Raw genomic sequence first — 57,671 nt, 5'->3', positions numbered from 1 at the left:
GATTCGCAATTTCAGTAATAGAATCTTGCATTAAGAAACCAATTCCGTAAATCAAATCAAATTTCTCACGAGCAAGTGTGTTTAAGTTTGTTGTATAGTCAGCGTCTGATTTAGATTGTAAGTAATCAAAGCCGTTTTTACCTTTTGTTAAATTGTTGTCTTTCCCAAATGCTTGTAAACCTTCCCAAGCAGATTGGTTAAACGATTTGTCATCGACACCACCGACATCAGTTACCATTGCAACAGTGAATTGATCTTTATCTTTTTTGTTTTCACCGCTGTTTGAGCCAGAGTTGCCGCATGCTCCAAGGATGGTTCCTGCTGCTACGACTAAGGACAATGCAAGTCCAATTTTGCGCTTCTTCAAAACATAACCCCCTATAAAATTTAAAAGTTTCAGAAAAGTCTCGCGAAAAAAGACCGACTCTTGCCTTCTCCTATCCTTGTGAAAAGGGTATTTTATCCTGCATTCTTTTAAAATTGATGGAAACAGGAGAGAAGATGTAAGACATCAGACTTATATCTCGTTGAACTAATCAATCATAATTTATCATTTCCCATCGAATAAATAAATAGAAATTTGTTTTATTTTTAAAAAAATGTTAAAAGGCTAAATTCGATGTCTTTTTATGTGCTGAAATATGATATAATGCCGCTTTTATGATGTGCTCTACTACAGTGAAACCGCTGATATCAAGGGGTTTGTGACATCGTATGCCATAAAAAAACATCTGGCCTTTGTGAAAGGTCAGATGTGTCAAATTAAAGATATTGCTGTATCAAATTCATGTTGCTTGTATTCAGTTTATATTGGAAAACAGGGCGGCCGATTGTCCCGTATGCCATCTCCACATCAACCACTTCGATATCCTCAAGAAATTTCAAGTATTTTCTAATCGAAACTTGGGAGATTTCTGTATGATTGGCTAGGTCTTCGGTCGTGAAAGCCTGCTGACCGAATGATTGAATGCTTGTCCAGATGAGTTTGAGTGTGCTCTTCGTTAAGCCTTTTGGCAGCAGGACTTTTTCCGCCTCTGCTTTTTTATGAAAAAGCTTCGCGTCTAAATCATTTTGAGAGATGCTGTTCATCGTTTGGTATAGGGCATGTTTTCTTTTATATTCTGCCAGTGCTGATTGGAAGCGTTCGAACTCAAAAGGTTTGATTAAATAGTCGACAGCTCCGTTTCGCATCGTTTGCTGTACGACATCCACTTCATTTGCAGCTGAAATGACGATGACGTCAACGGAATGCTTTTGCTGACGAATTTCTGATAATAGGGCGAGCCCATTTTGTCCAGGCATATAAATATCAAGCAATACAAGGTGAATGATTTCTGATTTTAAGATGTCTAGTGCCTTTTGAAATGAGGTGGCAATCCCTTTTAATTCAAATCCTTCTATTTGGGTCAAGTAGCGTTTATTCAGCTCCCCGACCATTGGGTCATCTTCTACGATCAACACATTAATCATGTGAATCCTCCTTTTGTTTATATGGAATACGGAGACTAAAGGTCGTTCCTTCTCCTTTTTCGCTTGTGACGATCATATGTCCGTTCAGTTTTTTGATGCTTTGGTCAACAAAGTAAAGGCCAAAACCTCTGTCTTCTCCTTTTGTTGAAAAGCCTTGATCAAACATAATGTCCTGTTCTTCTTTTGTCAGACCGACACCTGTGTCTGTAATTTCAATATGAAGCTGCTCTTGGACATATCTGAATGAGATGGAAATATTTTTGTTCTCTGTATGGGAAACGGCATCGAGTGCGTTATTTAACAGATTACCGATGACCGTAATAAGGTCATGTGTGACTGCTGGGTCCTCCGAGTTTGGTACCTGTGTACTGCAATTGACTTCTAAAGCTGCGCCTTGTTCTCTGATGTAGCTTTGTTTTCCTAGTAAAAACCCGGCTAAGACTGAGTTTTTCACATGGTTGATGATTTCATTTGTTTCTGTCTGCTGATAAATCGCAATATCTTTAATATAGGTGCCAAGGTCATCATAGTTCTTCAGTTGAACCAATCCTAAAATGACATGGAGCTTGTTCATAAATTCGTGTGACTGGGCACGAAGCGCATTGGCATACATCTTCACCCCGCTCAGCTGCTCAGCCAGATGTTTGACTTCTGTTTTGTCACGGAAGGTTGCGATCGCTCCGACAATTTCTCCTTTTACCGTAATCGGTACCTCATTAAAGACCAGCTCCAATCCGTTCATTCTGACATCGCGATCAAGCAACGGTTTCCGTGTTTCGATTACTTGCTTTAAGCCGCTTGAAGGAAGAAGGGCCTGTACATCTTGTTCTCTAGGGTCAACCATAATGCCCATATTATGAAAAAGACGTTTAGCTTCTGCATTTGCCAGCTTGATTTTACCGTGCTGATCGACGGCAAGAATGCCTTCTTTTGTTGACTCTAGCATAGCGCTTCGTTCTTTTAATAAAGTGGCAATTTCATCTGGCTCTAGTCCAAACATAATCTTCTTCACTTTGCGTGCCACAATGAGTGCACCGATAATACCAGATAAAAGGCTAAGCGATGTGACAAAGTAGAGCGGGAGCAGGCTTTGATGAATAATTAAATCAATTTCCTTTAATGTAATCCCAACTGCCACAGCCCCGAGCTGTTTGCCATCTTGGTTATATACAGGAACAAAGGCACGCATGGACTTGCCAAGTGTTCCAGATGCGGTACTAATATGTTCTTTACCCTGTAATGCCGGTTTTTCATCACCGCCAGCAAATCGCTTCCCAATCTTTTGCGGATTCGGATGTGTTTTGCGGATACCGTTCATATCCATGACGACAACGAATTCGGTTTTGGTGATACGCTGCACATTGGTTGTATATTTCCGTAGTGCTGTATATGATTGATCTTTTTCCAATGATTTCGCTGTGATCGGAGCCTCTGCGACCATTTTGGCAGTGGAGAGGGCGATATCACGTTCCTGCTGATGAATATTTTTGGCTGTTTCTGACCAGATCGTAAAGAATGTGATACAGAGGGAGATCAGGACAACAATACAGACAAAGATCGTCAGCCGTGTTTGCAGTCTTAAAGTTTTTTTCACGAGTATACCCCTAACGTGCAATTTTTTCGTAATAGTAATACTTTAACGGGAAAATGTAAGTTTGTGAAGGAATGTACGTGCAAAATCACAAATTTGATTTAGATTCCAGTTTACTTGGAAAGCATCTTGTCAATCCGTTTTAAGTGAGCCATAATAAAAATGAGCTTATGAGAAAGGATCTATTTATGAAAAATACATATTTGACTGGATATTTTCCGCTGATTTCGATTTTGCTATTCAGCTCTGCCTTTTCTATTTTTACAGTAGGTATCACGACTGACTTCTTGACCCAAGCAGGGATTTTAAAAGGAATGCTGGAATTTTTCTCTGAACAGGGCATTCGTCTTGCTTTATTTGCCGCATTTGCACTTGTTTATTTTATGATTTTATCTGCTTTAAAACTCATTGCAGATACGGTGTTAGAGTTGGCGCTGCTCTTTTTTGCAAAGGACCCTGAAGGGGAGAACTTAAAGAAAATTCGGATTGCATCGGTTGTCTATTTGTTTGCCAGCTTACTTGCATTTCTATTGACGCAGCAGCTTATTTTGCTTGTTGGGCTTTTTGTTTTAGCAAGTCTCGTCTATTTTATCTGGGTTGTGGTACGCATTTATCAATCACTTTCCATGCTGAATTTAATTGGGTTTATGATGTTTAATCTGCTGTTTTGGGCCACGTTTTTGATTGGCATTTTGTACTTATTTATTAAGCTTTATAACAGTGTGATGGCGAGTCTGCCAGCTTAATCAGACGAAAGAAAGCATCCTCCGATGATGGAGGATGCTTTTTTTATGGAAGAAACCGCTTCTGAATTTCTGGTGTAGGCATCATACAGGATGTTTTTTGACCAAACCATTTATAGCGATTCTTTGCAATGAGCTGATAAAACCAGTCACGGATTGGACGAGGGATCGCGAGGAGTAAATAGCTCCATCTGTATATCCCTTTTAAATGCCGTGCGGCTTTTAAGATGCCTGTTGACTTCATATAAAGGGTCCCATTTTCAATATAAATGAATGAATTGAACTCGTCTAAAGGCAAGCCGTTTTCTTTTAAAACACGCTGCCCTGTATCTGATTGTAAAGAAGCAAACATCATCCGCTCATTCGGGTCGCGCTTGATGATAAACTGAACAGCACCACTGCACACGTTGCAGACACCGTCAAATAAAATGAAGTGAGAGGGGTGTGTTGAATGCATTGCAATCAAACCTCCTGTTTATCTAGCGTATTGCATAGTTTGTTTCCAAATACGTAAGTGCGGGCTTGAACTATAAATAGATTCAACGGTTCCTCTATCTCTTCCTACCCATACACCCATTGTGTATTGATCTGTCAAGCCAACAAACCAAATGTCTTTGTAGTCATTGGATGTCCCTGTTTTTCCCCCAATGTAAGGAGAATTGAAATTCGCCTTTTTCCCTGTTCCACTTTTCACAACAGATGCAAGCAGCTTGCGCATTGTTTCATTTGTACGCTGAGAGTAGATTTGCTTCGGCGACTCTTTCCACTTGTAAAGGGTTTTGCCGTTTAAGTCTGTGACCTTTGTAATGGAGTGATTTCGCGTATAGGCACCTTGATTGCCAAACACGGTATAGGCATCGGTTATTTCTAGCGGCGAGAAGCCTTTTGTAAATCCTCCAAGTGCAGAAGGGAGGCGGTAATCATCTGCGACAATATGTTCGAATGAAAACTTTTCTAAATAGCTGAAGCCTTTTTTGACACCGACTGTATCAAGCATACGAATCGCTGGTGTATTGTAAGAATTCTTAAAGGCTGTTTCAAGTGTTACAGTTCCATACGTTTTATGATTATAGTTTTGCGGGCAATATCCGCTACTGCAAAACTTGCCGGCACTGATTTTGCTTGATGCCGTGGCACCGGTTTGATCAATATAAGGGCCATAATCTAACAGCGGCTTAATTGCGGAACCTGGTTGTCTTTGCGCTTGATAGGCGTAGTTGAAATCAAACTTTTTATAATTCTTCCCGCCAGCAAGTGCGACGATTTGGTGGGTTTGGTGGTTAATGACTGCTGAACCGCCTTCCACACCTTGATAAGGCAATTGTGCATTGAGCTGATAGACCGCTCTTTGTTGTAAGGAAGGGTCTAGTGCTGTATAAATCTTCACACCATCTTGAAGCAATGCACTAACCTTTTCTGATAATTCTTTTTGAATCGCCTTTTTTGCGCCAGCTGTTTTGGCTTTTTTCAATCGGTTTGTAAAGCCTTCCTGATCAGACACCAGATCGGTAAATTCTTCATTGGCGTATGTCACATAATCAGGGTAAAGATTTTTCTTTTCACTTAAGGACAAGCTGATTTTTTCTTTCACCGCTTTTTTGTATTGCTTCTTAGTAATGACACCATCTTTTTCTAAAATACCAAGTAGCCGTTTCTGGCGTTTCTTTGTATGTTTGAATTGTTTCAATGGGTCATACAGCGTAGGGTTGTTAGGAATCGCAGAAATAAATGCCATCTGTGCAAGTGTCAAAGAACTAAGCGGCTTATCAAAATAGTAATTAGCCGCAGAACCGACACCGTAAACCCCGTTACTGAAATAAATCGTATTTAAATAGCTTTCGAGTATTTCCTCTTTTGTGAATTTTCGCTCGAGCTCATAGGAATAGAGCAGTTCTGTAAACTTTCGGCTGAATGAACGTTCATGACTTAAATATAAATTACGGGATAACTGTTGTGTGATGGTGCTAGCGCCTTGGCTAATGCCATGGTTTTTCACATTTGCGGCAAGGGCACGAATCACGCCCATAAAGTCAATGCCTTTATGGTCATAAAAGTTGCGGTCCTCTGATCGGAGGAACAGCTCCTTGACGGAATCAGGAATTTTATCGTACTTCACGAAAACACGGTTCTCATCGTTTGATACGATCTCAGAGATAAGAGAACCATCTCGATCATACATATAACTGTTTTGGGAAAAGTCTACCTTTTCCAGCTTGATTTTTTGATCAAGCACTTCGTTAACAGGTTTTACACTTGCGGCTTCTTCCTTTGATAGATAAAAAGTCAGAACAAATAATGGGATGAGGGCAGCAAGTAATAACCATCCAATGATTGCACGAAACATGAGGTCACTCACTTTCTTCGGATTTCTAGCCATATCGTACCATTCTTTTGCGATTACGAGAAGGTTATTTTTAGAAAAGAATAGACGTGAAGTCTAGTAAACAAGGCATTTAGACAGAAGAAAAGAGTATCTGATGATGGATCAGACACTCCTCTCTTTTGACTTTGATTGTGAGCGGACCGCCCATAAAAATAATGCCCCGAAAAGGAAAATGCCGGCGGTGACATAAAAGACAGCTGGAATTCCGTAATGACTCGCCACAATGCCGCCTATAACGGGTCCGACGACATTTCCAAGAAAGCGGAAGCTGACATTGTAACCAAGCACTTCCCCTTGCATAGAGGCAGGCGCTTTGATGCGAATATAGGCAGTCGTACAAGGAATGATGCCGCCTAGTGCCATCCCGTATAAGAAACGGAAGATCACTAACATCCCGTAGGAATCTGCCATCGCTTGCGGGATAAATAAAATGGAGGAGAGGATGAGAAGGGCGAGCAGCACCTTATCGTGACCAATACGATCTCCAAGGTCTCCCCATTTCCGTGTAAACAGCAAATTGCCAAGCCCCGTTGCAGAAAACGCCAGCCCTGCATAAAAGGCAAGATTGACGGGGCCGTGTAAATCATGAATGTACAAGGCTAAAAGCGGCTGAATACTAAAGTTCCCGACTTGCGTAATAAATGTGAGAAGCATGGTGACGACAAGTAAAGGCTGTTTGAAAATATGGACAAGGACGTCCTTCCGTGAGTAAGAAACCCGTTTTGCTTCTTTTGAACGGATCGGCTGTTCTTTCACACCGAAGATAATGACAATCGCTGACACATATATGACAGCAGCTGTTAAGAAAAATGTATAAATGAATCCGACACTGTCTGCCATAAATCCACCCATTAATGGACCGAATAACCCTCCGGCGACATTACTCATCTGCATCGTACCGAGGGTCTTACCGGCTGTTGCCTTTTCGGTCTGTGCAGAAATCAGTGCCATCGAAGTCGAAATAAAGCCTGTCACAAGCCCCATGAAAAGCCTTAACGCAAATAGTTGATAAACGGTTTGAACAAGCCCCATTAATAAAATGCTTGTTGCAATCCCAATACCGTTAATGAGCAAAATCTTTTTATAGCCATGCCGGTCACCAATCCGTCCCCAAATTGGAGAAATGAGAAAGGCTGTTAAAAACGTAACCCCAAAGACATAGCCGCTCCATCTTTGAACAAATTCATTCGAATAACTGCTATCAAGAGACTCTATGTAAAGTGATAAAAAAGGGACGATCATTGTAATGCTGGCAGATACAAAAAAGTTCACAAACCACATGATGTACAAGTTTTTCTTCCTGTTTGTGATAAAGACCACCTTCTTTATTTATTTCGTGTTCCTTAATAATTATAAAGGAAAATAAACGATCTTTCATCTGATGAATAGGTTGGGCATAGTGAATCTGCATTATTTTCACGAAAATGAAGTGATTTCAAAGTCCGTCTTAATATAATAGTAGCAGGATGGAAAACAGACGAGAAAGTGGGGTGAGACTGATGGAACAGAAGACGCTGCTTGTGGTCGATTTTGAATTTACGATGCCTGATGGGAAATATCATCCGCAAAATTTTTTCCCGGAAATCATTGAAGCCGGTGTCGTCAAAGCATCAAATGAAACGATCATAGACACATTCTCAAGCTATGTCAAACCGAAAAAGTTCCCGAAGCTGACAAAGCGCTGTAAATCGTTCCTTGGCATTACGCAGCAGGATGTAGAAAGCGGGATTTCTTTTGAGGCGTTTATCGAGAAGCTCGTGTCACTCGATGGGGGAGAAGACTGTGAGATTATCACATGGGGAAATATGGACATGAAGGTACTGAAGCAAAACTGTATGCTCAATCATATTGGTTTTCCTTTTAAGGGGAATCAAAGGGATCTGGCTTTTGAATATAAAACCTTTTTTGGGGATAGAACACTCACAGGACTTCGGAAAGCAGCTAAGGAGTACGGCAGTGAAGGAGCTGGTAAGCATCATAAAGCACTTGATGATGCCATGACCACTTATCAGCTGTTCACCCTTTTTGAAAAAGATCGATCCTATGTGGAAAATCCGCAAACAACCAAAATTGGTGAACTCATTGACTTCTCTCACTTTTTTGATTCGGCAGATTAGCGGGCGTCTTCTGGAAAATAATCTTTTTCAAGAGAAGAGAGGCACGCTCTTGATTTTTCAGCCCACTTGGAATCATCCGCACTGAGCCCATTTTTTAATTTATCTACGGCGTCTTTCAGTGATACTTGATAATCAGGTATGTCGCCATCATAAGGCTTGACCATATGATGAGGGATGTTCGTCTGTTCCCTAAAGGCCAAAGCCCGTCTTTCCTGAAAAAAAGGTACGTCCGCTTCTTTTGGATGATGCAGGTCACCTTGAGTGGGGTGTGTTAAAACCGCTTTTACTTGAACGAGATAAGTAGATGGTTTAATGGCTGTCACTTCCCCAATGTAAACACCTGTTTTGTAAAAACCTTTCACGATTTGTCCAATCTGAATGTCTGTCATATGAAATTCCTCCATTTCCTTCGCATAAGAAGGTATTTCCTTTCTTTTAGCCAATATAGTGAAGTAAACGAGCAAAAGGGGGAAGAGCGGAACATGTCGTTCATCATATTCTTTCTACTGTATTTTCCTGAAGATAAAAGGGAGTATATCCCTGCGGCAATCACGACGGTGCTTTTCTTTGCTGCTGCATTTATTTGCTTTCGTCTGATCGTTCGTGCTTCTAAGAAGCAGGAGCAGATCGATGAAAAAAGGACAAAAAAAATGGATTGATCATTTTCTTCTTGTATCTTCAGGAAACTTCACGGTGACTGTTGTACCAGACTGCAATGAGCTTTTGAAACGAATCGTTCCATGATGATTTTCAATGATGGAAAATGTCACTGTCAACCCAAGCCCTGTTCCTTTATTTTTCAATGTGTAATAGGGTTCACCAAGCTTTTTCATTTGGCTTTCTGACATGCCTACACCGTTATCAACGAAATAAAGGCAGATTCGATGATTTTCTTTAGAAGCAAACAGTTCGATTTTACCTTCGTGTTCGGGTGCTGCTTCGATTGCATTTTTGATTAAATTAATCATGACTTGTTTGATTTTCGTTTCATCACCTTGGATGTATAAGTCTGGTTCAATCGATTGATGAATCGTGACCGACTTAAAATTCGCATAGGATGTCATCAGCGACGCACACTCTTCAAGTAATTTAGATAAATTGAGAGACTCAATTTGATAATAATTTTGTTTCGCAATATCAAGATAGCTCGTAATAATATCCTGAGCACGGTCAAGTTCAGATAAAACGAGATTTTTATAATCTTTATTGGTTGACGGCTCTTTCGTATTGTCACTTGAAAAGAGCAGTTGGATAAATCCTCTCACCACCGTCAGTGGATTGCGGACTTCATGGGCGACACTTGCTGCCAGTTCACTCACAATCGTCAGTTTCTCTGATTGGACAAGCTGTGTTCTCATTTGCGCATTCTCTTTCACAAACTCAATGGAATAAATACTCAGCACAAGAAAGAATATGTAGTAAAGAGTTGAGAAAAATAATTCAAGTAGCTTTTGCTGCATAATGAATGCAGGGCTGTACTCAATTAAGCTGACCACAAGCAGTCCAATGTAAATAAACATCCCTTTTGATAACGCAATCATGACTCCGTATAACAGCTTTCTCTGCTTAGAATATTGGCGCCATTTCCGGTAAAGCAAGAAAGGAATGAAAAAGTAAATCGGTACAACAATCAATCCAACCCATAAAAAAGAGCCATACATCACGAATTTTACGGTTGAACTAACCAAGATAGCGACGATTCCGGCGGTATATCCCCCGTATAAAATAGCCAGTACAAGGGGAATCGATTGAAGCCCAGTCTGCAAATCTAAAATCGAACCAACTGGATACATAATACATAGTGCTGATGAAATGGATGCAAATATGGTGATGAGCAGTTTATTCGTTTTAGGGAAATGAGCAGGGGTCCGGCTTAGCCATAGTGCATGATATAAAAAGATTGGAAATAGAATAAAAGATACATGGAGCAGAAAATCCTTGAACATTTCCATTTAAATGCTCTCCTCGTAAATAATTGTAATTCCTCTCATTATATCATTTCATGTACAAAGTAGATATGATAATAGGAGGGTTTTTTTCTTTAAAAAGAACACCCGTTAGGATGTTCTTTTGATAGAAATGGTTTTATTCGGATGATTGAGTGAATGCTTGGTGAAGGCGCTTCAGACCTTCTTTCACTGTTCCGGCAGGACAGCCTAGATTCATTCGAATAAAGCCGTCTCCTTCGTGCCCATATACGTTTCCGAGCTCTAGTATGACCTTGCCTTTTTTCAGCAGATTACGTTTCAATTCTGCTTGAGTGAGCTCATAATCACGAATATCCAGCCACAATAGATAAGAAGCATCTGGTTTCATATAACGCATGCTCGGCAGATAATCATCAATATAATCCATTGCGATCTTCATATTATTTTCGAGATAAAGAACAAGTGAATCAAGCCACTCATCTCCGTGGCGATAGGCCGCCTCCATGGCAGGAATCGCAAAGGCATTCAGTTTAGACAATCCATTTCTTTGCACTTCATTGGTGAAAAGAGTTCTTTTTTCTTCATCAGAAATGATAATGGCAGATGCCTGAAGACCAGCTAAATTAAATGTTTTACTCGGTGCAATACACGTTACCGTGATGTTAGCTATCTCATCAGAAAGGCTGGCAAAAGGCACATGCGGCTGCCCGTAAAGCATCAGATCGGAATGAATTTCATCTGACACGACGGTGACACCGTACTGTACACATAAATCTCCTACACGCTTTAATTCCTCTTTTGACCAAGCTCTCCCTGAAGGATTATGCGGATGACAAAGAAACATCAGCTTTGCTTCTGGCCTGCTTAATTTCTTCTCTAAATCATCAAAATCCATCATGTAACGGTTGTTTTCTATTTTTAAAGGGTTGGTTGAGACGATACGTCCGTTTCTTTCAATCATTTGATAGAAGGGCGTATACACCGGTGACTGAATGACCACTTCATCATTCGGAGCTGTAAAGGCTTGTACCGCAAAACTAAGTGCTGTCACGATACCTGGTGTGAAGGTGACGGCATCTGTTTGTATCGTCCAACCGTGTCTTCTTTTGACCCAGTCAGCTACTGCTTGCTGCGTATCCTGATCCTGAAATGCATAGCCGAATACGCCGTGATCTAATCGTTCTTTTAAAGCATCAAGCACGACTTGGGGCGCTTTAAAATCCATATCTGCTACCCACATTGGCAGCGCATCTGTTGTCAGGAATAAAGACTCTGCTTGATCCCATTTGACTGATTTTGAACCTTTACGTATGATCTGTTCGTCGAAATTCATGAAACCCACCTCTAGCCGTTTTTCAACCATTCTTGGTTGTGCTAAAATAAACATCACAAAATTTATTATAAGCGGTGATCCCCATGAAAGATAGTCAAGCTGTAGAAGAGATGATTCAAATCATTAAGGCATGGGACCCTTTTCAGTATGGAGAGGACTTTTACGAAACGGAGCCTGCTGACGTCATCAGTGCCTTATACGACGCAGAAGACCCGTTATCTTTCGCGAAAGACATTCAAGCCATTTACCATCACTCATTTGATCAGCTTCTTCCGATGGAAAGCTGCCAGCATATCGCAAATCAGCTTTTTATCATAAGAGAAAGTAGCTCCTGCTCGTTTTAAGACAGGCTGAAATGACCAATTTGATCAGACACAAAGACCGGATTTTCCTCAGGGATGAGGTGCCCGGTTTTTTTTAATGCGTGAAAGGTTGAATGCGGCAGATCCTTGTGCAGTCTTTCGCCAATTTGAATAGGAACGATCCGGTCTTCCTCCCCCCAAATCAGCAGGACAGGTGTCTCCATTTTCTTTAAGACATCTGACGCTAAATCGCCTTCCCTGTGCCGAATCAAACGAAAAATACCTCTGAAAATTTGGTCATCTGAAAAAGGCTTTAAATATCCGTCGACCATCTCTTGATCAATAATCGAATGATCATGCACAACAGCGGTTAAATTTTTCATAATACCTTGCTTGAACAACTTTCTTTTTAAATAGAGATAAAAATAAGGAATATATGTGCTGTAAACAAGCGACTTTTTGGACTTATTCATATACCCTGAGCTGCACAAAAGAACAGCTTTTTCAAATAGATCGGGACGCTCAGAGGCAGCATATAAAGCAATTTGTCCCCCCATGGAATGCCCCACGAGGATCGCATGCTGAATCTGCAAATAACCAGCTAGTTCAATAATGATTTTTGCCATGTTGCGATAGCTGTAAATGAACGTATTCGATTTTTCGGACTGCCCGAATGGAGGCAGATCAATTGCAATTAAATTGAAGTCTTGTTTCAGAAGCGGGATGAGCTTTCGATAGCTGAAGGTAGATGAGAAGAGGCCGTGAATCAAAATCAATGTCTTCTTACCTTCATTTGGATAGTGTTCGTAATAGATATCTAAACCGAATTTACTTTTCATATAGGATGGCTGTACAATGTCCACACTCATCAACTCCGATATTTGATACTCACTCTCTGTTAGGTGACTGTATTGTACCCTAAAAAGTGGATTTTAAGCTACGATTAGAATCTTTTCCCTGCTTAGCATAATGGGAAAAACGTGCTATAATGTTCAGAAGATTTTTTAAAACTAGCTTTTTACAATCAGAGGTGTGAAATCAATGAAACTAACCGAAAAAGAAACTGAAATATTAGAGATTTTAGATGAAAACAGCCGCGCCGATTTAAATACAATTGCAAAAATGGCAGGTGTGACATCAGAAGAAGCAGAAGCCATTATCCAAAAGCTCGAAGATCAAAAAGTCATTATTGATTATTCGACCATGATTGACTGGCGAAAAGTAGACGGACACGAAGGCGTTACAGCGATGATTGATGTGAAAGTGACCCCAAAAAGAGGCGTCGGTTTTGATGAAATTGCTGAACGCATTTACAGGTTCCAAGAAGTAGAGTCCGTGTATTTAATGTCAGGCGTGTATGATTTATCTGTTGTGATCAGAGGAAGATCCATGTCTGATATCGCCCGCTTCGTATCTGAAAAATTATCGACACTTGATTCTGTTGTTTCAACCACTACCCACTTTATTTTGAAAAGATATAAGCATGATGGGAAAGTCTTTGAAACAGGGGACGATGACAAAAGAATCGTGGTGTCTCCTTAAATGAAAAAGTCTTATTTATCTGAAACGGTACAAAGTATTCAGCCGTCAGGTATTCGGAAATTCTTTGATTTGGCAGCCACAATGGAAGGGGTTATCTCCCTCGGGGTCGGCGAACCGGATTTCGTGACAGCTTGGAATGTGAGAGAAGCCAGTATTATGTCTTTAGAACAAGGACTGACCTCTTATACAGCAAATGCTGGGCTGCTCTCTTTGCGAAAAGAATTGAGCCATTATCTATATAAGCGGTTTCACATTGAGTACAGTCCTGAAGAAGAACTCATTATTACGGTTGGTGGTAGCCAGGCGCTTGATTTGGCCTTTCGCGCCATTTTAAACAGCGGGGACGAAGTGATCATCCCAGAGCCTTGTTTCGTCGCATATGGGGCTCTTACGACACTTGCGGGCGGTGTACCGGTTTATTTAAGTACATCGGCTGAAAAAGATTTTAAAGCCGATTCTGCTGATCTTCGTACGAAGCTGACGCCGAAAACAAAAGCCATCTTGCTATGCTCTCCATCAAACCCAACAGGGTCTGTTTACTCGAAAGAAGAGCTTGAAGATATTGCTCAGTTTGCAAAGGAGCATGATCTTTTAATCATCACAGATGAGATTTATGCAGAGCTGACGTACGATGAAGCTTTTACGAGCGTAGCGGCGATTCAAGATATGAAGGAAAGAACGATTTTGATTTCAGGTTTTTCAAAAGGGTTCGCTATGACGGGGTGGCGCCTAGGATATGTGGCAGCACCGCCAGTCCTCCGTGATGCCATGCTGAAAATACATCAATATTCTATGATGTGTGCACCAGCTATGGCACAATATGCCGCAGAAGAAGCATTAAAAAATGGACTTGAAGATGTGGAGAAAATGAAGAAAAGCTACAGAAGACGCCGTAATTTGTTTGTCGGCTCTCTCAATGAACTTGGACTCACTTGCCACCAGCCAAACGGAGCGTTTTACGCTTTCCCGTCCATTAAAAGCACAGGCATGACGTCAGAACAATTTGCCGAGGAGCTGCTGCTTAGCGAGAAAGTAGCAGTTGTCCCTGGAAATGTATTCGGCCCAAGTGGTGAAGGACATATTCGTTGTTCATATGCGTCATCACTCGATCACTTGCAGGAATCACTTTCAAGAATCCAGCGTTTTTTGCAGAATAGACAAGTGCAAGAAGAGGCACCTGCTATCTTAAAATAAAAAAAAGGCATCAATCCATCTGGACTCATGCCTCTCAAATTAGGGGGGAATACTAGAAAGCATTCTTGTTTTCAGGTATTCCCCCTTTTAAACGGATCTAAACCCAATTAAAAAATATTTTGCGTAAAAGACCGTTCTGTGATATAGTTTTTAATTGCGTATAAACGAATATTAAAACATTTATTTAGGAGTTGTTATCATGGCGACAAAGTTTGAAGTAGGCAGTGTTTACACTGGTAAAGTAACAGGATTACAAGCGTATGGTGCGTTTGTTGCATTAGATGAAGAAACTCAAGGACTTGTGCACATTTCTGAAGTGACTCATGGTTTTGTAAAAGACATCAACGAGCACCTTTCAATTGGTGACGAAGTACAAGTGAAAGTTCTTTCTGTTGATGAAAATGCTGGTAAAATCAGCCTTTCTATCCGTGCAACGCAAGAAGCACCTGAAAGAAAAGAAAGCAAACCAAAGAAACAAAGACCACAGCAAGTGAAAGAAGAAGCTGCTGCACCACAAGGTTTCAATACACTAAAAGATAAACTTGAAGAGTGGATTGAGCAATCTAACCGTAAAGACCTTATCAAGAAATAAAAAAAGCACCGCTTCAAACGGTGCCTTAGGCTGCCACATAGGCAGTCTTTTTTTATGTCTTTTTCATTAGCGGATCTCTGGATTTGGCTCGTCACGGCGGACAGCTTCTTCACTAGGTTTGAACAACAGACCAAGATTGACAAGACCTGCAATTCCAACAAGACCATAAATAATACGTGATAATGCAGCACCTTGACCGCCAAAGATCGCTGCTACTAAGTCAAATTGAAAAAAGCCGATTAGTCCCCAGTTAATAGCACCGATAATCGTGAGCACGAGGGCAATACGCTGAATAGCACTCATCGTGATTCCTCCTTTCGCTACAGTATCAATACATTTATATTTTGCAGATTTTTAGCCAAACTATGCGTAAGAAAATGGATGAAAGCAAATTACTTTACTTTTGGAATGAAAGAAGCGCATAATGTAGCGCGAGGAGGAGATCACATGGATCGATTTACTTATTGGAACCCAACGAAATTAATCTTTGGAAAGGGAGAAGTATCAGCCCTTTCAGATGAACTAAAACACTACGGAAAAAACGTATTGCTTGTATATGGTGGAGGCAGCATTAAACGAAATGGCCTTTATGACCAAGTTGTCAGCATCTTAAAAGAATCAGGAGCTACAATCACTGAGCTTGCTGGTGTTGAGCCAAACCCGCGCTTAACAACGGTTAGAAAAGGGGTTGAGCTTTGCAAAGAGAACCAAATTGATTTTATTTTGGCAGTCGGCGGCGGTAGCGTCATTGACGCAACCAAAGCGATCGCAGCTGGTGCGAAATACGATGGAGATGCTTGGGATATCGTCACTCGTAAGCATGTCCCAATGGAAGCCATCCCATTTGGTACAGTATTAACACTTGCCGCGACAGGTTCTGAAATGAACTCTGGCTCCGTCATCACAAACTGGGAAACAAATGAGAAATACGGATGGGGCAGTCCAGCTGTCTTCCCTAAATTCTCTATTCTTGACCCAGTCAATACATTTACTGTGCCAAAAAACCATACGATTTATGGCATGGTCGACATGATGTCTCACGTGTTTGAACAATATTTCCATCACACGGAGAATACACCTTACCAAGATCGTATGTGTGAAGGACTTCTTCGTACGGTCATTGAAACAGCACCAAAGCTGATCAATGATTTGGAAAACTATGAGCTTCGTGAAACGATTTTATTCACAGGCACCATTGCACTGAATGGAATGCTTTCAATGGGCGCACGCGGAGACTGGGCATCTCACAATATTGAGCATGCGGTATCCGCGGTGTATGACATCCCTCATGCAGGCGGACTTGCGATCTTGTTCCCGAACTGGATGAAACATGTCATTCAAGAAAACCCAGGTCGCTTCAAGCAATTAGCAGTGCGTGTATTCGATGTAGACCCTGCGGGCAAAACAGACGAAGAAGTTGGCTTAGAAGGAATCGAAAAACTTTCTGCTTTCTGGACAAGTTTAGGCGCACCAAACCGTTTAGCTGACTATGACATCAACGATGAGAAAATTGATCTGATTGCAGACCGTGCAATGGCACGTGGTGAATTTGGCCAATTTAAAAAGCTGAACAAAGAAGATGTTCTAGCTATTTTAAACGCTTCTTTATAATCGAACATGGAAAAGATAGCTGCTTTTAAGCAGTTATCTTTTTTGAGTTCTGCATGTACATATGTTACAGTAGTCTTTCATGTTTTTGGATATATATGTTTTAAGGAGATGTAGAACAGATGGAGAACTTTATTTACTATAATCCAACGAAATTAATGTTTGGAAAAGGACAACTAGACGGACTAAAAAGCGAACTCGCTCGTTATGGAAAGCGAGTGCTTCTTGTATATGGTGGAGGCAGTATTAAGAAAAATGGTCTTTATGATAAGGTCATCAGCGCTTTAAATGAAGCAGAGGCTGACGTATTTGAACTGTCAGGAGTTGAACCGAACCCTCGTCTCACTACAGTGCAAAAAGGGATCGACATTTGCCAAAATGAGAACATTGATTTCTTATTAGCAGTTGGTGGGGGAAGTGTCATCGACTGTACAAAAGCCATTGCAGCTGGAGCTGAATATGACGGGAATGTTTGGGATATTATTTCAAAGAAAACAACCGCTCAAAAAGCATTGCCGTTTGGCACAGTGCTGACACTTGCAGCGACAGGCTCAGAAATGAACCCGGATTCTGTGATCACGAACTGGGAAACAAATGAAAAATACGTGTGGGGCAGTTCAGTCACGCACCCTGCTTTTTCAATTTTAGATCCTGAGCACACATATTCTGTGCCAGAGAATCAGACGGTGTATGGCATGGTTGATATGATGAGCCATGTATTTGAACAATACTTCCATAATGTCAAAAATACGCCTCTACAAGATCGGATGTGTTTTGCTGTTCTTCAAACAGTCATCGAGACAGCACCAAAGCTACTTGAAGACTTACAAAACTATGAGCACCGTGAAACCATCCTTTATGCAGGAACGATTGCTTTAAATGGCACGCTGCAAATGGGCTATTTTGGAGACTGGGCATCTCATACGATTGAGCATGCAGTATCAGCAGTCTATGACATACCGCATGCAGGTGGACTTGCGATCCTCTTCCCAAACTGGATGCGTCATACACTCGATCATAATGTCGAACGTTTTAAAAACCTCATGTTGAACATGTTTGACATTGAGACAGAAGGAAAATCGGATCGTGACATCGCATTAGAAGGAATCGACAAGCTGTCAGCCTTCTGGACAAGCCTCGGTGCACCGAGTCGTTTAGCGGATTATGATATTGGTGAAGATCAACTGGACAAAATTGCTGACATCGCAGCAAAAGAAATGGAATATGGTGGTTTTGGTAACTTTATGAAACTTGGCCGTGATGACATTTTAGCGATTTTGAAAGCTTCTCTATAATTTGGATGGCCGCTTCTCTTCATGAGGAGCGGCTTTTTGCTGCATCAATGACGATCACTTGATTTCAATAGCTAGTTCCGCTAAAGTGAAAGGGACAGAACTAACGTAATGGAGGGCTTACAAGCGATGACACATATTCAATTTGACTACTCGAAAGCGTTACCTTTCTTTCAAGAACATGAGCTTACATATTTAAAAGATTTTGTGAAGGTGGCCCATCATAATATTCATGAACAAACGGGTACTGGCAGTGATTATTTAGGCTGGGTTGACTTACCGAAGCAATATGATCGCGAAGAATTTGCCCGCATTAAAAAAAGTGCAGAAAAGATTAAGTCTGATTCTGATGTATTACTCGTTGTTGGAATTGGTGGTTCTTATCTTGGCGCACGTGCGGCCATTGAGTTTTTAAACCATTCTTTCTATAATACTTTGCCAAAAGGCAAACGCAAAACACCGCAAATCATCTTTATTGGAAACAACATCAGTTCTTCTTATTTAACAGATGTAATGGATCTGCTAGAAGATGCCGATTTCTCCATTAACGTGATTTCAAAATCTGGTACAACAACAGAGCCAGCCATTGCGTTCCGTATCTTTAAAAAGCTCCTTATCGAAAAATATGGTGCTGAAGAAGCGAAAAAACGCATCTATGCGACAACTGACAAGGCACGCGGCGCACTCAAAACATTAGCAACTGAAGAAGGCTATGAATCATTTATCATCCCTGATGACGTCGGCGGACGCTATTCCGTCTTAACAGCAGTTGGTCTATTGCCAATCGCTGTAAGCGGTGCAGACATTGATCAAATGATGGAAGGTGCTGCCAAAGCAAGTGAAGACTTCGCTTCATCTGAGCTCTCAGAAAATGCGGCTTATCAATATGCGGTTGTCCGTAATGTTCTTTACAATAAAGGACGGACAATTGAAATGCTGATTAACTATGAGCCAGGCTTACAGTACTTTGCGGAGTGGTGGAAGCAGTTATTCGGCGAAAGTGAAGGGAAAGATGAAAAAGGAATCTATCCTTCATCTGCCAACTTCTCAACGGATCTTCATTCACTTGGTCAATATGTACAAGAAGGAAGAAGAGACTTGTTTGAAACCATCGTGAATGTAGACAAGCCACGACATGAACTTGTCATCGAAGCAGAAGAACAAGACCTTGATGGGTTAAACTATCTTGCAGGAAAAACGGTTGATTTCGTCAATAAAAAAGCATTTGAAGGCACAATGCTTGCTCATACGGATGGAAAAGTACCGAACCTGATTGTGACGATTCCTGAAATGGATGCTTATACATTCGGATATCTCGTGTACTTCTTCGAAAAAGCATGTGCGATGTCTGGGTATTTACTAGGCGTCAATCCATTCGATCAGCCTGGAGTAGAAGCGTATAAAGTGAACATGTTTGCTTTATTAGGAAAACCGGGCTTCGAAGAGAAAAAGGCAGAACTTGAGAGCCGTCTCAAACAATCATAAGAATAAAAGGCACATCTTTTCATAAGGTGTGCCTCAGATTGTTGACAAAGGGCTAAAATGAACTGTATTTTAGCCCTTTGTCTTCTTTTTAGCGTGATAGAAAACCTTTGAAGTCTAGGAAGGACGAGTACTGGAGCGGAGCGAATTTGACATTCGTGAGCACCAGTGCGCAGGACTGACAACGAATGCGAGGGTTTGTCTACACGCTAAGGCACATCTTTGCATAAGATGTGCCTTTTTTTATGTTCTCATGGTGTCAGTGCAAGCCTCCCCAAGCTCTGTACATAGAATAATCAATGGAGGAGGTTGATGAAGCGATGAGAACAAATCATATTTATATCCATGACATTTCCGGGCAGGCCATCGTTAATTTTGGGAATGTTGGGCGGATTTGTCCAATGAGTGCTACGAAAGAAACATCAGGAGCGGGCAGTGCGAACCAGACAAATGCATCATCCAGCCAAAGCTTATTTGATGCTGCTTTTACAAACAATGTGCAAATCACGAAAGGCAAATGTATGAATTCCTCTCTTTAACGAACCCTATACAAAAAGGAGGGTTCTGTATGATTCATGTACCATCTAGGCTGACTGGTGAAAGCTTTTCACTGTACCATTTAGAAGAAAACATGAAGCCGCTCGGATATGTCATTAATGGGAATTGGGATTATGATCATGGATATTTTGATTATAAAATTGACAACCGTGATGGCTATACCTTTCTCAGAGTTCCGTTTACAGCCGAGAAAGGACAGCTGGATCAGCCAGGCGTTGTGGTGAAAATGGGACATCCATTTCTCTTAAAGCATGTCTATCAAGATAAATTAGATGACCATGCGATGGTTGGAAATGTCGGGGCATCTTTTAACCAATTCCAAGAACCGAAAGAGAAAGACGGGGATGTGTCAAATGCTTATGCCGAAATTGGCTTTTCACTCGTCAAAGAACTAGAAGATGTACTGCTTTAAAAGCTGATCAGCTCATCCTCTGGATGAAGCTCATACGCAAAAGGAGGATTCATCATGGGTCCTTCTTTTTTTTGTACGCCTACAATGATGACATGGTGCTCTAGAAAGTGGTGAAGTGCCGTTAAGAATGTCTCTCCAGCTAATGAAGCTGGTACTGGAATGATGGTGATCTGTTTATGGAGGGTCATGTTTCTTTTTATTTTTAACGCCATGAGCTGTTCTTTTAAAAGAAAATGCTCCACCATTAAATGATTCACGGCATCAGAAGTATGGATGACTTGATTGGCTCCAGCCCGCTCAGCATTTTTCACATAGCGATCGGTTAAAATTTCAATTAAACAATATAACGAAGGATTTAATCCTTTTGCTGCAAGCAAGGTTAACACACTCTGCATATCAGCTGTCACTTCATTTTCATGCTGGTCGGCGGTAATCATCAATGTATCAGCACTCATAATATTTGCTCTGCGAAGTGTGGCATCCTCTGTACCATGGCCTTTAATAAAATGGACATTCTCTAAAAGAGGTCCTTCCTTTAAGGAATCATCAATAAGTACAATCGGCATGGCGGGATCAATGGTTTGAAACGATTGAAGCAGTTTGTTCGTTTTCTCATTCCAGCCGACAATAATAAGATGCCCTTTCCCCTTGAAAGCCACCTTCCCCTCTACATACTGGTGCTGTTTGCTAAATACAGCGGCAGCAAGCGTGGCGAAATATGCAGTGACAAAGCTTGCGCCGATCAAAATGAGCGCCATCCCTGCTACTTGCCCAGGCATGGTTTGCGGCACAAAATCACCGTATCCCACAGTAGAAACTGTAATGAGCGCCCACCAGATCCCATCAAAGATCGTATGATACTGCTTTGGTTCAAGTATGACGATTAATTGTCCAAAAAAGAGAAGCAAGAAACAGATGATGATCGCAATGCGAACATAAAGAGGCCATCTTAGCCAGGCAATGAAGATACGGTTTGATTTCATCGAACTCGTCCTTTCAGGGAGACTGCTAATGTCAGTATGCCCGATTAGGAAACAATTTTTCATCATCGTCATGTATTGAAATAGAACCCATATCTTAAAATAAGAGAGAAGAAGGAGGGAATGCGAATGTCGTTTGTTCAAAAGACCGTACTTCTTTTTATCGGCGCCCACTTTTTATCATCTGCGGTGATTTTACTCGTGTTTGATTTAAATGCGGTGAACCATTTCATGAATGATTTCTCGTGGCTTCGTTTTTTTCAAGACCTATATGGAACGGTGACATTTTATACAGCATGCATCGGAATGTTCTTCTTTTTCATTGGTGTAGTGATTCCACTTAAAAAGACCTAGTGCTTTTTGCTGTACACGTTACATAAAAGTCATTAAAATTGTAAATAAATATATAAAATAAAAAGGAAGCTGATGAGCATGCTGTTTTTTTATTTTTTAACATTTGCCGCATTGGGATTGTCTTTTTGGGCACAATTTAAAGTAAAGAATAATTTTGAAAAGTATTCAAAGGTTGAAGCTGCCAGTATGAAAACAGGTGCTGAAACCGCTCGATATATTTTAGATCGCAACGGGTTATACGACGTACCCGTTGAACCGGTAAGAGGAACTTTGACTGATCATTACGACCCGACGCAGCGTGTGGTTCGTTTATCTGAACCAGTGTATTATGGCCATTCCATTTCGGCCATTTCAGTCGCATCACACGAGGTTGGACATGCCTTGCAGCATCAGGAATCCTATGGTGCGCTTGTCTTGAGACATAAGATCTTCCCTGTCGTGAACTTTGCATCTGGTGTTGCCCCGCTTCTTTTCCTAGGTGGATTATTGCTCGGCAGCCTTAACTTAATCGGGCTTGGGATCGTTTTGTTCTCAGCTGCTGTGTTCTTTCAGCTAGTGACATTGCCTGTTGAGTTTAACGCAAGTTCTCGTGCAAAGAATATCATTGTTTCAGAAGGAATCATTAGAAGCAGTGAAGAAAGAGGCGTGAACAAGGTGTTAAATGCCGCAGCTCTTACGTACGTAGCAGCGGCCCTTGTCTCCCTGTTTGAACTGCTCCGTTTTGTAATGATCTTCCTAAATGGCCGTAATGATTAATTGACGCCAGAGGAGGTGAGCCCTTACCCGTGTTAGGTAAGGGTTTTTTTGTATATTTTAAACGTATTTTTAGTCCTATTACTCATTGCTGCGACAGCATTTTTTGTTGTCACTGAATTTGCGATTGTGAAAATTAGAGGCTCAAAAATCAATCAGCTGATTGAAAGCGGTGATAAGAGAGCCATTCATGTTCAGAAACTGACAACTAACCTTGATGAATATTTATCTGCCTGTCAGCTTGGTATTACCATCACGGCATTAGGCTTAGGGTGGTTAGGGGAGCCGACAGTGGAACATTTCCTGCATCCGCTTTTTGAAAAGGCAGGGCTTCATTCCGCTTTGACAGACATCATATCGTTTATCATTGCCTTTGTGATCATTACGTTTTTGCATGTTGTCGTTGGGGAACTTGCTCCCAAAACGATTGCCATTCAAAAGGCAGAAGCCGTCAGTCTTGTGACGGCAAAACCTCTTATTTTTTTCTATAAAGTCATGTACCCGTTTATTAAAGCATTAAATGGGGCTGCACGAGGCATTGTGAAATTATTTGGTTTTCATTCTGTCAAAGAACATGAAGTGGCGATCAGTGAGGAAGAATTGCGTCTCATCCTTTCTGAAAGCTACGAAAAGGGCGAGATCAACCAATCTGAATACAAATATGTCAATAAAATATTTGAATTTGATAACCGAGTGGCGAGAGAGATCATGATCCCGCGCACAGAAATCTCTGCCATTGAAATTGAACAGAGCCTGGAAGACGTGACGCATTATATGCTGAACGAAAGGTATACACGTTATCCTGTCATTAAAGAAGACAAAGATCATGTCATTGGTGTGATCAATAGCAAAGACGTATTTAAAGCAAGTTTTCTCAATCAAGAGGTGTCCATTGAAGACTTAATGCGCCCTGTCATTCGTGTCATTGAAAGTACACCGGTTCAAGAACTGCTGATTTTGATGCAAAAGGAACGGATTCATATGTCGGTGCTTGTAGATGAATACGGCGGAACAGCAGGTCTCGTCACAGTTGAAGACATATTAGAAGAAATTGTGGGCGAGATTCGAGATGAATATGATCAAGATGAGACCCCGCATATTGTGAAAAAAGGTGACTTCCACTATGTCATGGATGGAAAAGCCTTGATCGATGAAGTAAATGATTTATTGGATTTAGCGATTGAAAATGATGATGTTGATACAATTGCCGGCTGGATGATGACGCATAAAATTGATTTTGACATTGGAGATATCATTGAAGCAGAAGGCTGTGAATTTAAAATTGTCGATGCAGAAGATCATCATATTCGAACCATAGAAGTAAAAAAGGTTCACTTTTCCTAAAAACCTCGGAGCTATTGACGAGGTTTTTTTGCTTGGTAAACTTTAGGTAAGAAGATTTGTTTCTGCCAACCGGCAGTGATTGGTTTCACATAAAAAGGGTATGGTTTTATAGACATGATCAAAAGGAGCAGAGAAATGAAAAAAATCAACGTACAAACAGACAAACACGATGACATGATAGACATTACCCATGAAGTTCAGCAATATGTCCGGGAAACTGGAATTCAAAACGGAACGGTTATGGTCTATTGTCCACATACGACGGCTGGAATCACCATTAATGAAAATGCCGACCCAGACGTCAAACGAGATATGCTGCGCCGGCTTGACGAAGTCTTTCCGTGGGAACATTCAAAAGATCGTCATATGGAAGGCAATACAGCAGCGCATATGAAAGCTAGTTATATGGGAGCATCTCAGCACGTTCTTGTCCATCATGGTGATCTTGTGCTTGGAACGTGGCAGGGAATCTATTTTTGTGAGTTTGACGGACCGAGACATCGTCACTTTTATGTACAGGTGTCATCTAACGAGTAAGGGCGGGGGAGAAGATGGGAGAATTCACAGCGTTACTTCAAATTGAACATGGCATCATTCAAGCACCAATGGCAGGAGGAGCGGTGACGCCGCAGCTTGTCGCCGCTGTTTCACAATATGGCGGTCTCGGTAGCTTAGCAAGTGGTTATGTACAGCCAGAAAAGATGAGGCAGCAAATCAGACAGGTCAAACAGCTGACATCTCGTCCATTTCAAGTGAATGTGTTTGTCCCTGAACCCATTTCAGAAACGAAAACAGAAGATGTATCATTTTGGACAGACCGGCTGCCTGTCATACAAGAAGCACAGATGATCCCTAGAGAAGAAGAATTATGGAAGGACTATGAACAAAAAATCAACATTCTTCAAGAAGAAGAAGTCCCAGCTGTGTCGTTTACATTTGCCTGTCCAAATGAACAAACAATTCATCATCTGAAACAAAAGGGGATCTTTCTCATTGGAACAGCTACAACAAAAAAAGAAGCACTGCTTTTAGAAGAAAAAGGAATGGATGCCATTGTTCTTCAAGGAAGCGAAGCAGGAGGGCACCGAGGCACCTTCTTACCTTCAAAGGGAGATGCTCTGCAGGGACTTTTCTGCCTGATCAGTGATGTCAAGTCTGTCTGTCATATCCCATTGATCGCCGCTGGAGGGATCACAGACCGGACCACTATGAAAGCAGCACTAGCACTTGGAGCAGATGCGGTTCAAATAGGGACACGATTTTTAGCGAGTCAAGAAAGTGCTGCGGCAGATGTGTACAAAAAGGCGCTGTTACAGGCAGAAGGCAGTGAAACAGCGATGACACGGCTTTTCTCTGGAAAAAAAGCAAGAGGTATTGTCAATCAGTGGATGGAGGAAGAAAGACGAAATGAAGACCGGGTTCTTCCCTATCCCATACAGCACGTATGGACAACACCGATGCGAAAAGCGGCAGCTGCTGCAGGAAACCGAGAACAAATGGCTCTTTGGGCAGGTCAGGGGGTTGGCCGTATTCATTCCATTTTAACCGTTGAAGAAATCATGCATGAACTCACGCAGATATAATTTGATAATGGGTGGTGTGACAGGATGGAAATCTTAAAACATTCATATCGGAAAAAAGGACAAATTGAATTTCTATTTGATGATTTTCCGCACTCCCCTGCCGTCCTTACCCCCATTCGTCATTACTATTTCGTTCGTTATGTGAAATGGAATCAGCACGACCCTCCAGTCACAAGAAACGACCTAGAAGAAATGGAAATCCTAGCAAACAAAATGCTTGGCACGCTCCATGATTACCGCAAACGCAAGGCATACAAAGGCCCCTTGTCATAACCTATAGACAAGAGGCCTTTTTTAGCTGCCAAACATTTGCCTGAGATAAATAACATCCATCCTAGTAGTCTGCGGCAGTAAATAAGCGGACTGAACCGCCCCTGGCCGTCTTCTGGCATTTAATTTATCAATAATCTCTGCAGCTGTTAAGATCCCAAGCCCATGCCCATAATATTGATCTTCCCCTAAGTAAATCACATTTTCTCCGCGCCATTGAGACTGTTGATAGCTAAACTCTGGATTCTCGAAATATAGGCAATCCCCATAAATAAAATCATTTCCACGCTCTGTATAAATGGATAATGTATCATAGTGCCAGTCATACAGCGTTAAACTTCTAAGTCTTCGATTGAACTTCTCGTCTCCTACCGTTTGCAGGACTCCCATATAAAACACAATGACAATCGCTGTGGCACATTCAAAGGCATATTTTGAGCCATTTTCAAAGATGTCTTTAATCCCCGTAGATGGCTCGACTTGATAGCGCAGTTCTAACGCTCCGGCCTCTGATACACGCCAATAGGCGTCATTCGCACGGGATCTTTGAAAGATAGCAAATGAGGCACCGCTCTTGTTCAAATCTCTTGCCGCATTCATGATATTCGATCGTAAAGTCACCTCAAATAACAAATCAGATGCCTGCCTATAACGGAACGTATCATTTGAGGCTTGTAATTGCATCAAAATGATCCGCTTTTGTCCTTCTAGCTGAAACGATGCCAGCTGCTCATTTGTCACTGGCTGTCCTGAAAGGATAATCATATGAAAAGCGCCCCCTTTTGTATTAGCGTATGCGGGATGCTTGGGCAAGGAATCAATTTGTGAAAATAAACAAAAAGACATCCTTTTTATTTGAAAAACATGAAAATAATATGAAGCTGTCCGATATAAAACATAACGTTTAAAAGGAGGAAAAACATGAAAAGTATCATAAAATGGTTGAAAAAACCATCGATTTCTAAAAGGCTGATTATTTCATTCACACTTGTTCTCGTCTTGCCTATCATTACACTCAGTACGATTTCATATCAGATTGCCAAAGAAGAATTAGATCATGAAATCATGTACGGAGCCAACGCAAGAGTCAATGAGCTGAATGACATGATCGAGCAAAAGCTTTTGAATAAGGAGAACGCAGTCAAACTGTTTACCGAAACATCCAGTGCTGCAGACTTTAAAAAGAAAAACCAGGACGAACTGTATGAGCATTTTGAGATATACAGTAAAATCAATGAAGATGATGTAGTTGGATTTTATGCAGCAAGTAAAAATCGTGACTTTATTCAGTTCCCTAAAGTGGACATGCCAAAAGGCTATGATCCAACAACTCGTGATTGGTATAAAGCGGCGATGCAGGACGAAAAAGGCGAACCTGTGGTCACCAATCCATACATCTCTGCCACAACAAACGGCATGGTTGTCACAATCGCTCAGCGTCTGAAGGACGGGTCGGGAGCCATTGGGATTGATATTGATGTTCAGGATATCGTCGATAAAATCAAAGATATTAAAATTGGACGAGAAGGATATCCAATTATTGCAAATAAAAACAAACAGATTGTAGCTCACCCAGAAGAAAAATCAGGCTCTGCAGTTACAGAAAATATTTCATCAATCCTTTACAGCGGCAAAGAAGGAACATCAACTTATGAGAATAAAGGAGAGCAAAAACGCCTCGTTTTTGTGACAAATGATTTAACAGGTTGGAAAATTGCTGGAACGATGTTTGTATCAGAAACAGAAGAAGCAGCACAGCCAGTTTGGAATTCTGCCATTATTCTTTTAATTTCTTCTTTTATCCTTGGCGGTATCGCTATCTTCTTTATCGTTCGCTCCATCACAATTGGACTTAGAAGGCTTGTTGATTTCTCAGAAAAGGTGAGTGAAGGGGATTTAACGGAAACCCTCGAAACCAAATCGAAGGATGAAATAGGAGACCTCACAAGAAGCTTTAGTAAGATGAGTGAATCTTTGCGTGAAGTTATTCGAGCGGTCCAGCAATCTGTCGACAATGTGGCTTCAGCTTCAGAAGAGCTGACTGCTAGTGCCAGCCAAACAAGTCAGGCGACAGAGCATATCACAATGTCGATTGAACAATTCTCAAATGGAAATGAAGCACAAAATGAGAAAGTCGAATCTAGCACGAATCAGCTTGTCGCAATGAATGAGGGATTACAAGGTATGTCACAAACTTCATCAGAAGTGACTGCTGTCTCCATTCAATCGACAGAAGCGGCTGGACAAGGTGGACGTATCGTTGAAAGCACAGCGAATCAAATGAAACATATCGATACATCTGTACAAGAAGCCGAACAAGTCATGAAAGAATTAGAATACAAATCTAAAGATATTACGAGCATTTTAAATGTCATTAATGGCATTGCAGATCAAACGAATTTACTTGCACTCAATGCAGCCATAGAAGCAGCAAGAGCAGGTGAATCAGGGCGCGGCTTCTCTGTCGTAGCGGAGGAAGTCAGAAAACTAGCGGTTCAATCCGCAGATTCAGCGAAAGAAATTGAAAAGCTGATCCAAGAAATTGTGTTGGAAATTTCCAAATCTCAAGAGATGTTCAAAGCTGTTAACCGAGAAGTAAATGCAGGACTTGGGATGACAGAAGAAGCAAAAGAAAGCTTCCAAAACATCTATGAGGCGGCAGAAGGTATGTCGAAAAAGCTCACTCAATTAAATGATACAGCGGTTGACCTATCAAGCGGATCAAAACTTGTGTCACAAGCTATGCAGGAGATGCGTCAAGTTTCAAGAGAAAGTGCGGCGAACATTCAAGATATTGCGGCATCTGCTGAAGAACAATTGGCATCTATGGAAGAAATTTCGTCCTCTTCTGTCACACTTGCCAATATGGCTGAGGAACTAAAAGAGCTGACAAGTCAATTTAAAATTGATTAAAAAACGATGAAAAAATATCCAGAATTGTCTGGGTATTTTTTTTATTTTTAAACGTCATTTCCAGCCCTCTAAAAATAAACCTTTCATCCGATAATAACTTTAGAGAAGTAAAGGGGGAAAGAGAAAATGGGAAAAATGATCCAATGGTTCAAAAAACCATCCATTTCTAAAAAATTAGTTATTGCCTTTTTGGTAGTCCTCATACTGCCAACCGTCGCACTCACAATCAGTGCATTTTTTACATCAAAAACAGAGTTAGACAAACAGATTATGGGCAGTGCGATGAGTCAGGTCAATGCATTTGATACCTTAATCGATGAGAATATTGGGAACAAGGCAGAGGCTGTGACTCTGTTTACAGTTGATCTCAAAGCGGTTAATCTTCAAGAAAAAAATAGAAAAGCTACCATTAAAGAATTGCAGCAATACGGAAAAATTAATGAAAAAGATGTCTCAGCCATTTATGCAGGTTCAGAAAAGGGCTTGTTCATGCAATACCCAGTTCAAAAAATGCCTGAAGGCTATGATCCCAGAGAGCGTCCGTGGTATCAAGAGGCCATGAGTGCTGATGGTAAACAAGTCATCACGAAGCCATACGTCGCAGCATCTACAGGTAAAATGGTCATCACCATTGCCCAAAAAACGAAAGATGGCTCAGGGGTAATTGGTCTTGATATGGAAATTGACAGCCTCATTCAAAAGCTAAAAGAAATTAAAATAGGTCAAAAAGGATATGCTTTCATCATGGAGAAGGATAAAACCGTGCTAGCAGATCCAACCCAAAAGCCAGGATCCAAAGTCAATGAGAATTTGGCGAACATTATTTTTAAAAACAAACAAGGAAACGGCAGCTATACACTCAATGGAACAGATAAAAAGGTGGCGTATGTCACCAATGAACTAACCGGCTGGAAAATCGGCGGCACGATGCTCGTATCAGAAGTAGAGGATGCAGCTAAACCCGTTTTCAATACAGCCATTATTGTGTTCAGTGTGACACTGATCGTAGCAGGAACCCTCATCTTCTTTATTGTCCGCTCTATTTCAAGTAGATTATCCAATCTTGCCCGTTTCTCGAAAAAGGTCAGCGATGGTGATTTACGTGATAAACTTCAGATTCAATCAGATGATGAAATAGGACAAGTTGGTAAAGGCTTTAATACGATGATTGACTCATTAAGATCCCTCATTGGCGCCGTCCAAACCTCTGTTGAAAATGTCGCTTCTTCATCAGAAGAACTGACCGCAAGCGCAGGACAAACAAGTAAAGCAACAGAGCATATTACATTAGCCATTGAACAATTCTCTACTGGTAACGAAAGCCAGAATGATAAAGTGGAATCAAGCTCAGAAGAGTTAGAAGAAATGAACAGAGGCCTTCAGCACATGAACGAGTCGGCTGAATCGATTACCGCTTCATCCATCAAATCAACAGAGATTGCAGGAGAAGGCGGACAGCTAGTAGAAAAAACCGCCTCTCAAATGAACGTGATTGATCAATCAGTGAAAAAAGCAGAGAATGTCATCAGTGCGCTGGAAAGCAAATCAAAAGATATTACCCAGATTCTTGGTGTCATTAATGGCATCGCAGATCAAACGAATTTACTTGCGCTGAATGCAGCGATTGAGGCAGCAAGAGCTGGCGAATCTGGTCGAGGCTTCTCCGTTGTAGCAGAAGAAGTAAGAAAACTTGCTGTTCAATCTGCCAACTCAGCGAAAGAAATTGAAAACTTAATCAAAGAAATCGTTCAAGATATTGATGTATCACAAGAAGTATTCACAGCAGTAAATCAAGAAGTTCAATCAGGCTTAAGCTTTACTGAACAAACGAAAGTCAGCTTCCACAATATTTTCGACATGACCAAAGAAATCTCAGATCAGCTCCAAACAATGAATCGAACAGTTGTCCAGCTGTCAAAAGGATCTGCACATGTTTCTGAGGCTGTCCGTGAGATTGCAGACGTATCACGTGAAAGCTCCGCCAATATTCAAGACATTGCCGCTTCAGCTGAAGAACAGCTAGCATCAATGGAAGAGATCAGCTCATCCTCTGCCACCCTTTCTTCAATGGCAGAAGAATTACGTGATTTGATTAGCAAATTTAAAGTCGAATAAACCAAATGAAAAGAACCTCCAGCTAGGGGGGTTCTTTTTTGATCTAAATATAACGAAAGGAATAGGTAAATATGCTTATTTTGGTGGGTTTTCGAGCATTACACCTTGAAAAATAATTCATATTACCTAAAAATAGAGGGGGATGATCCCAAATCATAAACCAAAAGGAGTAGAGTCATGAAAAAAATCAACTTTTTTAAGCACTTTACGATGTCAAAGAAATTAATTACTGCATTCTTAGCGATTCTCCTAGTGCCCATTCTTGTGTTGGCCGCATTTTCCTATGAAGTGGCATCTAAGTCTCTCAATGATGAGATTATGTCTAGCGCTGCAAATGGTGTGAATCAATTAAATGAACTGATCAATAAAGATGTACAGCCTAAAATTGATATTGTTTCATATTTATCTAAATCGGTGAAAAAAAAGGAACTGGCCTCTAAAAATAAGGATTTACTTAAGGTGAAATTAGAGCAACTATCGGAAACAGACGACGATGTCGTAGAAGTATTTGTTGCAGATCAGAATGGTAAACTAACTGAATATTCCGAGATTCATAAAGGTAGTGCCAAAAGCGCAAAAAATGAACCATGGTTTCAACAATCAATGGGAGATGACAAACTCATCATTTCAGATCCTTTTACAGACAAGTCATCAGATGACCTGCTCATCACAATATCAGAACAATTAGCAGATGGTTCTGGTGTTATCGGCATAAATGTACGATTGAACACGATTGTGAAAGATACAAACAGCATCAAAATTGGTCAAGAAGGTTATGCGTTTGTCGCTACCTCAGACCAACGTTACATTGCTCATAAAACGGAAAAGGCCGGGACGAAACTGACAGGCGATTTCATCGAAAAGATGTATCACAATAAAAAAGGCAGTTTCGAATATGAATTCAACGGACAGCCGAAGCAAATGTTTTATGACACAAATGAAGCGACAGGCTGGAAGCTTGCGGGAACAATGTATGTCAACGAAGTGAAGGAAGCCGCACAGCCAGTGCTTGACTTAACCATGATCATCCTAGCTGCTGCGATTGTCATCGGTGGAATCGCGATTTATTTTATTATTAAATCGATCCGAAAACCACTCATAGAGCTCTCTGAATCGGCTGAGAAAATCAGTCAGGGGGATCTCACCCAGCATATTGAGGTGCGTACACATGATGAAATCGGCAAGCTTGCACAGAGCTTTAACGATATGTCGGCAAAGCTGAAACAAGTCATTCAAGCTGTACAGAATTCAATTGAAAATGTTGCTGCCTCATCTGAAGAATTAACAGCTAGTGCAGGACAGACAGCCCAAGCGACTGAGCATATTACCTCATCTATTGAACAGTTCTCAAACAGCAATGAACATCAAAATGAGATGATCGAAAAAAGCTCTGTCCAGTTAAACGACATGGATCGAAGCTTATCACATATGGTCAACACGACTTCTCATATGATGGAATCATCTATCGAGTCTAGCAAAACCGCTCAGGCTGGTGGAGAGCTCGTTCAAAAAACAGCAGGTCAAATGCAAACGATTGAACAAGCAGTGAAAGAAGCAGAGCTTGTGATTGCAGGGCTAGAACAGAAATCTAAGGACATTACAAGCATTCTTGGAGTTATCAACGGCATTGCAGATCAGACGAACCTCCTTGCTTTAAATGCAGCGATAGAAGCCGCACGTGCAGGTGAGGCAGGAAGAGGCTTCTCTGTGGTCGCTGAAGAAGTCCGCAAGCTTGCAGAGCAATCGGGCAGCTCTTCAAAAGAAATTGAAAGCCTAACGAACGAAATCGTAGATGAAATTGAAAAGTCGCAGAAGATGTTTAGACAAGTAGCAGGTGAGGTCCAATCTGGATTAAACATTACAGATGAAACGAAAGTGAGTTTTGAGAAAATCACCCATAAGACATCAGAAATGACAGAACAAATGAAACAAATGAACGGATCAGCCCAAGAACTTTCTCATGGCTCAAACGATATTTCACAAGCAGTCAATCAAATCAAAGAGCTTTCACGTGAAAGTTCCGCAGGCTTCCAAGATATTGCGGCTTCAGCAGAAGAACAACTGGCATCAATGGAAGAGATCAGCTCATCTTCCGCCACTTTATCTCAAATGGCAGAAGAACTGAGAGAGCTCATCAAACAATTTAAAATATAAGAGTCATAGTGGAACACCTGACGTTTTGGCGTCAGGTGTTTTTCCGTTCTTTGCACATAATTTGGGTATTTTGGACTTATCTAGACTTTAATAAATTAAAAAAGTAAAGAACCTAGTAGTACTTCCGATATATATACTATCTTACTAAAAGGAGTTTTCTTTTTTATGAATTTCATACAGTATTTCAAAAAACCATCGATATCAAAAAAGCTCGTTTTCTCTTTCTTATTTATTCTTTTATGCCCAATTATCGTATTGGCATTCTCTTCATATCATACGGCGAGCACCTCTTTAAATGATCAAATCATGCAAAGTGCAAAGGAAAATGTAGAACAGCTGGACAAAAACATTACGAAGGTTGTGAAAGTAAAAACAGACGCAGCCGATTTCTTTAGCAAATGGATTACGAAGAAAAAGCTGGGGCAAAAAGGAACGACTGATATTCAAGGACGCTTTGAGCAGTTCATGAGTATGAATGATGACACCGAAGGCATCTTTGTTGCTTCAAGTGATGGAAAAGTGTTCTCAAGATATCCTAATCAAAAAATGCCTGCTGATTATGTCGCAACTGAGCGGGATTGGTACAAAGATGGCTGGGCGAAAAACGGTGAGCTGTCTGTTTCCGCTCCATATCCAACCGCATCAACTGGTACACTTGTTGTGACGATTTCTAAAAAACTAGAGGACGGTTCTGGTGTTATTGCGATGAACCTGGACATTGCGAATCTAGTAAAAGAGTCTAATAGTATCAATATTGGTAAAGAAGGTCATGCTTTTATCGGAAGCCCAGATCGGACATACGTGGCACATCCAACGAAAAAAGCAGGAACAAAATTAACAGGTGATTGGGTAGACAAGCTTTATACACAAGACAAAGGTTCAATGAGTTATATGTTTGAAGGAAAAGAAAAGCAAATGGAGTTCACAACAAACAAAGCGACTGGTTGGAAAATTGCCGGTACAATGTTTGTCAATGAAGTAGAAGAAGCGGCGCAGCCAGTTTTCAACATGGCGGCTATTATATTAGCAGGTGCGCTCATCATTGGCGGGATTCTCATCTTCTTTATCATCCGTTCTATTACAAAACCACTTTCCATGCTTGTCTCCTCTTCTAAGAAGATTAGCGAAGGAGATTTAACAGAAAAAATTGATGTTAAATCAAAGGATGAAATTGGTCAGCTCGGTACAAGTTTTAATGAAATGAGTGAGTCACTCAGAGATGTCATCCAAGCTGTACAGACATCTGTTGAGAACGTGGCGTCATCGTCGGAAGAACTGACGGCAAGTGCAGGTCAAACGACAAAAGCAACCGAACACATTACATCATCCATTGAAACATTCTCGAACGGAAACGAAAATCAAAGTGAAATGGTGGAACAAAGTGCAGCCCACTTGAAACAAATGAACGAAGGGCTAAATGAAGTTGCACAAACATCTGATGTCATTACAGAATCATCGGTTCAATCAAAAACAGTCGCAGAAACAGGCGGACAGCTTGTTGAACAGACAGTTGGCCAAATGAAAACGATTGATCATTCAGTGAAAGAAGCTGAAAGTGTGATCAACGGATTAGAGCATAAATCAAAAGATATCACCAACATTTTAGGTGTCATTAACGGTATAGCAGATCAAACGAATTTACTGGCTCTGAATGCAGCCATTGAAGCAGCACGTGCGGGTGAGTCAGGCAGAGGCTTCTCGGTTGTAGCAGAAGAAGTCCGTAAGCTGGCGGTTCAATCATCAGATTCTGCAAAAGAGATTGAAAAACTCGTCAAAGAAATTGTCTCTGAAATAGAAACGTCTCAAAATATGTTCAAATCTGTGAATGAAGAAGTAAAAAATGGCCTATCAATTACAGACCAAACAAAAGAAAGCTTCTCACAAATCAATCAGCAAACGGCAGAAATTGCGACAAAAATCAATGAAATGAATACGACAGTTCGTGAGCTTTCAAAAGGATCTGAGCAAATTTCTAAAGCAGTGAATGAAATTGCAGATGTATCGAGAGAGAGTTCAGCAAGTATTCAAGATATCGCGGCATCAGCAGAAGAACAGCTGGCATCAATGGAAGAGATTAGTTCTTCTTCGACGACGCTTTCCCAAATGGCGGAAGAATTGCGTGACTTAATTAAAAAATTCAAGATCAGTGAATAATGGAAAGTGGTTCTCCTCAAGGGGAACCGCTTTTCTTTTTAAGAGATGATCTCGTACAATAGAGGAAATCCGAAGAAAAGGAGAGATGTTATGCGTTTATCAAATAAGAAGGTCATTGCGTTAGTCAGTGATGATTTTGAAGATTTAGAGCTATGGTATCCCGTTTTGCGATTAAGAGAAGAGGGGGCAACTGTCCATCTCGTAGGCGAAAAAGCAGATCATGAATATATCGGGAAGTACGGAGTGCCAGCTGTATCAGATGCAGACTTCTATTCCATTCAAGCAGATGATTATGATGCGGTTCTCGTTCCTGGGGGATGGGCACCGGATAAACTGCGCCGATATCCAGAAGTATTAGACATCGTTCGTACGTTTGATGCAAAGGGCAAACCGATCGGACAAATCTGTCATGCCGGATGGGTGCTCATTTCAGCTGGTATCCTGAAAGGTAAAAAAGTGACGAGTACACCTGGTATTAAAGATGATATGACGAATGCTGGAGCGGAATGGTTTGATGAAGCCGTTGTGACAGATGGTCATATTGTATCAAGCAGACGCCCGCCGGACCTTCCGCCATATGTGAAAGCATTTGCCGATGTATTAGCGGCAAACTAGATTCACACGAACAAACAAAGGGCTGTAAAACGCCCTTTGTTCATTCAATGTCTCATTACATTTGTCTGTCGGCTGGATAGATAATGCCCATTTGTCTTCTCGCCTCGTCCATGACGGACATGGTTTGAACGGATAAGGCAAATGTATTGATTGGAGACTGTCCCTTTTTTTGCTTGATGCATTGAATGAAGTGATCGATTTCATAATACATAGCCGGTTGATCATCTTTGATAGAAATATCGGTTTGCTGTCCATTCCGATCATGGATGATGATACGAGAAGGGCGATGGAATTGATCAATCACCATCGTGGCATCCTCCCCTTGAATTTCAGCAGATACATGAGATGTTGAGATTTTTGAATGGAAAAGAAGTGCTTGATGTCCTTCATATTGTAAAAGTAATGAACCGCTCCCATCTACTCCAGAAGAAAGTGTATAGCCTCTCGCGGTGATTTGATGTGGCAGCCCGAATAAATAAATGATGGGAAAGACAAGATACACGCCGATGTCCATTAAGGAGCCATTGGATAATTCCGGCTTAAAAGCATTTGGAATCTCACCGTTTCGGTAGGCATCGTATCTTGAGGAATATTTACAGTAATGAGCGATCACTTGCCGAATGGGGCCTAGTTGATCAAGATGCTGTTTGATTTGAAGAAAATTCGGCAGAAATGTGGTCTTCATCGCTTCCATTAAGCACACCTGATATTTTTTCGCAGCAGCAATCATTTCTTCAGCCTCTTTCCGGTGAGAGGCCAATGGTTTTTCACATAATACATGTTTTTGATGCGCCATCATCAGCATCGCTTGCTCTTTGTGAAGGGCGTTTGGACTTGCGATATACACAGCATCAAACGCATCACTTGCCGCCATTTGTTGTAAATTAGTAAAGACGGTATCAATGCCATACTTGTCTGCAAATGCCTGTCCTTTTTCAGCAGACCGAGAATAGACGGCCGTACATGTAAAATCCGCCACTCCTTCACCAGCCTGTAAGAATCGATCTGTAATCCAATTCGTTCCGATGACAGCAAATCGAATCATCACATTCCCTCCTTCTGCTTTTCTCTGATTATACATGCTTTGAAAGCGTTTGTATGAAAGAATCTTCTTTTTTATTGAAAAGCGGATGAAACCTTTACCTTAGCTGATGCGTCTTACATAAAGAATATAAATGTACGAAAAGTGGATAGTTTCCTCCTTCATTCGGGTAATACTTGAGAAGGAGGGAGGAGGAAACGAACATGAAGCGCATCCTACATATAGGAAGTACATACGCATTCGCGCTTTTATTTATAGCAGCCGGTGTTTTTCATGTGATAGAGCCAAGCGGCTTTGCCCGCATGATGTCTGGATGGCCATTTCCCTATGGCATCATTTATGCCACCGCATGCTTGGAATGGCTGCTGGCCGTATTACTACTTCTTCCAAACGTAAGGATTGTGGCAGCAAAAATGATCGCTGTCTATCTGGTGCTCATTTTCCCTGCGAACCTATTTGCTGCGAGAGAAGGGATTCCATTTCCAGGGCAAGAGAGCACAGAACAAGCCTTGTTATGGATGAGGTTAATCGGACAACCGATTTTGATTGGATGGGCCATGTCCATTGCGAAACGTGAAAAAAAGCTAAAACAATGATCACAAAATGATGATCAAGTAGTGTACAATTTACTAATAAAATAGCCCGTGTTTGGAGGAAAGATATGAATTCTATGCAAATGTGGAGCAGTCGATTTAGAAAATTTTTTCTTGATAACAAGTTTGTTCTCTTTTTACTCATCCTGCTATTAATAGGGTTGAATATCCTTGTTTTCATGAAAGCATCTTTTATTTTCACACCGCTCATTGTACTCATCAAAACCATTGCCTTACCGATTATTTTAACGGGGGTTGTGTATTATTTATTAAATCCAATTGTGAATTTATTAGAGAGATTTAAGGTCAAACGGATCTTTTCGATTTTGCTTTTATATATCGTCATTATTGGGATCATTACAGTGACCATTGTATCTATTATTCCTTTTTTACAAGCACAAACGATGAGTCTGTTTCATAATCTGCCAAAATACGTTGATACGGTAGAAGAACAGATTAGACAATTAACTGGAAGCAACTTTATTAGTCAAGTGCAGAAAACGATGAACTTTAACGTCTCTGAATTGGTGAGTAAAGCGTCAAGTCAAGCGACGAAGATTTTGGAAAGTACTTTTACTGGAGTCGGCACTTTCTTAGGGGCGCTTACTGAAATTATCATCTCGATCGTGACGGTTCCGTTCATTCTGTTTTATCTATTAAAAGACGGCAAAAAACTGCCTGACTATTTCTTGAAATTTATCCCGAATAAGTTTAGAGACCATACTCATATCGTGCTTCACGAAATGAACCATCGTCTAAGTTCTTATATACGCGGGCAGATCATTGTCAGCTTCTGTATCGGTATTCTTCTTTTAATTGGCTATATGATTATTGGACTTGACTATGCGCTGCTGCTGGCGATTATTGCGGCATGTACAAGTGTAGTGCCATACCTTGGTCCAACCATTGCGATTACACCAGCGATTGTGATTGCGCTTGTGACATCACCAGTGATGCTTTTAAAACTCATCATTGTCTGGACAGTGGTTCAACTTATTGAAGGGAAATTCATTTCTCCTCAGGTCATGGGGAAAAACCTTCATATCCATCCGATTACGATTATTTTTGTTCTATTAACAGCAGGTAAATTGTTCAGCGTCGTCGGCATCATTGTTGCGATTCCGACGTATGCCGTTCTGAAAGTGATCACGACCCACTTGTTTGATTGGTTCAAAATGCGATCCAATTTGTATAAAGAAGAAAAGGTTTGATGTCATAATCTTTTTTAGAAAAAAATATAGTATCATAAAGACGAGCTTTCGAAAAAGAAAGCTTGTCTTTATGTGGACATAGATGTTTGCCTTCAAAAGATCAGAATTGAAAGGAAAGAAAATCATGAATCTATGGGATTTATTCGTGGCACTGGTTTTAGGAATTGTCGAGGGATTAACAGAGTATGCACCTGTCTCGTCTACAGGGCATATGATCATTGTTGATGATCTTTGGCTAAAATCAAAAGACATCATTACGCCAGAGGCTGCAAACACATTTAAAGTCGTGATTCAGTTAGGTTCTATTTTAGCTGTCATGATCGTGTTCAAAGATCGTATTTTGAACTTATTAGGCTTAAAGAAAAATATCACAGAAGAACAAAAACGCAGCGGACATAAGCTGACCATTGCTCAAATTGCTGTTGGACTCGTCCCAGCCGTCATTTTAGGATTCTTATTTGAAGATTATATTGATAAATATTTGTTTGATGTGAGAACGGTCGCTGTCGGTTTGATTTTAGGGGCTGTGCTGATGCTTGTCGCTGATTGGATCAATAAACGTAAAACAGAAACAAGCTCTGTGGATAATATGACGTACAGACAAGCGCTGTATATCGGGCTATTTCAATGTTTAGCACTATGGCCAGGCTTCTCGCGTTCAGGTTCTACAATAGCAGGTGGTGTTATTCTTGGACTGAATCACCGCGCGGCGGCTGACTTTACGTTTATTATGGCCATGCCGATTATGGCGGGAGCAAGCCTCTTAACACTTGTTAAAAATGCCGAATATTTAACAACAGACATGCTTCCATTCTTTATTGTGGGCTTTGTGAGTGCGTTTATTGTGGCTCTCTTTGTTGTTCGATTCTTCCTAAAACTGATTAATAAAATCAAACTTGTGCCTTTTGCGATCTACCGAATCATCCTAGGTCTGATTTTATTTATCCTGTTTATGTAATGATGGAAAACTACTCTTTTAAAAGAGTAGTTTTTTTGTTGTTTTGCCCTTTTAAACAGTAAAAACAGCCTCTTAATTGGTAGAAAAAGAAGTTTTTTCTTAAATTAGTGTTTAAGTGAAAAAGAAAAGGGTAGTACATAAACATACCAATTAAAGGAGGAGTTAGAAATAATGAGGAAAACAAGTAAATTTTTTGTTAGCTCTGTGATTGCTATGTCAATGGTTGCTGTCCCTTTATCTCTTACGACTTTTGGTCAAAAGGCTGAAGCTGCTACGACAACAGGTGTCGATGGAAGTGTCTCGATTGATCCAGTAGCCATTGCCGATAAAATTGAACAAGCAGTAAAATCATCTCAAAATCGTGATGGATTTGTAAAAAATGCGGCATACAGTGCATTCTATGAAGCAGGTCAAAATTACAACGTAGTTGTTCAAAACTTAAGCCAAGATCATGATTTTAGCGGACTGAACAATGTTGTCTATTATGATAGTGTTGAATATGACGGCATTACGTTTGGTATTTGGGTATTTGAAGATGGTACGTTTGTCAACAATGGTGACGGCGGCTATATTAACTGGACTTTTGTTGGCAGCTTTGACCGCGAAGAAGGAAGCGGTACTGTCGATTTCCATAAAAGATTCTAATCTCAACGTCAAAAGTCTGCCGATTCATCGGCAGACTTTTTTTAAAGCGCACATTCTTCTATTTCAAAACCTAAATCTTCAATGATGTGATGATCGGTTTGAACTTGCTGTCCTTTTGTCGTTAAATAATCGCCTACGAAAATAGAGTTTGCTGCATATAATGCGAGAGGCTGAAGCGTTCGCAAATTAAACTCTCTTCCGCCAGATACTCGAATTTCCTTAGCCGGGTTGATAAATCGCATCAGTGCCAAAACCTTCAACGCTTTGATCGGATGTGTGCGTTCTTGATGTTCAAGAGGCGTTCCTTCAATTGCATGGAGAAAGTTGACGGGAATCGAATCCACATCAAGGGCTCTCAGCGAAAAAGCCATTTCGACAATTTGTTGATTGGTTTCGCCCATTCCAATAATAACCCCTGAACATGGTGACATCCCTGACTGTTTGACCTTATCAATGGTCGAAAAGTGGTCATGATATGTATGATTTGTCGTAATGTGAGCATGATGATCTTGATGTGTATTGATATTATGGTTCATAACCGCTAACACGGCAACAGGTACAAAAGCAGATTTCTTAAGTGTTAAACGAAGAGCCCAAGACTATACCTACTATAGATGACGCTGGTGTGATTTCAGCATCTATTTCAGGCAAACCAATCAATTAACAAATGGACAGCTTATTCTAGTGGAGGTTACAATGGGGAAGGAAGCATTGGGATAAACACATTTAAGGAAATGATCAAAACTTAAGAGGAAACAAAGTCAATGTTACGGGAAGCAATCAATTGAATTACATAAGTCTATTGACCTGTTTGTTTGGAAAAGGATAAAATTACATAAATATATCAACATATAGGGAAAGAGGTTTAATTGTGGGAATATCTATAGTACCTATTATACTTGCTCTACTCTTTTGTATTTTCTATTTTTTGAAACAGGATCAAAAAGTCATCTTTTTTCAGGATGTGTTCTGTTTCTAGTTATACTCGCTGCAATTTTTGTTGCTTTAATTATGTTTATGGGTTCTTGAATTTATAAGTAAATAAATAGTACCGTTGAATTCCTTCGAGGTACTATTTACTTATTTTGGCGGTGTATCTTTTTTAATACTCGCATACTTTATCTTCGCATTCAGGTTTTTCTTTAGCATCAACAGTAAATGAACCTACTTCATCATTTGCCTTATCATATATTCCCCATATTTCTTTTTTTTTATTACCATTGAGGTAACCATTAATTTCAATGCCACCCATTGGGTTTATCATATAATCATTAGTATAATCAATTCGTTCAACATCAGTATAGTTTGTTTTAATAAAGTCAGTCATTCTTTTTTTTGCCAAGGAATAAAATTCTTCTTTTTTAGCTTCTTGGGCTTCTATTTTTTTTTGGTGTTGTTCCTTCAAAAATATCCCTCCAACCGTTATAATTACCAGACCTATAAGGATTATTATGTATTTTTTCATATAACCATCCTTTCTGTCTTGCATTTTACATGAGTGAAGGGGGATTGTACATACAAAGACTGGCATACCTAATTTATAAAATGAAGAAGTTGATATTAAACGAAGACTTTATTCCTTAGCGGTGATAAGGGGGATTAAGACGAGGCGAAGGTCTTACACTTGAATGGCATTTAGATGTGGACTGGGATGCTAGTGGATTTAAAATTAATCGGTCACTATCAAAGACAATTCAAGTTAAAACGCATGTGAAAGACTTCAATTCCAATACATGATTTGCGTCACACGGTTGCTCTATTGATAGAGGTGGTGTGAAAGCAAAAGTGCTATTCAAAGATGTGCCGGACATGCTAGCGCCCGAACAACATCTGATATATATGTTCATGTAACAGATGAAATGAAAAAGAGTGCAGCGAATCACTTTAACAGGTTTAATCCAAAATATCTGAGAAACACAAAAACAGAGATAGAAAACTTTCGTCCCCAAGGTTAAAAATAATGCATAATACAAAATTGAGAAATTTCTCATCAAACATAAAAAAAGTAGTCTTTCCCCTTGTATTATATGGGAGAATTAAATATAATGTTATTTGTTGAAACATCCCGGGGCATTAGCTCAGCTGGGAGAGCGCTACGCTGGCAGCGTAGAGGTCAGCGGTTCGATCCCGCTATGCTCCATATATGATGATCATTGATACAGAGCCATTCTTGAGATAATCGGGAGTGGCTTTTGTATGTTTAAAAACAAAAAAGTAACATCTCTCTGTCTACAAATTTAAGCTTTATTTCCATTACAAAAACGGGGTCAGTCCCACCCACTAGATAGGGATTTATTTGTTTATTTTAATTTACAAAGGACTCAACCAGCATTGAAAGTAAAAAATGAAGGATTTGGAATTAAAAGACCTTCTTAATTGTGTCAAAGTACATAAATATCCAGAAATATATTTAGATTTAATAGAACAAAAATTTGAATTTGATGCTTCAAAAATAGACTGGTCACAAACTAATCATCATCATAGTATGAACTCAAATAATGAATCTTTACTTCCTGATGCTCTTCTATTTATAACTGAATTAAAAGAAAAATATTTAGATAATAACTTACAAGTAATTTATATAGGTGATAATCTTACAGAGTTTGGGTACCAGTTTGAATTAAAGCATATAGAAGAGTTACTAGTCTATTTTTTAGATATCCCACAGCACCACTATTTTATATCATTAGAAGGTGATTGGTGTATGTGCATTTCTTATGAAAACTATTTGGATTTCGGTTTTAGTTTAAACAAGAAATAATTTTAAGTGTCACGTATAGGAAAAATAAAAGATTATAGGAAGTAAAAAACCTTGATTGGCTTGTCTATCAAGGTTTTTGCGTTTATTGGACTCCCTGCTGAGAAAAAACGATAAAAAGTCGACAAAAAGGGGGATAAAAAGGGGACCTTTTTTCCAATGTGGTTCATCGTATGATAGAGACAAGCAAAACGAACGTGAATATTTTGTCCAGAAGGAAGAACCTGCGGACGCTGATCACACTCTAAGTGCCTTGATTGGTGTCCACTTTTTTATTAGGAGACGCGTCTTTCCCTTATCAATGGCGTATCTGGATACGGAACAAAGGTGTTGAGGAATGTGGCCATACGAGAGGGACATTCTGAGCCTGGATAGCAGCTGGTCTGCGGCGGCAGTATCGATGACAGTTTTTCAATTTACTTGATGAATGGCTGTACTTGGCATCCTCTCGGAGTGTAGTCATCATTCAAAAATCTATTTAAGCGAATAGCGTAAGGTGGTGCTTATTCGACAAGGAGCGAGTGAAATGAAGATCAGGAATTCTGTTTCTAAAGAGACATTAAAGCAATTCAAAAGCATTGCTCCTGGTTCTAATCAAAAGAAGAGCAATGATACTTAGCCTATAACGATGCGAGATTAGGAAGAAATCATGGGAGCGAGACGTGAAACATACCAGCGACAAGGAGGTCGTATCCGGAGAAAACGATAACCTAATGGGAGCAGTCGTCTTTTGAGTGTATGGCTGCAGGTGCTTTGGTGAGGGATAGAGCGCAAAAATATAAAAAGGGATATGATGAGCATGGCATTAAAGTTTGGTGTATCTGCTAGTCCAAAAAAGCGAATCATACTTTAGGAAAGGGCAAACAAGAACTTATCGATTCCTGGTTGATGTAGAACGTTACGATAAACATGGTAATCACGTTGAAGCTGGTGGTACGTTCTATAGATCCGAATTGGTTTTTGTTGATTATAATTCCGAAGATATAATTATGGATGCTAAGGACGCTACTTTTAAATCCGTTTCATATTGGTCTTTGGGTGACATTGATTACGACCAGATAAAAGATATCATATTACAAGTAATCCTAAGTAAAAGAACTGACACTTCTAGTGAATCAAAAGTCCGTTTTAATAGAACGATAACTTTTTGAGCGAAAGCCCCATCCCTAACCGGATAGGGCGTTTTTTACGTTTAATATATCCGCAAACTTAACGAAATTAGTATCGCCTCGGCTTTCCTTTATACGATATTCCTTCTGAAGATGCTTACGTATACAATGTGACCATTTTTTGAGGTAATATATAAATATTTGTATTTTATAATCAATACAATATAAGGAATTTTTAGAATGTGAGTAAGGGGTGGAGAAAGTTCTTTCTTCACATGGTGGTGTGAAAATAAATGAATGGTATAAAATGATTCGGCAATTCAGTGTTCAAGATGTAGAGGTTTTGAAAGCTGAAGTAGAACAAGAAATTGAACGAATGGAAGAGGCCGTGATTTACTGATTTACTATTAATTGATGTGCTTTCGTCATAAGCTTTTGCTTGAGTATATAAAACCTTCATTTCGATCAATCAATTTCCGCTCTAGTCGATAAAATAGAGAATTCTAACCATCAGCTGTCTGGAATGCTGCAATACTATAATGCTTTTTTAGAGGTATGTATGAGTTCAGTAAGAAAGAATATGTACAGGATATTCAATATTATAAGGTTGCTGCGAGGCAACTGTCGCTTGTTGTAGATAAATTGAACAAGCAGAGTTTCATTTCAAGGTGGCAGAAGCTTACTATACTATGAAACAAGCGCATGATTATATACATCACATCATAAAGGCACTAGATACTTATAAAGAACATGAGCAGTATAATGTTCGTCAAATTCAAAGTATAATTGTCATTTAAGGAAATTATGTTAATTTTAAGCAGTGTGAAAATCATTCATACATCTGAATAAAGCCTATTCCATTGCTGAAGAAGTAGCGGATAAAAGGTTGGTTACCAAGGTACTTCTAAATATAGGAAAAAATAAGATTATGCAAAGACTTTCCAATATTATAAAGAGCCCCTTGAAATATCAGAAGATGTTATGGACGATTTAAAATCGGTTACCTTTTTTGGACGCTATATAAGACAGGAGAACATGATGAAGCATCAAGTTAATAAAGCTTTGAAACTGGTCTCTCATAAAGAGAACCCACACGAAATTTTATTAATACGTTCTATATGAAAAAACATATGAAATTCAAGCTATGCTTCAAACATTTGAAGAAAAGCAATTGTTTTTTTGTAGAAGAATTCACTAAAAATCTTGCAGTTATTCGTGAAAAAATAGCAAAGTTTGAGAAATTAACTGAATATTACAGTAATTTCAAGCCCAACATAATATTCAAAAAGGAGAGTGTCTTTATGAGTATTAAATAAATGATGGTTATAAGCTCTATTATCTTTCGAGGTGCAGGTATATATGAAGCATCTAGTATGATTAAACCAGCATCAAATCGAAAACAACAATGGAGGAGACGAATAGAAATACAACTTTCATTCCACAAAAAACTGATCGAAACACAACTTCTCAAAACGTATAGGCGAAATTAAAACAGACCCTACATGGTCTGTTTCAGCGTGTAGACAAACCCTCGCATTCTTTATCAGTCCTGCGCTTTGGTGCTCACGAATTCCAAATTCGCTCCGCTCCAGTGCTCGTCCTTCCTAGACTGCAAAGGTTTTCTATCACGTTGAAAAGAAGACAAAAGGCTAAAATAAAGTTCATTTTAGCCCTTTGTCAACAATCTGAACCAGACCCTGCATGGTCTGGTTTTTTATGGGGACGGATCGGGGATCAGCCCTTTCAGTTTTGTTCAGAAATGAAAATCTTTATTCAGAAAGGCTCATCATAGAACCTTATTAAAACAGTCTTTTTCAGTGAATATAAGTTTGTTTTGGGTGATGTCGTTCACCCTGCCAGCGTAGCTCTCTCCCATCTGAGCCAATGCCTCATGTGTTAAGACATAATCAATCCTCCTGTAAAATTCAAGCTGTAAAACACAAACACCCCGGCTATTTTTCTTTCTGATCAATCGGAATATAGTCAAAGATTTCTCCCGAATGAACCGAGTGGGCTAATCGTCTAAGCCAATCATAATAGGCTTTTGAGCTTTCAAGCTGTTCAATGAGCTGTTTCGCTTCCTCTCTTTCATGTTCCTCCGCCTGCTCATTACGAGCTACATCTTGAAGGCGTTCTTGCGCTTCTTCAATCGCTGCTAGATTGACCTCAACCTCTCGTTCCCATTTTTGCGGGAAGAAGTTCATGAAAAACTTAAAAAAGTCTTTCTCAGCAACAAAGCTGTGTTTTCTTCGGCCACGGTGAAAGGTCTTTTTGACAATATTCATGTCTTGCAGTTTTTTCACACCCGTACTCATACTAGGCTTACTCATTTGCAGCTCTTCACGCATTTCATCCAGCGTCATTTCCTCATTTAAATACATCGTCCCATATAGAATACCCGCACTTCTAGTAATGCCATAGAGGTCCATTGTTTCAGCGATGGAATCAATGACGAGATCTTTAGCAGCTAAAATGCGTTCTTCTGCTTGTGGCTGTTCCTGCTTTTTCATCTTGTCCCTGCTTTCTATTAAGTGAATTCAATACGTTCAAAAAAATCTTTATGGACTATATGTTAACGAAAGAATGCAAAATGTCAAAATAAAAGAAGCATATCCCCCTTTGACAGAAAAATTTGAACATGTTAAGTTAATTATGTTCAAAACGTTAAATTTTTATTTAACAAACTTACCAAAGAGAATCAGAGGAGGTTCCTTCTATGAGTCAAACACTATTTATCGATGGACAATGGGTTGGCGCTAAGAGTGGCGACACAAGAGATATCATCAATCCATTTAATCAAGAAGTGATCGCGACAGTCAGTGAAGGATCAAGAAATGACGCGCAGTTAGCCATTAAGGCAGCAAGAAAAACCTTCGATCAAGGTGATTGGGCAAACATGCCTGGACTTGAAAGAGGAAATATTGTGTTTAAAATTGCGGAATTGATTAGACGAGACCTTGATGAATTAGCCAAATTAGAATCACTTGATACCGGTAAAACATTAGAAGAAAGCAAAGCAGATATGGACGATATTGCGAACGTGTTCCAATATTATGCGGGGCTTGCTGATAAGGATGGCGGGGAAATCATTGCATCGCCTATTCCAAATTCAAAAAGTGAATTAGTCCGAGAACCTGTCGGTGTATGCGGTCAAATCACTCCTTGGAACTATCCATTGCTTCAAGCGAGCTGGAAAATCGCTCCTGCCCTTGCAGCTGGAAATACAATCGTACTAAAGCCAAGTGAAATTACACCATTAACCACGATCAAAGTTTTCAAACTTATGGAAGAAGCGGGTGTTCCAGCAGGCGTTGCCAACTTAGTGCTTGGACCTGGAGCAACTGTTGGAGATGAGCTGGCTGTCAATGACCAAGTCGATTTAATTTCATTCACAGGCGGTATTGAAACAGGTAAGAAAATCATGCAGGGAGCCAGCGGGAATGTGAAGAAAATCGCCCTTGAGCTCGGCGGGAAAAACCCGAATATCGTCTTTCAAGATGCTGATTTAGACGTAGCGGTTGACCAGGCAATGAATGCTGTGTTTTTCCATGCAGGGCAAGTGTGTTCAGCAGGTTCACGCTTGTTAGTGGAAGAATCCATTCACGATGAATTTTTAGAAGAACTGGTGAAGCGTACGAAAAAAATCAAGCTAGGCAACGGCTTTGATGAAGGAACCCAGAGCGGACCGCTCATCTCAGCTGAGCATCGAGAAAAAGTAGAAAAATACGTCAGCATCGGTTTAGACGAAGGCGCAACATTAGAAACAGGTGGGAAACGACCTGATGCAGAGGAGCTTCAAAAAGGATTCTTCTACTTGCCGACGATTTTCTCAGGCTGTACATCAGACATGCGAATTGTTCAGGAAGAAGTGTTTGGACCAGTCCTCACTGTCGAATCCTTCCGATCAGAGGAAGAAGTCATCGAGCTGGCAAATGACACGATTTATGGTTTAGCAGGAGCGGTGTGGTCTTCTGATATCGGCAAAGCCGAACGAGTGGCTCGTCAATTAAGATTAGGCACGGTATGGATCAACGACTTCCATCCTTATTTTGCCCAAGCACCGTGGGGCGGGTATAAACAATCAGGTCTTGGACGTGAATTAGGACGTACGGGCCTTGAAGAATATACGGAACTAAAACATTTATATCGAAATACAAAACCAGAAGCGGTTCATTGGTTTAAATAAATATCACTTATCTGGAGGAGATTCTATATGACTTTAAATATGAAAATTGAAAGCATGCAAAAATTCCATACGTTTGAAATTCCGACTGTCATCAAGCATGGCATTGGGGCAGTGAAACATGTTGGGGAAGAAGTGAAAGCATACGGCGTTTCAAAGGTATTGCTTGTCACAGATCCTGGTATTTATCAAGCGGGTGTTGTAGATCCAGTGATTGCTTCATTAAAAGAAGCACAAGTTGATGTGGTTCTATTTAATAAAGTAGAACCAAACCCGCCAGTCCGTTTAGTGAATGAAGGATCTGCGTTATATGAAAAAGAAGGCTGTAATGGTTTAGTCGCAGTAGGCGGCGGAAGCTCAATGGATACAGCGAAGGCTATTGGTGTGGAAGCGACTCATGAAGGATCAGTTCTTGATTACGAAGCGGCTGAGGGGAAAAAACCGCTTGAAAATAGAATCCCTCCGTTAACCACCATTCCGACAACGGCTGGTACAGGTTCAGAGGTCACGCAGTGGGCAGTGATTACTGACGAAGAAAGGGAATTCAAATTCAACACAGGTGGCCCACTCATTGCAGCTCACCTAACAGTGATTGACCCTGAGCTTCATGTATCTATGCCGCCGCATGTGACGGCTATGACGGGTATCGATGCGCTTGCGCACGCGATCGAATGCTATACGATGAAGTTTGCTCAGCCAATTACAGATGCGGTAGCGCTCATGGCCATTGAATATGCTGCTCATTATATTCGCCGTGCCTTTGCTGATGGAGAGGATTTAGAAGCAAGATATGGAATGGCACAAGCTGCGATGCTTGCAGGACTTTCCTATGGAAGTGAATCAGCTGGTGCAGCCCATGCGATGAGTCAAACGCTTGGGGGTATTATTCCTGTCGCACATGGCCAATGTGTAGCGGCAATGATGGGACCTGTCATGGAATATAACTGGAAAGGGTACCCAGAGAAGTTCGCTCGAATTGCGCAAGCATTCGGAATTGATACAAGCAGAATGACAACAGAGGAAGCTGCAAAAGCAGCAGTGAATTGGATGTATGATTTAGTGGAAGACCTAGAAGTTCCTTCATTAGAAGAACAAGGTGTACCAAAAGATATGATCGACCGTTTATCTAAAGAAGCAATGAAAGATCCGCAAACAGTTGGAAACCCAAGAGACCTGAACGAAAAAGCATACAACTGGATTTACGCCCGCTGCTTTGATTTAACACCTAAAACAGTGTAACAATGAAAAAAGGCTCCCAAAAGGGAATCTTTCAGCGTGTAGACAAACCCTCGCATTCGGTGTCAGTCCTGCGCTTCGGTGCTCACGAATGTTAAATTCGCTCCGCGCCGATGCTCGTCCTTCCTAGAATGCAAAGGTTTTCTATCACGCTGAAAAGAAGACAAAGGGCTAAAATAAAGTTCATTTTAGCCCTTTGTCAACAATCTGAAAGGCTCCCAGAAGGGAGCCTTTTTTACATCTTATAGCTGTTCTTTAATTTCTTTAATTTGATGAATATGGCGTTTTTCGTGTGCACCGATAAAATCAAGGTATTGCTTTAATGAAAGTTCTTCAAACACAGGATGTGCAATCACGCGTTTGAAATCTTCCTCTGTAAACGTTGATAAAATTTGATTTAATTTCTCACGAGCTGTATCAAGCTCAACTTTTAAATGTGTAGGTGTCACATGCTTGCGCTCTGGCTCAACAATACTAGGCGCAGTGGCTTTTTTTGAACGATCCTCTGCCATTTCCACCGGCTTTGGCTCATATTCTTTAATCGGTGCTTTTTTCCCCTCGGCAGCTAGATGTTTTGCTGCAACTAGGTCCATCTTCTTTAAATGATCTGCCACCTCTTGAATACTCCAAGTATCATCAGATAATTTTTGATTCAATTGTTCTTCGTTCAAACCTTGCAGCTCTTGCCACAATTCTTGTCTTGCATCATGTAATAAACTCATTTTCATCACCTCAAGATCAAATTTTAACATACTGGTACATGACAATCATTCTTGAGCTATCGTTGAATTCCTTTGAAGAATTGTGAGGAAATTTGAAACCTTTACAAAAGTGGTTCGTATTACATGTTAGAAGGAATACACTTGGATGTGAGCATGGTCTAAATGAATGAAAGGCTGCTCATTTCATAAAGAAAGGGTGAGGAAGATGGATGTGTTTGGGCTGCCTCTTCAGACGCTGTACTTATACATATTGATGGTATCAGGAATCCTGACGCTTGTTTTCGTCTTTTTTGGCGATGTATTTGATGGATTGTTTGAAGCGATTCCTGTCCCGTTCCTTCAACCAACATTGATCCTCGCATTTCTTACCTTTTTCTCGGCTGGAGGATTTATCTCTGAAAAAACAGCAATTGTAGGAAGTGGACTTGGCGCCGTATTATCTGCCATCCTCGCAGTGGTTCTCGTTACTTGTTTACATGTATTTGTCTTAGTCCCGCTTTCCTCTGCTGAAGAATCTCTTTCATATACGGAGGCCGACCTAAAAGGAAGAACTGGGGAGATCATTGTATCTGTACCAAAAGATGGGTTTGGAGAAGTGCTGTTAATTAGTAACAGCGGAAAAATCTCAAAGCCTGCCGTCAGTTTCGACGAAGAGGAGATTCCATATGGAACCCGGGTGCTGGTCGTCGAAGTGAACAAAGGCGTGTTATCTGTTATACCAAATGAAGAAATCTAGGAGGGAATGCTATGCCAGGAACAACCATATTAATTATTATTGGAATTGTGCTTGTGATTCTCATTGCACTTATTGGTGTATTTGTTTCGAAATACCGGACAGCTGGTCCAGATGAAGCATTAATTGTCACAGGAAGTTACCTCGGAAGTAAAAATGTCCACGTGGATGAAGGTGGAAACAAGATTAAGATTGTAAGAGGTGGAGGTACCTTTGTACTCCCTGTTTTTCAACAAGCAGAGCCGCTCAGCTTACTATCTAGCAAGCTAGATGTTTCAACGCCTGAAGTCTATACTGAGCAGGGTGTACCGGTCATGGCGGATGGAACGGCCATCATTAAAATTGGCGGATCAATTGAAGAAATCGCCACTGCGGCAGAGCAGTTTTTAGGGAAAACAAAAGAAGATCGTGAAAATGAAGCAAGAGAAGTACTAGAAGGACACCTTCGCTCCATTTTAGGGTCAATGACAGTTGAAGAGATTTATAAAAACAGAGAGAAATTTTCTCAAGAAGTACAGCGTGTTGCTTCTCAAGATCTAGCGAAAATGGGTCTTGTCATTGTATCGTTTACAATCAAAGATGTCCGTGATAAAAATGGCTATTTAGAATCACTAGGTAAACCTAGAATTGCTCAAGTGAAACGCGATGCAGATATTGCGACAGCAGAAGCAGATAAAGAAACACGTATCAAACGTGCAGAAGCAGATAAAGATGCGAAGAAATCTGAGCTTGAGCGTGCCACTGAAATCGCTGAAGCAGAAAAAATCAATGAGCTGAAAAGAGCAGAATTCAGACGTGAACAAGATACAGCAAAAGCAAGCGCTGACCAAGCGTACGATCTTGAAACAGCTCGTAATCGTCAGCACGTAACTGAACAAGAAATGCAAGTCAAAATCATTGAACGTCAGAAGCAAATTGAATTAGAAGAAAAAGAGATCCAGCGTCGTGAGCGTCAATACGATTCTGAAGTGAAAAAGAAAGCAGATGCGGACCGTTATGCTGTTGAGCAGTCGGCTGCGGCGGAAAAAGCGAAGCGTCTTGCAGAAGCAGATGCGAAGAAATACAGCATTGAAGCAATGGCAAAAGCAGAAGCAGAGAAAGTTCGGATTGACGGGCTTGCCAAAGCAGAAGCCGATCGTGCAAAAGGGGAAACAGAAGCAGAAGTCATTAGGTTGAAAGGACTTGCGGAAGCAGAAGCGAAAGAGAAAATTGCAGAAGCATTCGAACAGTATGGTCAAGCGGCGATTCTTGATATGATTGTGAAAATGCTACCTGAATATGCGAAACAAGTATCTGCTCCACTTTCTAACATTGATAAAATTACAGTTGTTGATACAGGTGGTAACGGGGAAGGCAGCGGCGCCAACAAAGTGACCGGCTATGCGACAAACCTTATGTCCAGTCTTCAAGAAAGTCTGAAAGCTTCCTCTGGAATTGATGTTAAAGAAATTATTGAGAATTTCTCTGGCAAAGGCAATGTGAAACAAAGCATCCAAGAACTGACGAATGAAATCAAACAGCCAAGAAAAAAAGAAATCGCTGATCGTCAAATAGAAGAATAAAAATCAAAAGACACCTTCTGATAGAGGGTGTCTATTTTAATTGGGGTACATGCCGGTGTCTTTTGATAGATGAAGAGAGATTCACAAGAATGCCTGCAGATATCATCATGAACACCAATGAAGATCCGCCGTAGCTAATAAAGGGAAGAGGAATGCCTGTAATGGGGAGAAGCCCAAAGACAGCTCCTAGATTAAAGGCTGCTTGAATCGTAATTTGAAAAGTAAGCCCGATCGTTAATAGCTTTCCAAATGGATCTTGTAAACCTTGAACGATTCGAACGGCGCGATACATGATGAGTAGGTAGGCACCCATCACAAACAACAGCCCCATGATTCCCAGCTCTTCACTAATGATGGCCATAATAAAATCTGTATGGGCTTCAGGAAGAAACCCTAGTTTTTGAATGCTTCCGCCTAAACCATTCCCGGTAAGCCCTCCTGAATTCATGGCGAGATAAGAATGGATCAGCTGATAACCATCTCCATCCTCATACATGAAAGGATCACGAAAAGAAGTGATTCGTTTCAAGCGATAAGGAGCGGTCACAGCAAAAAAAGTGATCCCTGCCGCAGCTGTCGAACCTAGTAGAATGAGGTGGCGTGTTTTAAGTCCAGCACATAATAAGACGATACCGCAGCTCAATAAAATAGAAACTGCTGTACCTAAATCTGGCTGTTTTAAAATCAATAAAAAAGCTAGACTTAAAAGAAGAAGTGGAGGCAGTACTCCTTTTTTAAAGGATGTAATGTACGCTTGTTTCCTTGCATATACATAGGCAAAATAGATGATCATCACTAATTTCACAGCCTCAGACGGCTGGATGATCAGAGAGCCTAATTGAATCCATCGTTGTGAATTGTTTTTGACAACACCGATTCCTGGAAGCAGGACAAGGAGAAGACATAGCAGTGACAGCATCACAAGCCAACGAATCCATTTACGGTAAGCTTGATATGGAACCAGGGCTGCAGCGATGAAAAAGAAGAACCCAATCAAAAGCCATTGCCACTGTTTCATGAAGAAGTAGCTGCCCTGTCCATATTTTATTTCGCCTAAAGGATAACTCGCACTGTACACCATCAGCAATCCAAAGAAACAAAGACAAACAATCGTCCCAGCAAGAATGTGGTCGATTTTTTTTAGGTGAGAAAGAATCAATGACATCACCTTCAATCCCAGTTACGTCCAAACATGTAGGATGAGGACCTCAAATTGACACTAAACACAAGGCCAATGGCGATCATATTGGTTAAAAGCGCACTGCCCCCATAGCTGATAAAAGGAAGGGCAAGACCAGTCACAGGCATTAGCCCTACTGTCATCCCAACGTTTTGGAAGACTTGAAAGACGATCAGCCCAACCACCCCAGCACATATATAAAGCCCATAAAGGGTATTCGCATGCATAGCCACATGAATCATTCGATAGACCATCATAAGATATAAACAGATCAATAGGGAGGCGCCGATAAAACCAAACTCCTCACCAATAACTGCAAATATAAAATCTGTATGGGCTTCAGGGATATTTCCCCCTTGTACTTGATTTCCATTTGTATAACCGCTTCCTGATAATTGTCCTGACCCAATGCCAAGCATTGCTTGTTTCAGTTGATACCCATATGTCGAATCAAATTCATCAGGAGAGAGCCATCCATAAATGCGATCAAGCTGATGAGGTTTAATCACTTTTGTAAAGTGCTCAAAATGTTCATTGTGCAAGTAGGTCAAAAATGCAAGAAGCGCGAGAAAAGAAGCGATTAATGCAGCGATCATCTTACTTGAAATGCCTGACACAAGCATCAGTGTAAAAGCGATAGACAAGATCACAAGTGCCGTCCCCAAATCTGGCTGAATTAAAATCAGGAAAAAAGGAACAGCGGTCCAGCATATAATTTTCATTGTGGGAATCATGCTTTCTTTAAATGCAAAGCGCTGATGTTTGTATCGATTTAAAATAGCCGCTAACAGAAGAATGACAAAAATTTTCATAAATTCTGATGGTTGCACTTTCATGGGCCCCAAGCTGATCCATCTTTGGGAGCCATTTTGATTCGTGCCAAAAAAATGAACGAGAATGATGAGAAAGAGACCACCTGCAAATAATCGAAAAGATAACCGCTCAAGCAGTTCATAATCAAAGTAAGCAACTGCCGCCATAAGGCCAAAGCCGACGATATACCAGAAAACTTGCCTTTTGACGAAATAAAACATATCTTGCGTTTCATACTGTCCCGATCCGCTATACACAGCTAGTAGGCTGATCACAAAGAAGCAAATGACAGTGAATAATAATGCGAAGTCAATGCTGTTCTGTTTTTTCATGTCTCCGTCACCTGCTATGACCTATTTGTCAGCTGGTTTAATACGACCTGCACCGCTGCAGCGTCATCAATATAGCCGATCGGAAAAATATAATCTGGTATTAAATCAACGGGCATAATGAAGTAAAGTAATGCGCCTCCCATCAACATCAATTCTCGAGAAGTCCCCCGTCCGCTCATGAACGAGTAGTACATGCTTTTCAATTGATCAAGAAATGGTCCAACACCGCTTATCGTATCTATCTTTTTTTCAAAATTTGCTGAGATTGTTTCTTTTCCCTCATCTGATTGACTATAGATCTCATATTCATTTAACTTCTGTTTCAATTCATTCTCGCTGAACGTCCCGTCATAGACATCATGATCTTTCAGCGTTCGCTCAATCTCTTCTACGGCTTGAATGAACGTATTACCGTGAACTCTTTCGTTTTTAATTGAAAATCCAGCCGTGGCCAATAGATGATCTAAAGAAATGTGTAGAGCATCTGAAAGCCGCTGTAAATGGTTCAAAGTCGGTTTTCTTTTTCCGTTCATGATTCTAGACAGTGTGGCTTTATCAATTTCTGTTTGTGTACTGAGTTCTCTTAATGAAAGAGAACGTATTTGCAGTTGTTCTTTTAAAAACTGCCGAAGCTCAGTTGTTTTAAATTCCATCTCTTCTTTCCCCTTTTCATAAAGTTCAACTCTTCAATAGAAGAAGTCGTACCCAATATATAGGGGTGTTGACAAAATGTCAACGAATATCCATTAGGGATTGAATTTTATAAAATAGAAACTTATCATATGAAACATAGAGTAAGAAATGGCTAAAAGGGGTGTGCAGATGAAGGTTAGACATGCAGTACATAATGATATTCCTAAAATTGCCGAAATTCATGTGAAGAGCTGGCAAACGACTTATCACGGCATTATTTCACAAGAGTATTTAGATGCTTTGAATGTAGGGGAGCGGGAAGAGAGCTGGAGAAGCAGGTCGCTTGAAGGCACGTTTGTCGCAGAGGATGCTGACGGAGTATTTGGTTTTGCTTCCTTCGGAAAACAGCGTGATGAGAGATATTCAATATATGATGGTGAGCTTTATGCCATCTATTTGTTGCAGAGAAAACAGAAATCAGGAGCGGGTATGGCTTTGATTGCAAAAGGTGTGGATTATTTAATAGAGAAAGGCTATCAGAATATGCTGCTCTGGGTATTTGAGCAAAATTCAGCTAAGCAATTTTATCAAAAACTTCAACCTAGTTTTGCCGTCACCAGCCAGTTCGAGCTGGCTGGTGAGAACCATGAAGAAATAGGGTATGGATGGGAACTATCTGTCCTAAGCGATCATGTTCAACAAATTATATCGTCAGCTTCCAGTAATAATGAGAGAAAAAAGTAAAAAGGGTGGCGAGTAAAATATAAGATATAAAAGGAGAAGCCTCTACTTTTCCTTTCACACCTGCTATTTTTAATGCCTCATAGAAACTTGCCAAAAAGTAGGCGAGACTGAGGATGTAACAGCACAGCATAATGGAGTAAGGATTCATTGTCGTACCTCCAGCATGAAATCTTCTACTATTAATAGATTCAATAGAGCAGCAAATTATGCATAAAAAATAACCCGCTGAAACAGCTGGGTTATTTTTGTCGAGGAAAAACCAAACGAGACGCACTAGGGATGAGTAAACAAAGAACAATACTACAAATGATAAATGAAGGAATCATATATGTGCTGTTATAAACTAATGAATACACCCAACCTGGTGTTCCTTTTGGTGCATAATGAGAAAAGAAGACTACACCTGAAATAAAGAACGTCAGCAGTCTGAAGAAACTGGCGACAAATACAGCTAGGATAATATAGAAGAATTGTTTCTTTCGCTTTTTATCCTGAATGGCTTTTTTAATTGATCCTGAGAATAGCCCGCTTAAACAAATCACAACAGATGCGACAAAGTAATCGAGAAATCCTTGTACAGGTGTAGCAATAATAGGATTGTTCATCAGCTGCAGTCCTGCGATTAACACACCGATGATAAATCCAGCAGACACGCCCCATCTAATGGACATGAGAATGACAGGAATCATGATCAGTGCAATTGACCCGCCGTTTGGCATTCTTAAAAAGAGACCTGATAAATAATCTAAAACAAGTGCAAGAGAAGTCATGATGGCGATCTCCATCAGTCGTACTAATTGATTTGATTGCTGCATAAAAAAATCCCCTTTTCACGAATTGTGCAAGGAGAGACCATGTCAGGATGAGTATGTGATTCATAGAAAAACATATCGGCTTGAATACAATGCATGTATGCAAGTGATTCCACATTCCTACTTCAGTATTAACTGACAGGTTCAAAGGGTCAGAACAACGAATTGTTCACTCTCAGCACGAGGCTCCCCCTGCGGTTATTAAATTTCAATCTATTATAAATATACTAAAGACCTACAGGATCAACAATAGTGAATTATGGAGTTAAGCCCTTTTTGTACGAATATATAGGAAGAGATCAGGAAAAATAAATTATTTAGAAAAAATACTTGTTTCTTCTTTTAAAAGGTGTTATATTTGTATTCGCCGCTGAAACAGCGCGGTTGAGAAATAACATTCAAGAAAAAAGTTGTTGACTTCATCTTGATAGAATGTTATATTAATAAAGTCGCTTCTGAGAGATAACGAAGATGATCTTTGAAAACTAAACAAGACAAAACGTACCTGTTAATTCGAGTTTTTATAAAAAATCCTATGATACATCATAGGTAGTCAGTCAAACGCTGACGAGGCAGGAAATGATCACATGCTAAGTTCGCTACATCGTGTAGCAACGCATGTG

55 protein-coding genes, 1 tRNA gene, 4 pseudogenes and 1 riboswitch (1 of these 61 running past the window's edge) are annotated in these 57,671 nt (G+C 40.4%); of the genes and pseudogenes, 38 read left to right on the top strand and 22 right to left on the bottom strand.

All coding sequences use genetic code 11. From position 1 onward, the window contains the following. From ACTJKA_RS11530 to malK, 3 genes are all read right to left on the bottom strand, one after another. Nucleotides 1-367 carry the beginning of a BMP family lipoprotein gene (locus tag ACTJKA_RS11530; protein ID WP_008345828.1) on the bottom strand. It extends 716 nt beyond the left edge of the window, so only the first 367 of its 1,083 coding nucleotides appear in the window; it begins with the start codon at nt 365-367; the stop codon falls past the left edge of the window. Nucleotides 368-762: 395 nt separating this feature from the next. Next, nucleotides 763-1,470, bottom strand: coding sequence for a response regulator (locus tag ACTJKA_RS11525; RefSeq protein WP_017358952.1), 708 nt, complete (start codon nt 1,468-1,470; stop codon nt 763-765). Continuing rightward, nucleotides 1,463-3,064, bottom strand: a complete 1,602-nt coding sequence (malK, locus tag ACTJKA_RS11520; protein ID WP_008345824.1) for a malate sensor histidine kinase MalK — start codon at nt 3,062-3,064, stop codon at nt 1,463-1,465. Before malK ends, ACTJKA_RS11525 begins: the two co-directional genes overlap by 8 nt. A gap of 185 nt (nt 3,065-3,249) precedes the next feature. Between malK and ACTJKA_RS11515 the strand changes: the two genes are divergently transcribed. Continuing rightward, the gene (locus ACTJKA_RS11515; protein ID WP_017367952.1) at nt 3,250-3,807 is read left to right on the top strand and encodes a YufK family protein; all 558 of its coding nucleotides are present in this window, start codon (nt 3,250-3,252) and stop codon (nt 3,805-3,807) included. A gap of 43 nt (nt 3,808-3,850) precedes the next feature. Here the strand turns inward: ACTJKA_RS11515 and ACTJKA_RS11510 are convergent, their stop codons facing one another. The 3 genes from ACTJKA_RS11510 to ACTJKA_RS11500 all read right to left on the bottom strand — a co-directional run bounded on the left by ACTJKA_RS11510 (nt 3,851) and on the right by ACTJKA_RS11500 (nt 7,468). Continuing rightward, complete coding sequence (locus tag ACTJKA_RS11510) at nt 3,851-4,261, bottom strand: thiol-disulfide oxidoreductase DCC family protein (protein WP_440607767.1); 411 nt, start codon at nt 4,259-4,261, stop codon at nt 3,851-3,853. 18 nt (nt 4,262-4,279) lie between these two features. Next, nucleotides 4,280-6,181: a transglycosylase domain-containing protein gene (locus ACTJKA_RS11505; protein ID WP_440607766.1), complete on the bottom strand. Its 1,902-nt coding sequence runs from the start codon at nt 6,179-6,181 to the stop codon at nt 4,280-4,282. Between the two features lie 108 nt (nt 6,182-6,289). After that, nucleotides 6,290-7,468 carry an MFS transporter gene (locus ACTJKA_RS11500; protein WP_241698631.1) on the bottom strand — a complete coding sequence of 393 codons (1,179 nt, stop codon included), beginning with the start codon at nt 7,466-7,468 and terminating at the stop codon, nt 6,290-6,292. A 218-nt stretch (nt 7,469-7,686) separates the two neighbouring features. Here ACTJKA_RS11500 and kapD point away from each other — a divergent pair, with 218 nt between their 5' ends. Then, the gene (gene kapD / locus ACTJKA_RS11495) at nt 7,687-8,304 is read left to right on the top strand and encodes a 3'-5' exonuclease KapD (RefSeq protein WP_008345814.1); all 618 of its coding nucleotides are present in this window, start codon (nt 7,687-7,689) and stop codon (nt 8,302-8,304) included. Here the strand turns inward: kapD and ACTJKA_RS11490 are convergent. After that, nucleotides 8,301-8,693 carry a kinase-associated lipoprotein B gene (locus ACTJKA_RS11490; RefSeq protein WP_025207897.1) on the bottom strand — a complete coding sequence of 131 codons (393 nt, stop codon included), beginning with the start codon at nt 8,691-8,693 and terminating at the stop codon, nt 8,301-8,303. The two genes, kapD and ACTJKA_RS11490, sit on opposite strands and share 4 nt — an antisense overlap. A 93-nt stretch (nt 8,694-8,786) precedes the next feature. Between ACTJKA_RS11490 and ACTJKA_RS11485 the strand changes: the two genes are divergently transcribed. Continuing rightward, a complete protein-coding gene (locus tag ACTJKA_RS11485; protein WP_008345810.1) occupies nt 8,787-8,963 on the top strand; it encodes a hypothetical protein in 177 nt (58 codons plus the stop codon). Here the strand turns inward: ACTJKA_RS11485 and ACTJKA_RS11480 are convergent, their stop codons facing one another. Both ACTJKA_RS11480 and ACTJKA_RS11475 read right to left on the bottom strand, forming a co-directional pair. Then, complete coding sequence (locus tag ACTJKA_RS11480) at nt 8,964-10,256, bottom strand: sensor histidine kinase (RefSeq protein ID WP_024719721.1); 1,293 nt, start codon at nt 10,254-10,256, stop codon at nt 8,964-8,966. A gap of 133 nt (nt 10,257-10,389) precedes the next feature. After that, nucleotides 10,390-11,565 (bottom strand): MalY/PatB family protein, encoded by a 1,176-nt coding sequence (locus ACTJKA_RS11475; protein ID WP_025207896.1) that lies wholly within the window; start codon nt 11,563-11,565, stop codon nt 10,390-10,392. Nucleotides 11,566-11,648: 83 nt separating this feature from the next. Between ACTJKA_RS11475 and ACTJKA_RS11470 the strand changes: the two genes are divergently transcribed. Then, on the top strand, nt 11,649-11,909 hold the full coding sequence (locus tag ACTJKA_RS11470; RefSeq protein ID WP_025207895.1) for a DUF1871 family protein: 261 nt from the start codon (nt 11,649-11,651) through the stop codon (nt 11,907-11,909). Here the strand turns inward: ACTJKA_RS11470 and ACTJKA_RS11465 are convergent. After that, nucleotides 11,906-12,730, bottom strand: a complete 825-nt coding sequence (locus ACTJKA_RS11465; protein ID WP_017358960.1) for an alpha/beta fold hydrolase — start codon at nt 12,728-12,730, stop codon at nt 11,906-11,908. The genes ACTJKA_RS11470 and ACTJKA_RS11465 overlap by 4 nt on opposite strands. 178 nt (nt 12,731-12,908) lie before the next feature. Between ACTJKA_RS11465 and ACTJKA_RS11460 the strand changes: the two genes are divergently transcribed. From ACTJKA_RS11460 to yugI, 3 genes are all read left to right on the top strand, one after another. Further along, a complete protein-coding gene (locus ACTJKA_RS11460) occupies nt 12,909-13,409 on the top strand; it encodes an Lrp/AsnC family transcriptional regulator (RefSeq protein WP_007500517.1) in 501 nt (166 codons plus the stop codon). Continuing rightward, a complete protein-coding gene (locus ACTJKA_RS11455) occupies nt 13,410-14,603 on the top strand; it encodes an aminotransferase (protein ID WP_008345797.1) in 1,194 nt (397 codons plus the stop codon). A 199-nt stretch (nt 14,604-14,802) separates the two neighbouring features. Beyond that, the gene (gene yugI, locus ACTJKA_RS11450; RefSeq protein WP_008345795.1) at nt 14,803-15,195 is read left to right on the top strand and encodes a S1 domain-containing post-transcriptional regulator GSP13; all 393 of its coding nucleotides are present in this window, start codon (nt 14,803-14,805) and stop codon (nt 15,193-15,195) included. Between the two features lie 66 nt (nt 15,196-15,261). Here the strand turns inward: yugI and ACTJKA_RS11445 are convergent, their stop codons facing one another. Further along, nucleotides 15,262-15,498: a DUF378 domain-containing protein gene (locus ACTJKA_RS11445; protein ID WP_113747039.1), complete on the bottom strand. Its 237-nt coding sequence runs from the start codon at nt 15,496-15,498 to the stop codon at nt 15,262-15,264. Nucleotides 15,499-15,642: 144 nt separating this feature from the next. Here ACTJKA_RS11445 and ACTJKA_RS11440 point away from each other — a divergent pair, with 144 nt between their 5' ends. The 5 genes from ACTJKA_RS11440 to ACTJKA_RS11420 all read left to right on the top strand — a co-directional run bounded on the left by ACTJKA_RS11440 (nt 15,643) and on the right by ACTJKA_RS11420 (nt 20,547). Next, entirely contained in the window at nt 15,643-16,806 is a 1,164-nt protein-coding gene (locus ACTJKA_RS11440) for an iron-containing alcohol dehydrogenase (protein ID WP_008345790.1), read from the top strand. Between the two features lie 119 nt (nt 16,807-16,925). Then, nucleotides 16,926-18,098 carry an iron-containing alcohol dehydrogenase gene (locus ACTJKA_RS11435; RefSeq protein ID WP_008345787.1) on the top strand — a complete coding sequence of 391 codons (1,173 nt, stop codon included), beginning with the start codon at nt 16,926-16,928 and terminating at the stop codon, nt 18,096-18,098. 126 nt (nt 18,099-18,224) lie between these two features. Then, the gene (locus ACTJKA_RS11430) at nt 18,225-19,580 is read left to right on the top strand and encodes a glucose-6-phosphate isomerase (RefSeq protein WP_017358963.1); all 1,356 of its coding nucleotides are present in this window, start codon (nt 18,225-18,227) and stop codon (nt 19,578-19,580) included. Nucleotides 19,581-19,897: 317 nt separating this feature from the next. Beyond that, the gene (locus ACTJKA_RS11425; protein WP_048002204.1) at nt 19,898-20,116 is read left to right on the top strand and encodes a spore germination protein; all 219 of its coding nucleotides are present in this window, start codon (nt 19,898-19,900) and stop codon (nt 20,114-20,116) included. 29 nt (nt 20,117-20,145) lie between these two features. Continuing rightward, complete coding sequence (locus ACTJKA_RS11420) at nt 20,146-20,547, top strand: YugN-like family protein (protein ID WP_052320645.1); 402 nt, start codon at nt 20,146-20,148, stop codon at nt 20,545-20,547. On the opposite strand, the gene ACTJKA_RS11415 is transcribed toward ACTJKA_RS11420, so the two are convergent. Further along, complete coding sequence (locus ACTJKA_RS11415; RefSeq protein WP_236810045.1) at nt 20,544-21,530, bottom strand: potassium channel family protein; 987 nt, start codon at nt 21,528-21,530, stop codon at nt 20,544-20,546. The genes ACTJKA_RS11420 and ACTJKA_RS11415 overlap by 4 nt on opposite strands. A 126-nt stretch (nt 21,531-21,656) precedes the next feature. Between ACTJKA_RS11415 and ACTJKA_RS11410 the strand changes: the two genes are divergently transcribed. From ACTJKA_RS11410 to ACTJKA_RS11385, 6 genes are all read left to right on the top strand, one after another. Beyond that, a complete protein-coding gene (locus ACTJKA_RS11410; protein ID WP_008345775.1) occupies nt 21,657-21,881 on the top strand; it encodes a hypothetical protein in 225 nt (74 codons plus the stop codon). 81 nt (nt 21,882-21,962) lie between these two features. Beyond that, a complete protein-coding gene (locus tag ACTJKA_RS11405) occupies nt 21,963-22,637 on the top strand; it encodes a zinc metallopeptidase (protein ID WP_024719711.1) in 675 nt (224 codons plus the stop codon). Nucleotides 22,638-22,685: 48 nt separating this feature from the next. Continuing rightward, nucleotides 22,686-23,978 (top strand): hemolysin family protein, encoded by a 1,293-nt coding sequence (locus tag ACTJKA_RS11400; RefSeq protein WP_007500537.1) that lies wholly within the window; start codon nt 22,686-22,688, stop codon nt 23,976-23,978. 135 nt (nt 23,979-24,113) lie between these two features. Further along, on the top strand, nt 24,114-24,515 hold the full coding sequence (locus tag ACTJKA_RS11395) for a secondary thiamine-phosphate synthase enzyme YjbQ (RefSeq protein WP_025207889.1): 402 nt from the start codon (nt 24,114-24,116) through the stop codon (nt 24,513-24,515). Between the two features lie 14 nt (nt 24,516-24,529). After that, nucleotides 24,530-25,561 (top strand): NAD(P)H-dependent flavin oxidoreductase, encoded by a 1,032-nt coding sequence (locus tag ACTJKA_RS11390; RefSeq protein ID WP_048002207.1) that lies wholly within the window; start codon nt 24,530-24,532, stop codon nt 25,559-25,561. A 24-nt stretch (nt 25,562-25,585) separates the two neighbouring features. Further along, nucleotides 25,586-25,834 (top strand): hypothetical protein, encoded by a 249-nt coding sequence (locus ACTJKA_RS11385; protein WP_035389233.1) that lies wholly within the window; start codon nt 25,586-25,588, stop codon nt 25,832-25,834. A gap of 21 nt (nt 25,835-25,855) precedes the next feature. Here the strand turns inward: ACTJKA_RS11385 and ACTJKA_RS11380 are convergent, their stop codons facing one another. Further along, nucleotides 25,856-26,596 carry a protein-glutamine gamma-glutamyltransferase gene (locus tag ACTJKA_RS11380; RefSeq protein WP_008345763.1) on the bottom strand — a complete coding sequence of 247 codons (741 nt, stop codon included), beginning with the start codon at nt 26,594-26,596 and terminating at the stop codon, nt 25,856-25,858. A gap of 156 nt (nt 26,597-26,752) precedes the next feature. On the opposite strand from ACTJKA_RS11380, the pseudogene ACTJKA_RS11375 reads away from it, so the two are divergent. The 8 genes and pseudogenes from ACTJKA_RS11375 to ACTJKA_RS11340 all read left to right on the top strand — a co-directional run. Further along, nucleotides 26,753-27,802, top strand: a pseudogene (locus ACTJKA_RS11375) (cache domain-containing protein); the annotation flags it as partial. Continuing rightward, entirely contained in the window at nt 27,794-28,744 is a 951-nt protein-coding gene (locus ACTJKA_RS11370) for a methyl-accepting chemotaxis protein (RefSeq protein WP_370529240.1), read from the top strand. The pseudogene ACTJKA_RS11375 and the gene ACTJKA_RS11370, both read left to right, overlap by 9 nt. 126 nt (nt 28,745-28,870) lie before the next feature. Continuing rightward, nucleotides 28,871-29,914: pseudogene (locus ACTJKA_RS11365) on the top strand (HAMP domain-containing protein); the annotation flags it as partial. Then, nucleotides 29,909-30,859, top strand: coding sequence for a methyl-accepting chemotaxis protein (locus ACTJKA_RS11360; protein WP_370529239.1), 951 nt, complete (start codon nt 29,909-29,911; stop codon nt 30,857-30,859). The pseudogene ACTJKA_RS11365 and the gene ACTJKA_RS11360, both read left to right, overlap by 6 nt. Before the next feature lie 177 nt (nt 30,860-31,036). Continuing rightward, nucleotides 31,037-32,074 (top strand): annotated as a pseudogene (locus tag ACTJKA_RS11355) (HAMP domain-containing protein); the annotation flags it as partial. Continuing rightward, complete coding sequence (locus ACTJKA_RS11350; protein ID WP_370539194.1) at nt 32,066-33,013, top strand: methyl-accepting chemotaxis protein; 948 nt, start codon at nt 32,066-32,068, stop codon at nt 33,011-33,013. The pseudogene ACTJKA_RS11355 and the gene ACTJKA_RS11350, both read left to right, overlap by 9 nt. Before the next feature lie 165 nt (nt 33,014-33,178). Continuing rightward, nucleotides 33,179-35,167, top strand: a complete 1,989-nt coding sequence (tlpB, locus tag ACTJKA_RS11345) for a methyl-accepting chemotaxis protein TlpB (protein WP_144683748.1) — start codon at nt 33,179-33,181, stop codon at nt 35,165-35,167. Between the two features lie 90 nt (nt 35,168-35,257). Further along, nucleotides 35,258-35,782, top strand: a complete 525-nt coding sequence (locus ACTJKA_RS11340) for a type 1 glutamine amidotransferase domain-containing protein (protein ID WP_008344162.1) — start codon at nt 35,258-35,260, stop codon at nt 35,780-35,782. 55 nt (nt 35,783-35,837) lie between these two features. Here ACTJKA_RS11340 and ACTJKA_RS11335 read toward each other — a convergent pair whose 3' ends face one another. Beyond that, the gene (locus ACTJKA_RS11335; protein ID WP_019743561.1) at nt 35,838-36,827 is read right to left on the bottom strand and encodes a Gfo/Idh/MocA family protein; all 990 of its coding nucleotides are present in this window, start codon (nt 36,825-36,827) and stop codon (nt 35,838-35,840) included. 200 nt (nt 36,828-37,027) lie between these two features. Here ACTJKA_RS11335 and ACTJKA_RS11330 point away from each other — a divergent pair, with 200 nt between their 5' ends. The 4 genes from ACTJKA_RS11330 to ACTJKA_RS11315 all read left to right on the top strand — a co-directional run bounded on the left by ACTJKA_RS11330 (nt 37,028) and on the right by ACTJKA_RS11315 (nt 40,231). Next, on the top strand, nt 37,028-37,420 hold the full coding sequence (locus ACTJKA_RS11330; RefSeq protein ID WP_008344160.1) for a DoxX family protein: 393 nt from the start codon (nt 37,028-37,030) through the stop codon (nt 37,418-37,420). A gap of 65 nt (nt 37,421-37,485) precedes the next feature. Continuing rightward, complete coding sequence (locus tag ACTJKA_RS11325; RefSeq protein WP_007500555.1) at nt 37,486-38,628, top strand: AI-2E family transporter; 1,143 nt, start codon at nt 37,486-37,488, stop codon at nt 38,626-38,628. A gap of 124 nt (nt 38,629-38,752) precedes the next feature. Then, nucleotides 38,753-39,586 (top strand): undecaprenyl-diphosphate phosphatase, encoded by an 834-nt coding sequence (locus tag ACTJKA_RS11320; protein WP_024719699.1) that lies wholly within the window; start codon nt 38,753-38,755, stop codon nt 39,584-39,586. 171 nt (nt 39,587-39,757) lie between these two features. Next, nucleotides 39,758-40,231, top strand: a complete 474-nt coding sequence (locus tag ACTJKA_RS11315) for a stress protein (RefSeq protein WP_079920591.1) — start codon at nt 39,758-39,760, stop codon at nt 40,229-40,231. Nucleotides 40,232-40,272: 41 nt separating this feature from the next. On the opposite strand, the pseudogene ACTJKA_RS11310 reads toward ACTJKA_RS11315, so the two are convergent. Together ACTJKA_RS11310 and ACTJKA_RS11305 are read right to left on the bottom strand one after the other, a co-directional pair. Further along, nucleotides 40,273-40,764: pseudogene (locus ACTJKA_RS11310) on the bottom strand (biotin synthase BioB); the annotation flags it as partial. Between the two features lie 569 nt (nt 40,765-41,333). Continuing rightward, entirely contained in the window at nt 41,334-41,696 is a 363-nt protein-coding gene (locus ACTJKA_RS11305; RefSeq protein WP_171465694.1) for a DUF1433 domain-containing protein, read from the bottom strand. 602 nt (nt 41,697-42,298) lie between these two features. On the opposite strand from ACTJKA_RS11305, the gene ACTJKA_RS11300 reads away from it, so the two are divergent. From ACTJKA_RS11300 to ACTJKA_RS11290, 3 genes are all read left to right on the top strand, one after another. Further along, a tRNA-Ala gene (locus tag ACTJKA_RS11300) sits at nt 42,299-42,371 on the top strand. Nucleotides 42,372-42,575: 204 nt separating this feature from the next. Then, nucleotides 42,576-42,992, top strand: a complete 417-nt coding sequence (locus tag ACTJKA_RS11295; protein WP_171465693.1) for a rhs-associated protein — start codon at nt 42,576-42,578, stop codon at nt 42,990-42,992. Nucleotides 42,993-44,351: 1,359 nt separating this feature from the next. Then, a complete protein-coding gene (locus tag ACTJKA_RS11290; RefSeq protein WP_407708019.1) occupies nt 44,352-44,498 on the top strand; it encodes a hypothetical protein in 147 nt (48 codons plus the stop codon). Nucleotides 44,499-46,050: 1,552 nt separating this feature from the next. Here ACTJKA_RS11290 and cudC read toward each other — a convergent pair. Next, the gene (cudC, locus tag ACTJKA_RS11285; protein ID WP_345911073.1) at nt 46,051-46,608 is read right to left on the bottom strand and encodes a choline uptake/conversion transcriptional regulator CudC; all 558 of its coding nucleotides are present in this window, start codon (nt 46,606-46,608) and stop codon (nt 46,051-46,053) included. A gap of 206 nt (nt 46,609-46,814) precedes the next feature. Between cudC and betB the strand changes: the two genes are divergently transcribed. Continuing rightward, nucleotides 46,815-48,284: a betaine-aldehyde dehydrogenase gene (betB, locus tag ACTJKA_RS11280; protein ID WP_041507663.1), complete on the top strand. Its 1,470-nt coding sequence runs from the start codon at nt 46,815-46,817 to the stop codon at nt 48,282-48,284. Nucleotides 48,285-48,311: 27 nt separating this feature from the next. Beyond that, nucleotides 48,312-49,520: an iron-containing alcohol dehydrogenase gene (locus ACTJKA_RS11275; RefSeq protein WP_008344050.1), complete on the top strand. Its 1,209-nt coding sequence runs from the start codon at nt 48,312-48,314 to the stop codon at nt 49,518-49,520. Between the two features lie 239 nt (nt 49,521-49,759). On the opposite strand, the gene ACTJKA_RS11270 is transcribed toward ACTJKA_RS11275, so the two are convergent. Next, complete coding sequence (locus ACTJKA_RS11270) at nt 49,760-50,239, bottom strand: DinB family protein (protein ID WP_048003085.1); 480 nt, start codon at nt 50,237-50,239, stop codon at nt 49,760-49,762. A 205-nt stretch (nt 50,240-50,444) separates the two neighbouring features. On the opposite strand from ACTJKA_RS11270, the gene ACTJKA_RS11265 reads away from it, so the two are divergent. Both ACTJKA_RS11265 and ACTJKA_RS11260 read left to right on the top strand, forming a co-directional pair. Continuing rightward, nucleotides 50,445-50,975: a hypothetical protein gene (locus ACTJKA_RS11265; RefSeq protein WP_017367919.1), complete on the top strand. Its 531-nt coding sequence runs from the start codon at nt 50,445-50,447 to the stop codon at nt 50,973-50,975. An 11-nt stretch (nt 50,976-50,986) separates the two neighbouring features. Beyond that, nucleotides 50,987-52,534, top strand: a complete 1,548-nt coding sequence (locus ACTJKA_RS11260) for a flotillin family protein (RefSeq protein WP_008344044.1) — start codon at nt 50,987-50,989, stop codon at nt 52,532-52,534. Between the two features lie 31 nt (nt 52,535-52,565). On the opposite strand, the gene ftsW is transcribed toward ACTJKA_RS11260, so the two are convergent. From ftsW to ACTJKA_RS11245, 3 genes are read right to left on the bottom strand one after another with little or no spacing between them, the layout of a single operon-like run. Beyond that, nucleotides 52,566-53,699 (bottom strand): putative lipid II flippase FtsW, encoded by a 1,134-nt coding sequence (ftsW, locus tag ACTJKA_RS11255; RefSeq protein ID WP_411801896.1) that lies wholly within the window; start codon nt 53,697-53,699, stop codon nt 52,566-52,568. Nucleotides 53,700-53,704: 5 nt separating this feature from the next. Continuing rightward, nucleotides 53,705-54,859 carry a rod shape-determining protein RodA gene (gene rodA / locus ACTJKA_RS11250; RefSeq protein WP_099496703.1) on the bottom strand — a complete coding sequence of 385 codons (1,155 nt, stop codon included), beginning with the start codon at nt 54,857-54,859 and terminating at the stop codon, nt 53,705-53,707. A 14-nt stretch (nt 54,860-54,873) separates the two neighbouring features. Then, complete coding sequence (locus ACTJKA_RS11245; RefSeq protein ID WP_048003075.1) at nt 54,874-55,512, bottom strand: DUF1232 domain-containing protein; 639 nt, start codon at nt 55,510-55,512, stop codon at nt 54,874-54,876. Nucleotides 55,513-55,681: 169 nt separating this feature from the next. Between ACTJKA_RS11245 and ACTJKA_RS11240 the strand changes: the two genes are divergently transcribed. Next, nucleotides 55,682-56,236 carry an N-acetyltransferase family protein gene (locus ACTJKA_RS11240; RefSeq protein WP_440607765.1) on the top strand — a complete coding sequence of 185 codons (555 nt, stop codon included), beginning with the start codon at nt 55,682-55,684 and terminating at the stop codon, nt 56,234-56,236. Between the two features lie 239 nt (nt 56,237-56,475). Here ACTJKA_RS11240 and thiT read toward each other — a convergent pair whose 3' ends face one another. Then, nucleotides 56,476-57,051 (bottom strand): energy-coupled thiamine transporter ThiT, encoded by a 576-nt coding sequence (gene thiT, locus ACTJKA_RS11235; protein ID WP_007500615.1) that lies wholly within the window; start codon nt 57,049-57,051, stop codon nt 56,476-56,478. Between the two features lie 97 nt (nt 57,052-57,148). After that, nucleotides 57,149-57,251: riboswitch (TPP riboswitch) on the bottom strand. Nucleotides 57,252-57,671 lie beyond the last annotated feature (420 nt).

Source organism: Bacillus sp. 22190, from assembly GCF_052045575.1.
GTDB lineage: Bacteria > Bacillota > Bacilli > Bacillales > Bacillaceae > Bacillus > Bacillus altitudinis.
Note: the sequence above shows the minus strand (reverse complement) of the source record. Positions and strands in the feature narration are given on the sequence as shown.

Coding starts and splice junctions, on each gene's coding strand:
- ACTJKA_RS11265 (WP_017367919.1), top strand. CDS start 50,445: ATGGATGTGTTTGGGCTGCCTCTTCAGACGCTGTACTTATACATATTG.
- ACTJKA_RS11385 (WP_035389233.1), top strand. CDS start 25,586: ATGGAAATCTTAAAACATTCATATCGGAAAAAAGGACAAATTGAATTT.
- ACTJKA_RS11510 (WP_440607767.1), bottom strand. CDS start 4,261: ATGCATTCAACACACCCCTCTCACTTCATTTTATTTGACGGTGTCTGC.
- ACTJKA_RS11380 (WP_008345763.1), bottom strand. CDS start 26,596: ATGATTATCCTTTCAGGACAGCCAGTGACAAATGAGCAGCTGGCATCG.
- ACTJKA_RS11275 (WP_008344050.1), top strand. CDS start 48,312: ATGACTTTAAATATGAAAATTGAAAGCATGCAAAAATTCCATACGTTT.
- ACTJKA_RS11460 (WP_007500517.1), top strand. CDS start 12,909: ATGAAACTAACCGAAAAAGAAACTGAAATATTAGAGATTTTAGATGAA.
- cudC (WP_345911073.1), bottom strand. CDS start 46,608: ATGAAAAAGCAGGAACAGCCACAAGCAGAAGAACGCATTTTAGCTGCT.
- tlpB (WP_144683748.1), top strand. CDS start 33,179: ATGAATTTCATACAGTATTTCAAAAAACCATCGATATCAAAAAAGCTC.
- ACTJKA_RS11430 (WP_017358963.1), top strand. CDS start 18,225: ATGACACATATTCAATTTGACTACTCGAAAGCGTTACCTTTCTTTCAA.
- ACTJKA_RS11335 (WP_019743561.1), bottom strand. CDS start 36,827: ATGATTCGATTTGCTGTCATCGGAACGAATTGGATTACAGATCGATTC.
- ACTJKA_RS11445 (WP_113747039.1), bottom strand. CDS start 15,498: ATGAGTGCTATTCAGCGTATTGCCCTCGTGCTCACGATTATCGGTGCT.
- ACTJKA_RS11350 (WP_370539194.1), top strand. CDS start 32,066: ATGTCGGCAAAGCTGAAACAAGTCATTCAAGCTGTACAGAATTCAATT.
- ACTJKA_RS11395 (WP_025207889.1), top strand. CDS start 24,114: ATGAAAAAAATCAACGTACAAACAGACAAACACGATGACATGATAGAC.
- betB (WP_041507663.1), top strand. CDS start 46,815: ATGAGTCAAACACTATTTATCGATGGACAATGGGTTGGCGCTAAGAGT.
- ACTJKA_RS11340 (WP_008344162.1), top strand. CDS start 35,258: ATGCGTTTATCAAATAAGAAGGTCATTGCGTTAGTCAGTGATGATTTT.
- thiT (WP_007500615.1), bottom strand. CDS start 57,051: ATGCAGCAATCAAATCAATTAGTACGACTGATGGAGATCGCCATCATG.
- ACTJKA_RS11260 (WP_008344044.1), top strand. CDS start 50,987: ATGCCAGGAACAACCATATTAATTATTATTGGAATTGTGCTTGTGATT.
- ACTJKA_RS11440 (WP_008345790.1), top strand. CDS start 15,643: ATGGATCGATTTACTTATTGGAACCCAACGAAATTAATCTTTGGAAAG.
- ACTJKA_RS11525 (WP_017358952.1), bottom strand. CDS start 1,470: ATGATTAATGTGTTGATCGTAGAAGATGACCCAATGGTCGGGGAGCTG.
- ACTJKA_RS11325 (WP_007500555.1), top strand. CDS start 37,486: ATGAATTCTATGCAAATGTGGAGCAGTCGATTTAGAAAATTTTTTCTT.
- ACTJKA_RS11425 (WP_048002204.1), top strand. CDS start 19,898: ATGAGAACAAATCATATTTATATCCATGACATTTCCGGGCAGGCCATC.
- yugI (WP_008345795.1), top strand. CDS start 14,803: ATGGCGACAAAGTTTGAAGTAGGCAGTGTTTACACTGGTAAAGTAACA.
- ACTJKA_RS11240 (WP_440607765.1), top strand. CDS start 55,682: ATGAAGGTTAGACATGCAGTACATAATGATATTCCTAAAATTGCCGAA.
- ACTJKA_RS11270 (WP_048003085.1), bottom strand. CDS start 50,239: ATGAGTTTATTACATGATGCAAGACAAGAATTGTGGCAAGAGCTGCAA.
- ACTJKA_RS11480 (WP_024719721.1), bottom strand. CDS start 10,256: ATGGAAATGTTCAAGGATTTTCTGCTCCATGTATCTTTTATTCTATTT.
- ACTJKA_RS11505 (WP_440607766.1), bottom strand. CDS start 6,181: ATGGCTAGAAATCCGAAGAAAGTGAGTGACCTCATGTTTCGTGCAATC.
- rodA (WP_099496703.1), bottom strand. CDS start 54,859: ATGAAAAAACAGAACAGCATTGACTTCGCATTATTATTCACTGTCATT.
- kapD (WP_008345814.1), top strand. CDS start 7,687: ATGGAACAGAAGACGCTGCTTGTGGTCGATTTTGAATTTACGATGCCT.
- ACTJKA_RS11370 (WP_370529240.1), top strand. CDS start 27,794: ATGAGTGAATCTTTGCGTGAAGTTATTCGAGCGGTCCAGCAATCTGTC.
- ACTJKA_RS11470 (WP_025207895.1), top strand. CDS start 11,649: ATGAAAGATAGTCAAGCTGTAGAAGAGATGATTCAAATCATTAAGGCA.
- ACTJKA_RS11500 (WP_241698631.1), bottom strand. CDS start 7,468: ATGTGGTTTGTGAACTTTTTTGTATCTGCCAGCATTACAATGATCGTC.
- ACTJKA_RS11485 (WP_008345810.1), top strand. CDS start 8,787: ATGTCGTTCATCATATTCTTTCTACTGTATTTTCCTGAAGATAAAAGG.
- ACTJKA_RS11515 (WP_017367952.1), top strand. CDS start 3,250: ATGAAAAATACATATTTGACTGGATATTTTCCGCTGATTTCGATTTTG.
- ACTJKA_RS11320 (WP_024719699.1), top strand. CDS start 38,753: ATGAATCTATGGGATTTATTCGTGGCACTGGTTTTAGGAATTGTCGAG.
- ACTJKA_RS11490 (WP_025207897.1), bottom strand. CDS start 8,693: ATGACAGACATTCAGATTGGACAAATCGTGAAAGGTTTTTACAAAACA.
- ACTJKA_RS11410 (WP_008345775.1), top strand. CDS start 21,657: ATGTCGTTTGTTCAAAAGACCGTACTTCTTTTTATCGGCGCCCACTTT.
- ACTJKA_RS11315 (WP_079920591.1), top strand. CDS start 39,758: ATGAGGAAAACAAGTAAATTTTTTGTTAGCTCTGTGATTGCTATGTCA.
- ACTJKA_RS11360 (WP_370529239.1), top strand. CDS start 29,909: ATGATTGACTCATTAAGATCCCTCATTGGCGCCGTCCAAACCTCTGTT.
- ACTJKA_RS11305 (WP_171465694.1), bottom strand. CDS start 41,696: ATGAAAAAATACATAATAATCCTTATAGGTCTGGTAATTATAACGGTT.
- ACTJKA_RS11330 (WP_008344160.1), top strand. CDS start 37,028: ATGAAGCGCATCCTACATATAGGAAGTACATACGCATTCGCGCTTTTA.
- ACTJKA_RS11475 (WP_025207896.1), bottom strand. CDS start 11,565: ATGAATTTCGACGAACAGATCATACGTAAAGGTTCAAAATCAGTCAAA.
- ACTJKA_RS11420 (WP_052320645.1), top strand. CDS start 20,146: ATGATTCATGTACCATCTAGGCTGACTGGTGAAAGCTTTTCACTGTAC.
- ftsW (WP_411801896.1), bottom strand. CDS start 53,699: ATGTCATTGATTCTTTCTCACCTAAAAAAAATCGACCACATTCTTGCT.
- ACTJKA_RS11415 (WP_236810045.1), bottom strand. CDS start 21,530: ATGAAATCAAACCGTATCTTCATTGCCTGGCTAAGATGGCCTCTTTAT.
- ACTJKA_RS11295 (WP_171465693.1), top strand. CDS start 42,576: ATGAAGGATTTGGAATTAAAAGACCTTCTTAATTGTGTCAAAGTACAT.
- ACTJKA_RS11390 (WP_048002207.1), top strand. CDS start 24,530: ATGGGAGAATTCACAGCGTTACTTCAAATTGAACATGGCATCATTCAA.
- ACTJKA_RS11455 (WP_008345797.1), top strand. CDS start 13,410: ATGAAAAAGTCTTATTTATCTGAAACGGTACAAAGTATTCAGCCGTCA.
- ACTJKA_RS11245 (WP_048003075.1), bottom strand. CDS start 55,512: ATGGAATTTAAAACAACTGAGCTTCGGCAGTTTTTAAAAGAACAACTG.
- ACTJKA_RS11435 (WP_008345787.1), top strand. CDS start 16,926: ATGGAGAACTTTATTTACTATAATCCAACGAAATTAATGTTTGGAAAA.